This window comes from Pseudomonas sp. H1_D05, from assembly GCF_054682705.1.
The window spans coordinates 1,126,643-1,180,000 of record NZ_CP162825.1 but is presented as its reverse complement, the minus strand read 5'-3'; the positions used below and the strand labels follow the sequence as shown (position 1 = coordinate 1,180,000).

57 protein-coding genes, 6 tRNA genes, 3 rRNA genes and 1 pseudogene (1 of these 67 running past the window's edge) are annotated in these 53,358 nt (G+C 55.5%); 59 read left to right on the top strand and 8 right to left on the bottom strand.

What is annotated here, in order from left to right; translation table 11 throughout:
• The 55 genes from AB4O11_RS05460 to bfr all read left to right on the top strand — a co-directional run.
• Positions 1 to 7 (top strand): 16S ribosomal RNA (locus AB4O11_RS05460); it begins 1,530 nt to the left of the window's first position.
• Between the two features lie 123 nt (positions 8 to 130).
• A tRNA-Ile gene (locus AB4O11_RS05455) sits at positions 131 to 207 on the top strand.
• Positions 208 to 217: 10 nt separating this feature from the next.
• A tRNA-Ala gene (locus AB4O11_RS05450) sits at positions 218 to 293 on the top strand.
• Positions 294 to 527: 234 nt separating this feature from the next.
• Positions 528 to 3,421 (top strand): 23S ribosomal RNA (locus AB4O11_RS05445).
• Positions 3,422 to 3,578: 157 nt separating this feature from the next.
• Positions 3,579 to 3,694, top strand: a 5S ribosomal RNA gene (gene rrf, locus AB4O11_RS05440).
• Together the 16S, 23S and 5S rRNA genes with 2 tRNA genes alongside form the textbook arrangement of a ribosomal RNA operon.
• Before the next feature lie 132 nt (positions 3,695 to 3,826).
• Positions 3,827 to 4,780 carry a bifunctional biotin--[acetyl-CoA-carboxylase] ligase/biotin operon repressor BirA gene (gene birA, locus AB4O11_RS05435; protein ID WP_186621702.1) on the top strand — a complete coding sequence of 318 codons (954 nt, stop codon included), beginning with the start codon at positions 3,827 to 3,829 and terminating at the stop codon, positions 4,778 to 4,780.
• The gene (locus AB4O11_RS05430) at positions 4,770 to 5,522 is read left to right on the top strand and encodes a pantothenate kinase (protein ID WP_186621704.1); all 753 of its coding nucleotides are present in this window, start codon (positions 4,770 to 4,772) and stop codon (positions 5,520 to 5,522) included. The genes birA and AB4O11_RS05430 overlap by 11 nt, the downstream gene beginning before the upstream one ends.
• Before the next feature lie 7 nt (positions 5,523 to 5,529).
• A complete protein-coding gene (locus AB4O11_RS05425) occupies positions 5,530 to 5,961 on the top strand; it encodes a hypothetical protein (RefSeq protein ID WP_186621706.1) in 432 nt (143 codons plus the stop codon).
• 143 nt (positions 5,962 to 6,104) lie between these two features.
• Positions 6,105 to 6,189: transfer RNA gene (locus AB4O11_RS05420), tRNA-Tyr, on the top strand.
• Between the two features lie 25 nt (positions 6,190 to 6,214).
• Positions 6,215 to 6,288 (top strand) — tRNA-Gly (locus AB4O11_RS05415).
• Positions 6,289 to 6,314: 26 nt separating this feature from the next.
• Positions 6,315 to 6,390 (top strand) — tRNA-Thr (locus tag AB4O11_RS05410).
• 85 nt (positions 6,391 to 6,475) lie between these two features.
• Positions 6,476 to 7,669 (top strand): elongation factor Tu, encoded by a 1,194-nt coding sequence (gene tuf / locus AB4O11_RS05405; protein WP_064361246.1) that lies wholly within the window; start codon positions 6,476 to 6,478, stop codon positions 7,667 to 7,669.
• 53 nt (positions 7,670 to 7,722) lie between these two features.
• Positions 7,723 to 7,798: transfer RNA gene (locus tag AB4O11_RS05400), tRNA-Trp, on the top strand.
• 45 nt (positions 7,799 to 7,843) lie between these two features.
• Positions 7,844 to 8,212, top strand: coding sequence for a preprotein translocase subunit SecE (gene secE, locus AB4O11_RS05395; protein ID WP_009045851.1), 369 nt, complete (start codon positions 7,844 to 7,846; stop codon positions 8,210 to 8,212).
• 9 nt (positions 8,213 to 8,221) lie between these two features.
• Positions 8,222 to 8,755, top strand: coding sequence for a transcription termination/antitermination protein NusG (gene nusG, locus AB4O11_RS05390; protein WP_007957598.1), 534 nt, complete (start codon positions 8,222 to 8,224; stop codon positions 8,753 to 8,755).
• Between the two features lie 117 nt (positions 8,756 to 8,872).
• Positions 8,873 to 9,304, top strand: a complete 432-nt coding sequence (gene rplK / locus AB4O11_RS05385) for a 50S ribosomal protein L11 (protein WP_003228756.1) — start codon at positions 8,873 to 8,875, stop codon at positions 9,302 to 9,304.
• Positions 9,304 to 9,999: a 50S ribosomal protein L1 gene (gene rplA / locus AB4O11_RS05380; protein WP_007916481.1), complete on the top strand. Its 696-nt coding sequence runs from the start codon at positions 9,304 to 9,306 to the stop codon at positions 9,997 to 9,999. The genes rplK and rplA overlap by 1 nt, the downstream gene beginning before the upstream one ends.
• Positions 10,000 to 10,197: 198 nt before the next feature.
• Positions 10,198 to 10,698: a 50S ribosomal protein L10 gene (gene rplJ, locus AB4O11_RS05375; protein ID WP_008081912.1), complete on the top strand. Its 501-nt coding sequence runs from the start codon at positions 10,198 to 10,200 to the stop codon at positions 10,696 to 10,698.
• A gap of 74 nt (positions 10,699 to 10,772) precedes the next feature.
• Positions 10,773 to 11,138 (top strand): 50S ribosomal protein L7/L12, encoded by a 366-nt coding sequence (rplL, locus tag AB4O11_RS05370; RefSeq protein WP_003228750.1) that lies wholly within the window; start codon positions 10,773 to 10,775, stop codon positions 11,136 to 11,138.
• 221 nt (positions 11,139 to 11,359) lie between these two features.
• Positions 11,360 to 15,433, top strand: a complete 4,074-nt coding sequence (gene rpoB, locus AB4O11_RS05365) for a DNA-directed RNA polymerase subunit beta (RefSeq protein ID WP_038362146.1) — start codon at positions 11,360 to 11,362, stop codon at positions 15,431 to 15,433.
• A 64-nt stretch (positions 15,434 to 15,497) separates the two neighbouring features.
• Positions 15,498 to 19,697, top strand: coding sequence for a DNA-directed RNA polymerase subunit beta' (gene rpoC, locus AB4O11_RS05360; RefSeq protein ID WP_034156498.1), 4,200 nt, complete (start codon positions 15,498 to 15,500; stop codon positions 19,695 to 19,697).
• Positions 19,698 to 19,913: 216 nt separating this feature from the next.
• A complete protein-coding gene (gene rpsL / locus AB4O11_RS05355) occupies positions 19,914 to 20,285 on the top strand; it encodes a 30S ribosomal protein S12 (protein WP_003186084.1) in 372 nt (123 codons plus the stop codon).
• A gap of 107 nt (positions 20,286 to 20,392) precedes the next feature.
• Positions 20,393 to 20,866 (top strand): 30S ribosomal protein S7, encoded by a 474-nt coding sequence (gene rpsG / locus AB4O11_RS05350; protein WP_007916467.1) that lies wholly within the window; start codon positions 20,393 to 20,395, stop codon positions 20,864 to 20,866.
• Between the two features lie 30 nt (positions 20,867 to 20,896).
• Entirely contained in the window at positions 20,897 to 23,002 is a 2,106-nt protein-coding gene (fusA, locus tag AB4O11_RS05345; protein WP_016984188.1) for an elongation factor G, read from the top strand.
• Between the two features lie 31 nt (positions 23,003 to 23,033).
• The gene (gene tuf / locus AB4O11_RS05340; protein ID WP_064361246.1) at positions 23,034 to 24,227 is read left to right on the top strand and encodes an elongation factor Tu; all 1,194 of its coding nucleotides are present in this window, start codon (positions 23,034 to 23,036) and stop codon (positions 24,225 to 24,227) included.
• 160 nt (positions 24,228 to 24,387) lie between these two features.
• A complete protein-coding gene (gene rpsJ, locus AB4O11_RS05335; protein WP_003186070.1) occupies positions 24,388 to 24,699 on the top strand; it encodes a 30S ribosomal protein S10 in 312 nt (103 codons plus the stop codon).
• 80 nt (positions 24,700 to 24,779) lie between these two features.
• Positions 24,780 to 25,415 (top strand): 50S ribosomal protein L3, encoded by a 636-nt coding sequence (rplC, locus tag AB4O11_RS05330; RefSeq protein WP_003228738.1) that lies wholly within the window; start codon positions 24,780 to 24,782, stop codon positions 25,413 to 25,415.
• Between the two features lie 12 nt (positions 25,416 to 25,427).
• Entirely contained in the window at positions 25,428 to 26,030 is a 603-nt protein-coding gene (rplD, locus tag AB4O11_RS05325; RefSeq protein WP_007918468.1) for a 50S ribosomal protein L4, read from the top strand.
• Complete coding sequence (gene rplW / locus AB4O11_RS05320) at positions 26,027 to 26,326, top strand: 50S ribosomal protein L23 (RefSeq protein ID WP_002555488.1); 300 nt, start codon at positions 26,027 to 26,029, stop codon at positions 26,324 to 26,326. The genes rplD and rplW overlap by 4 nt, the downstream gene beginning before the upstream one ends.
• Before the next feature lie 14 nt (positions 26,327 to 26,340).
• The gene (gene rplB, locus AB4O11_RS05315) at positions 26,341 to 27,165 is read left to right on the top strand and encodes a 50S ribosomal protein L2 (protein ID WP_003228734.1); all 825 of its coding nucleotides are present in this window, start codon (positions 26,341 to 26,343) and stop codon (positions 27,163 to 27,165) included.
• 16 nt (positions 27,166 to 27,181) lie between these two features.
• Positions 27,182 to 27,457: a 30S ribosomal protein S19 gene (gene rpsS / locus AB4O11_RS05310; RefSeq protein ID WP_011336172.1), complete on the top strand. Its 276-nt coding sequence runs from the start codon at positions 27,182 to 27,184 to the stop codon at positions 27,455 to 27,457.
• Between the two features lie 11 nt (positions 27,458 to 27,468).
• A complete protein-coding gene (rplV, locus tag AB4O11_RS05305) occupies positions 27,469 to 27,801 on the top strand; it encodes a 50S ribosomal protein L22 (RefSeq protein WP_003103908.1) in 333 nt (110 codons plus the stop codon).
• A gap of 13 nt (positions 27,802 to 27,814) precedes the next feature.
• The gene (gene rpsC, locus AB4O11_RS05300; RefSeq protein ID WP_003176422.1) at positions 27,815 to 28,501 is read left to right on the top strand and encodes a 30S ribosomal protein S3; all 687 of its coding nucleotides are present in this window, start codon (positions 27,815 to 27,817) and stop codon (positions 28,499 to 28,501) included.
• A 12-nt stretch (positions 28,502 to 28,513) separates the two neighbouring features.
• On the top strand, positions 28,514 to 28,927 hold the full coding sequence (gene rplP / locus AB4O11_RS05295; RefSeq protein ID WP_007896757.1) for a 50S ribosomal protein L16: 414 nt from the start codon (positions 28,514 to 28,516) through the stop codon (positions 28,925 to 28,927).
• Positions 28,927 to 29,118 (top strand): 50S ribosomal protein L29, encoded by a 192-nt coding sequence (gene rpmC, locus AB4O11_RS05290; protein ID WP_002555481.1) that lies wholly within the window; start codon positions 28,927 to 28,929, stop codon positions 29,116 to 29,118. Before rplP ends, rpmC begins: the two co-directional genes overlap by 1 nt.
• Positions 29,119 to 29,120: 2 nt before the next feature.
• The gene (gene rpsQ / locus AB4O11_RS05285) at positions 29,121 to 29,387 is read left to right on the top strand and encodes a 30S ribosomal protein S17 (protein WP_003194644.1); all 267 of its coding nucleotides are present in this window, start codon (positions 29,121 to 29,123) and stop codon (positions 29,385 to 29,387) included.
• A 23-nt stretch (positions 29,388 to 29,410) separates the two neighbouring features.
• Entirely contained in the window at positions 29,411 to 29,779 is a 369-nt protein-coding gene (gene rplN / locus AB4O11_RS05280; RefSeq protein ID WP_002555479.1) for a 50S ribosomal protein L14, read from the top strand.
• Positions 29,780 to 29,790: 11 nt separating this feature from the next.
• Positions 29,791 to 30,105, top strand: coding sequence for a 50S ribosomal protein L24 (gene rplX / locus AB4O11_RS05275; RefSeq protein WP_008081905.1), 315 nt, complete (start codon positions 29,791 to 29,793; stop codon positions 30,103 to 30,105).
• Positions 30,106 to 30,125: 20 nt separating this feature from the next.
• Positions 30,126 to 30,665, top strand: a complete 540-nt coding sequence (rplE, locus tag AB4O11_RS05270) for a 50S ribosomal protein L5 (RefSeq protein ID WP_003176415.1) — start codon at positions 30,126 to 30,128, stop codon at positions 30,663 to 30,665.
• Between the two features lie 13 nt (positions 30,666 to 30,678).
• Positions 30,679 to 30,984, top strand: a complete 306-nt coding sequence (gene rpsN / locus AB4O11_RS05265; RefSeq protein WP_003228726.1) for a 30S ribosomal protein S14 — start codon at positions 30,679 to 30,681, stop codon at positions 30,982 to 30,984.
• A gap of 209 nt (positions 30,985 to 31,193) precedes the next feature.
• Positions 31,194 to 31,586 (top strand): 30S ribosomal protein S8, encoded by a 393-nt coding sequence (gene rpsH / locus AB4O11_RS05260; RefSeq protein WP_007918458.1) that lies wholly within the window; start codon positions 31,194 to 31,196, stop codon positions 31,584 to 31,586.
• 12 nt (positions 31,587 to 31,598) lie between these two features.
• A complete protein-coding gene (gene rplF, locus AB4O11_RS05255; protein WP_003176412.1) occupies positions 31,599 to 32,132 on the top strand; it encodes a 50S ribosomal protein L6 in 534 nt (177 codons plus the stop codon).
• A 10-nt stretch (positions 32,133 to 32,142) separates the two neighbouring features.
• A complete protein-coding gene (gene rplR / locus AB4O11_RS05250; protein ID WP_003186037.1) occupies positions 32,143 to 32,493 on the top strand; it encodes a 50S ribosomal protein L18 in 351 nt (116 codons plus the stop codon).
• A 3-nt stretch (positions 32,494 to 32,496) separates the two neighbouring features.
• The gene (rpsE, locus tag AB4O11_RS05245) at positions 32,497 to 32,997 is read left to right on the top strand and encodes a 30S ribosomal protein S5 (RefSeq protein WP_003186035.1); all 501 of its coding nucleotides are present in this window, start codon (positions 32,497 to 32,499) and stop codon (positions 32,995 to 32,997) included.
• Between the two features lie 2 nt (positions 32,998 to 32,999).
• Positions 33,000 to 33,176, top strand: coding sequence for a 50S ribosomal protein L30 (gene rpmD, locus AB4O11_RS05240; RefSeq protein ID WP_003176408.1), 177 nt, complete (start codon positions 33,000 to 33,002; stop codon positions 33,174 to 33,176).
• Between the two features lie 3 nt (positions 33,177 to 33,179).
• Entirely contained in the window at positions 33,180 to 33,617 is a 438-nt protein-coding gene (rplO, locus tag AB4O11_RS05235) for a 50S ribosomal protein L15 (protein ID WP_003228720.1), read from the top strand.
• Positions 33,618 to 34,946: a preprotein translocase subunit SecY gene (secY, locus tag AB4O11_RS05230; protein WP_003228718.1), complete on the top strand. Its 1,329-nt coding sequence runs from the start codon at positions 33,618 to 33,620 to the stop codon at positions 34,944 to 34,946.
• Between the two features lie 27 nt (positions 34,947 to 34,973).
• Complete coding sequence (gene rpmJ, locus AB4O11_RS05225) at positions 34,974 to 35,090, top strand: 50S ribosomal protein L36 (protein WP_002555468.1); 117 nt, start codon at positions 34,974 to 34,976, stop codon at positions 35,088 to 35,090.
• Positions 35,091 to 35,220: 130 nt separating this feature from the next.
• Positions 35,221 to 35,577 (top strand): 30S ribosomal protein S13, encoded by a 357-nt coding sequence (rpsM, locus tag AB4O11_RS05220; RefSeq protein WP_003186020.1) that lies wholly within the window; start codon positions 35,221 to 35,223, stop codon positions 35,575 to 35,577.
• A gap of 30 nt (positions 35,578 to 35,607) precedes the next feature.
• Complete coding sequence (rpsK, locus tag AB4O11_RS05215) at positions 35,608 to 35,997, top strand: 30S ribosomal protein S11 (protein WP_002555466.1); 390 nt, start codon at positions 35,608 to 35,610, stop codon at positions 35,995 to 35,997.
• A gap of 18 nt (positions 35,998 to 36,015) precedes the next feature.
• The gene (gene rpsD / locus AB4O11_RS05210; RefSeq protein ID WP_003176404.1) at positions 36,016 to 36,636 is read left to right on the top strand and encodes a 30S ribosomal protein S4; all 621 of its coding nucleotides are present in this window, start codon (positions 36,016 to 36,018) and stop codon (positions 36,634 to 36,636) included.
• Positions 36,637 to 36,658: 22 nt separating this feature from the next.
• Positions 36,659 to 37,660, top strand: a complete 1,002-nt coding sequence (locus AB4O11_RS05205; protein ID WP_003186012.1) for a DNA-directed RNA polymerase subunit alpha — start codon at positions 36,659 to 36,661, stop codon at positions 37,658 to 37,660.
• 42 nt (positions 37,661 to 37,702) lie between these two features.
• Positions 37,703 to 38,089 (top strand): 50S ribosomal protein L17, encoded by a 387-nt coding sequence (gene rplQ, locus AB4O11_RS05200; protein WP_003176402.1) that lies wholly within the window; start codon positions 37,703 to 37,705, stop codon positions 38,087 to 38,089.
• Between the two features lie 240 nt (positions 38,090 to 38,329).
• Entirely contained in the window at positions 38,330 to 39,784 is a 1,455-nt protein-coding gene (locus AB4O11_RS05195) for a catalase (RefSeq protein ID WP_460130308.1), read from the top strand.
• Between the two features lie 149 nt (positions 39,785 to 39,933).
• Positions 39,934 to 40,401 (top strand): bacterioferritin, encoded by a 468-nt coding sequence (gene bfr / locus AB4O11_RS05190; RefSeq protein WP_047303712.1) that lies wholly within the window; start codon positions 39,934 to 39,936, stop codon positions 40,399 to 40,401.
• Between the two features lie 64 nt (positions 40,402 to 40,465).
• Here bfr and uvrA read toward each other — a convergent pair.
• Positions 40,466 to 43,301 (bottom strand): annotated as a pseudogene (gene uvrA / locus AB4O11_RS05185) (excinuclease ABC subunit UvrA).
• Between the two features lie 190 nt (positions 43,302 to 43,491).
• Between uvrA and AB4O11_RS05180 the strand changes: the two are divergent.
• From AB4O11_RS05180 to AB4O11_RS05170, 3 genes are all read left to right on the top strand, one after another.
• Positions 43,492 to 44,889, top strand: a complete 1,398-nt coding sequence (locus tag AB4O11_RS05180; RefSeq protein ID WP_093434412.1) for an MFS transporter — start codon at positions 43,492 to 43,494, stop codon at positions 44,887 to 44,889.
• A 9-nt stretch (positions 44,890 to 44,898) separates the two neighbouring features.
• Positions 44,899 to 45,423, top strand: a complete 525-nt coding sequence (locus AB4O11_RS05175) for a single-stranded DNA-binding protein (protein WP_008081898.1) — start codon at positions 44,899 to 44,901, stop codon at positions 45,421 to 45,423.
• Positions 45,424 to 45,669: 246 nt separating this feature from the next.
• Positions 45,670 to 46,875, top strand: coding sequence for an acyltransferase family protein (locus tag AB4O11_RS05170; protein WP_099757308.1), 1,206 nt, complete (start codon positions 45,670 to 45,672; stop codon positions 46,873 to 46,875).
• Between the two features lie 80 nt (positions 46,876 to 46,955).
• Here the strand turns inward: AB4O11_RS05170 and AB4O11_RS05165 are convergent, their stop codons facing one another.
• The 7 genes from AB4O11_RS05165 to AB4O11_RS05135 all read right to left on the bottom strand — a co-directional run bounded on the left by AB4O11_RS05165 (position 46,956) and on the right by AB4O11_RS05135 (position 52,201).
• Positions 46,956 to 48,113: a glutathionylspermidine synthase family protein gene (locus AB4O11_RS05165; RefSeq protein WP_460130307.1), complete on the bottom strand. Its 1,158-nt coding sequence runs from the start codon at positions 48,111 to 48,113 to the stop codon at positions 46,956 to 46,958.
• A gap of 2 nt (positions 48,114 to 48,115) precedes the next feature.
• A complete protein-coding gene (locus AB4O11_RS05160; protein ID WP_460130306.1) occupies positions 48,116 to 48,811 on the bottom strand; it encodes a DUF1190 domain-containing protein in 696 nt (231 codons plus the stop codon).
• Between the two features lie 17 nt (positions 48,812 to 48,828).
• Positions 48,829 to 49,254 carry a DUF350 domain-containing protein gene (locus tag AB4O11_RS05155; protein ID WP_007917221.1) on the bottom strand — a complete coding sequence of 142 codons (426 nt, stop codon included), beginning with the start codon at positions 49,252 to 49,254 and terminating at the stop codon, positions 48,829 to 48,831.
• 14 nt (positions 49,255 to 49,268) lie between these two features.
• On the bottom strand, positions 49,269 to 49,919 hold the full coding sequence (locus tag AB4O11_RS05150; protein WP_093434420.1) for a DUF2491 family protein: 651 nt from the start codon (positions 49,917 to 49,919) through the stop codon (positions 49,269 to 49,271).
• A gap of 199 nt (positions 49,920 to 50,118) precedes the next feature.
• Complete coding sequence (locus tag AB4O11_RS05145; RefSeq protein WP_016983574.1) at positions 50,119 to 50,817, bottom strand: PspA/IM30 family protein; 699 nt, start codon at positions 50,815 to 50,817, stop codon at positions 50,119 to 50,121.
• A gap of 17 nt (positions 50,818 to 50,834) precedes the next feature.
• The gene (locus AB4O11_RS05140) at positions 50,835 to 51,503 is read right to left on the bottom strand and encodes a YjfI family protein (protein ID WP_186621718.1); all 669 of its coding nucleotides are present in this window, start codon (positions 51,501 to 51,503) and stop codon (positions 50,835 to 50,837) included.
• A gap of 143 nt (positions 51,504 to 51,646) precedes the next feature.
• Complete coding sequence (locus AB4O11_RS05135) at positions 51,647 to 52,201, bottom strand: cysteine hydrolase family protein (RefSeq protein ID WP_460089074.1); 555 nt, start codon at positions 52,199 to 52,201, stop codon at positions 51,647 to 51,649.
• A gap of 102 nt (positions 52,202 to 52,303) precedes the next feature.
• Here AB4O11_RS05135 and AB4O11_RS05130 point away from each other — a divergent pair, with 102 nt between their 5' ends.
• On the top strand, positions 52,304 to 53,305 hold the full coding sequence (locus AB4O11_RS05130; RefSeq protein ID WP_460089073.1) for a GlxA family transcriptional regulator: 1,002 nt from the start codon (positions 52,304 to 52,306) through the stop codon (positions 53,303 to 53,305).
• The last annotated feature ends 53 nt before the right edge of the window (positions 53,306 to 53,358 follow it).

Here is a 53,358-nt window from a genome sequence, read left to right as displayed (position 1 = left end):
CTCCTTAATCGACGACATCAGCTGCTCCATAAGTTCCCACACGAATTGCTTGATTCATTGAAGAAGACGATAGAAGCAGCTTTAAGCTCCAAGCTGATAGCTCCAAGCTAACAGTTACGCGCTCGAAATTGGGTCTGTAGCTCAGTTGGTTAGAGCGCACCCCTGATAAGGGTGAGGTCGGCAGTTCGAATCTGCCCAGACCCACCAATTTTGTTATGGGGCCATAGCTCAGCTGGGAGAGCGCCTGCCTTGCACGCAGGAGGTCAGCGGTTCGATCCCGCTTGGCTCCACCATATAACTGCTTCTGAAAGCTTAGAAATGAGTATTCCGTTGAGAATATTGATTTCTAGTCTTTTGATTAGATCGTTCTTTAAAAATTTGGGTATGTGATAGAAAGATAGACTGAACGTTACTTTCACTGGTAACGGATCAGGCTAAGGTAAAATTTGTGAGTTCTCTTAATTGAGAAATTCGAATTTTCGGCGAATGTCGTCTTCACAGTATAACCAGATTGCTTGGGGTTATATGGTCAAGTGAAGAAGCGCATACGGTGGATGCCTTGGCAGTCAGAGGCGATGAAAGACGTGGTAGCCTGCGAAAAGCTTCGGGGAGTCGGCAAACAGACTTTGATCCGGAGATGTCTGAATGGGGGAACCCAGCCATCATAAGATGGTTATCTTGTACTGAATACATAGGTGCAAGAGGCGAACCAGGGGAACTGAAACATCTAAGTACCCTGAGGAAAAGAAATCAACCGAGATTCCCTTAGTAGTGGCGAGCGAACGGGGACTAGCCCTTAAGTGGCTTTGAGATTAGCGGAACGCTCTGGAAAGTGCGGCCATAGTGGGTGATAGCCCTGTACGCGAAAATCTCTTAGTCATGAAATCGAGTAGGACGGAGCACGAGAAACTTTGTCTGAATATGGGGGGACCATCCTCCAAGGCTAAATACTACTGACTGACCGATAGTGAACTAGTACCGTGAGGGAAAGGCGAAAAGAACCCCGGAGAGGGGAGTGAAATAGATCCTGAAACCGTATGCGTACAAGCAGTGGGAGCAGACTTTGTTCTGTGACTGCGTACCTTTTGTATAATGGGTCAGCGACTTATTTTCAGTGGCGAGCTTAACCGAATAGGGGAGGCGTAGCGAAAGCGAGTCTTAATAGGGCGTCTAGTCGCTGGGAATAGACCCGAAACCGGGCGATCTATCCATGGGCAGGTTGAAGGTTGGGTAACACTAACTGGAGGACCGAACCGACTACCGTTGAAAAGTTAGCGGATGACCTGTGGATCGGAGTGAAAGGCTAATCAAGCTCGGAGATAGCTGGTTCTCCTCGAAAGCTATTTAGGTAGCGCCTCATGTATCACTGTAGGGGGTAGAGCACTGTTTCGGCTAGGGGGTCATCCCGACTTACCAAACCGATGCAAACTCCGAATACCTACAAGTGCCGAGCATGGGAGACACACGGCGGGTGCTAACGTCCGTCGTGAAAAGGGAAACAACCCAGACCGTCAGCTAAGGTCCCAAAGTTATGGTTAAGTGGGAAACGATGTGGGAAGGCTTAGACAGCTAGGAGGTTGGCTTAGAAGCAGCCACCCTTTAAAGAAAGCGTAATAGCTCACTAGTCGAGTCGGCCTGCGCGGAAGATGTAACGGGGCTCAAACCATACACCGAAGCTACGGGTATCACCTTCGGGTGATGCGGTAGAGGAGCGTTCTGTAAGCCTGTGAAGGTGAGTTGAGAAGCTTGCTGGAGGTATCAGAAGTGCGAATGCTGACATGAGTAACGACAATGGGTGTGAAAAACACCCACGCCGAAAGACCAAGGTTTCCTGCGCAACGTTAATCGACGCAGGGTTAGTCGGTCCCTAAGGCGAGGCTGAAAAGCGTAGTCGATGGAAAACAGGTTAATATTCCTGTACTTCTGGTTATTGCGATGGAGGGACGGAGAAGGCTAGGCCAGCTTGGCGTTGGTTGTCCAAGTTTAAGGTGGTAGGCTGAGATCTTAGGTAAATCCGGGATCTTAAGGCCGAGAGCTGATGACGAGTGTTCTTTTAGAACACGAAGTGGTTGATGCCATGCTTCCAAGAAAAGCTTCTAAGCTTCAGGTAACCAGGAACCGTACCCCAAACCGACACAGGTGGTTGGGTAGAGAATACCAAGGCGCTTGAGAGAACTCGGGTGAAGGAACTAGGCAAAATGGCACCGTAACTTCGGGAGAAGGTGCGCCGGTGAGGGTGAAGGACTTGCTCCGTAAGCTCATGCCGGTCGAAGATACCAGGCCGCTGCGACTGTTTATTAAAAACACAGCACTCTGCAAACACGAAAGTGGACGTATAGGGTGTGACGCCTGCCCGGTGCCGGAAGGTTAATTGATGGGGTTAGCTAACGCGAAGCTCTTGATCGAAGCCCCGGTAAACGGCGGCCGTAACTATAACGGTCCTAAGGTAGCGAAATTCCTTGTCGGGTAAGTTCCGACCTGCACGAATGGCGTAACGATGGCGGCGCTGTCTCCACCCGAGACTCAGTGAAATTGAAATCGCTGTGAAGATGCAGTGTATCCGCGGCTAGACGGAAAGACCCCGTGAACCTTTACTATAGCTTTGCACTGGACTTTGAATTTGCTTGTGTAGGATAGGTGGGAGGCTTTGAAGCGTGGACGCCAGTTCGCGTGGAGCCATCCTTGAAATACCACCCTGGCAACTTTGAGGTTCTAACTCAGGTCCGTTATCCGGATCGAGGACAGTGTATGGTGGGTAGTTTGACTGGGGCGGTCTCCTCCTAAAGAGTAACGGAGGAGTACGAAGGTGCGCTCAGACCGGTCGGAAATCGGTCGTAGAGTATAAAGGCAAAAGCGCGCTTGACTGCGAGACAGACACGTCGAGCAGGTACGAAAGTAGGTCTTAGTGATCCGGTGGTTCTGTATGGAAGGGCCATCGCTCAACGGATAAAAGGTACTCCGGGGATAACAGGCTGATACCGCCCAAGAGTTCATATCGACGGCGGTGTTTGGCACCTCGATGTCGGCTCATCACATCCTGGGGCTGAAGCCGGTCCCAAGGGTATGGCTGTTCGCCATTTAAAGTGGTACGCGAGCTGGGTTTAGAACGTCGTGAGACAGTTCGGTCCCTATCTGCCGTGGACGTTTGAGATTTGAGAGGGGCTGCTCCTAGTACGAGAGGACCGGAGTGGACGAACCTCTGGTGTTCCGGTTGTCACGCCAGTGGCATTGCCGGGTAGCTATGTTCGGGAAAGATAACCGCTGAAAGCATCTAAGCGGGAAACTTGCCTCAAGATGAGATCTCACTGGAACCTTGAGTTCCCTGAAGGGCCGTCGAAGACTACGACGTTGATAGGTTGGGTGTGTAAGCGCTGTGAGGCGTTGAGCTAACCAATACTAATTGCCCGTGAGGCTTGACCATATAACACCCAAGCAATTTGACTACTCGAAAGAGCATCAGATTGCGGTGTGTGAAGACGAAACGAACCGAAAGTTCGATGTTCACAAAACACCGAAAGCTGTCACATACCCAATTTGCTGAAGCGAGGCCATCTGGTCACGAGTCAGTACCCGAATTTCTTGACGACCATAGAGCGTTGGAACCACCTGATCCCATCCCGAACTCAGCAGTGAAACGATGCATCGCCGATGGTAGTGTGGGGTTTCCCCATGTGAGAGTAGGTCATCGTCAAGATTAAATTCCGAAACCCCAATTGCGAAAGCAGTTGGGGTTTTGTTTTGCTCGCGGGAAAGCATCTGCTTGATTTCTATGCAACAGCCCGGGTCATGGATATTATTCGGGCCTCATTGTGAGGGCGAGACCTGCATGTTGACGTTGTTGAACCTTCTGAAAGATGGCCGATTCCATTCTGGTCAGGATCTTGGCGCCGCCTTGGGAATAAGTCGAAGTGCGGTATGGAAACAGCTTCAGCATCTTGAGGCCGAACTTGGCTTGTCCATTCATAAAGTGCGAGGGCGGGGCTATCAATTGGCTGCGCCATTGACGCTACTCGACTCTCGGGCAATATCGGCAATGGCGCCAGATTGGCCGGTGATGGTCCTGAATTCGGTCGACTCGACAAACGCTGAGGCCTTGCGGGCGATTGGCCAAGGTAGTTTGGCGCCCTTTTTGGTGCTCGCGGAGCGCCAAGTCTCTGGTCGTGGGCGAAGAGGTCGCAAGTGGGTAAGTCCCTTTGCAGAGAATCTTTATTACAGTCTTGTCCTGCGTATTGATGGCGGAATGCGCCAGCTCGAGGGCTTGAGTCTTGTTGTTGGGTTGGCTGTCTTGCAGGCTCTGAGAAATTTTGGAGTGCCAGGTGCGGGATTGAAGTGGCCCAACGATGTCTTGGTTGGTAACAAGAAGATTGCCGGCATTCTCCTTGAGCTCGTTGGTGATCCGGCAGACGTTTGCCATGTGGTGCTGGGTATTGGTGTAAATGTGAACATGCAATCGGCTGATGAAGTTGGCCAGCAATGGACTTCTATTCGGCTTGAGTCAGGTAGAAGTACTGATCGTAACTCTCTGGTTGCTGAGCTTAGTAAGCAGTTAAGCGTTTACATCCGGCGCCATCAAGTGGATGGTTTTTCGGCTCTCCAGGCGGAATGGGAGGCGAATCATTTGTGGCAGGATCGCTCTGTGTCATTGATTGCGGGTTCCAGTCAGATAGATGGTGTTGTGCTCGGAATCGATAGTCAGGGTGCGCTGCGCCTGAAGGTGGATGGCGTGGAAAAAGTCTTTAGTGGTGGTGAGCTCAGCCTGAGGTTGCGTGATGATTCTTGAGCTCGACTGTGGGAACAGCTTTATTAAGTGGCGAGTACTGAAGGCTGCGCTTGGCGCTGTCTTTTCCGAAGGGGTTGTCGACTCTGATCTTGCATTGCTAGACAGTTTGAAAGCTCTCAATGGGCTTGCGCTTCGTAAGTGCCGCGTGGTCAGTGTCAGGACTGCGGAGGAGACTGATGCCTTGATCGCTATTATCGAGCGTGAGTTTGGTATTTCGGTGGTGTGCGCGAAGCCCGCGCGTGAAATGTCCGGCGTCAAAAACGGTTATGAAGAGTACGAGCGTCTAGGGCTGGATCGATGGCTGGCCATGCTTGGCGGGTTTCATCTCGCAGCAGGCGGCGCTTGCCTGGTGCTTGATTTCGGTACGGCGGTGACTGCGGATTTTATTGCTGCGGGTGGTGAGCATCTGGGTGGTTTCATTTGTCCCGGAATGCCTTTGATGCGAAATCAGTTGCGTACGCATACCCGTAAGATTCGCTATGGAGATCTGGCGGCTGAGCGCGCGCTGTCAAGCGACGCGCCTGGGCGGACCACCGTTGAGGCGGTGGAGCGCGGGTGTTCATTGATGTTGCGAGGTTTCGTATTGACACAGTTGGAACTGGCGCGCTCTTACTGGAGAGAAGACTTCGCAGTCTTTATAACTGGGGGGGATGCTGAATTGGTTGCAGGTGTCGCCCCTGAGGCCCGAGTCGTTCCTGACCTGGTGTTCGTGGGGTTGGCTATGGCGTGTCCTTTTTCCTGAGGTTTGTATGCGTTGGTTGTTCCTCCTGCTTCTTGTTCTTAATATTTTCTATTATGTCTGGCATCAGCAGGAGGCGCCCTTGCGGGCGAAGGATGTAACGCCTCTTAGTTTGTATCGAGGTTCCCAGCAAGACATTCGCTTGCTCAGCGAAACGACGGGCAATGTTCGAGAGGGGCAGGGAGGGCGTCGGCAAGAGTGTCTGTTCCTTGGTGGTTTTTCTCGACAGGAGTCGATTACAGCGCTCCAGCAGCGTTTGGCTGAAATGGGAGTCGATGTAAAATCTTCGTCGAGGGATGCTTCTGGGGCTGGTTATTGGTTGTCTGTTTCGCCTCAGGGCCAGCGTTTGCTGGGGGATGCCCAGCTCCAAAACCTTTCCAACGAATTCAATGAGTTAAAACATAAAATAATGCTGTGTGAGGGGGTTGCACCTACTGAATAGTTTGCATAGAATGGCGCCCGCTCCACAGCGAAGACCTAAGTAGGGATTCAAAATGAAGCGATGTCAACGCAGCTAACCTCAGGTTTTTAAATGAGAAAATGCTTGACAGAGGTTTGGCATAGTATAGAATGCCGGCCTGATTAGGAGGGGTTCCCGAGCGGCCAAAGGGATCAGACTGTAAATCTGACGTCTACGACTTCGAAGGTTCGAATCCTTCTCCCTCCACCAGATTTAAGCGTGAGCTGCAGGCTCCGCGGGTATAGTTTAGTGGTAGAACCTCAGCCTTCCAAGCTGATGATGCGGGTTCGATTCCCGCTACCCGCTCCAAGTTTGCAGGTTGTGCAAAGTGTTTTGCTCTTGTAGCTCAGTTGGTAGAGCACACCCTTGGTAAGGGTGAGGTCAGCGGTTCAAATCCGCTCAAGAGCTCCATATAACAAGGCAGATATGAAAATATCTGCCTTTGTTTTAATGGTTGATATTGTTTGTCTAATTTCTTCTGTTGAGGGTGATATCGATGGCTAAGGAAAAATTTGATCGTTCCCTGCCCCACGTCAACGTTGGGACCATTGGTCACGTTGACCACGGTAAAACCACTCTGACTGCTGCTCTGACTCGCGTTTGCTCGGAAGTTTTCGGTTCCGCAATCGTTGACTTCGACAAGATCGACAGCGCACCAGAAGAAAAGGCTCGCGGTATCACCATCAACACCGCGCACGTTGAGTACAACTCGAAGATCCGTCACTACGCTCACGTTGACTGCCCAGGTCACGCTGACTATGTGAAGAACATGATCACCGGTGCTGCTCAAATGGACGGCGCTATTCTGGTTTGTTCGGCCGCTGATGGTCCGATGCCACAAACCCGTGAGCACATCCTGCTGTCCCGTCAGGTAGGCGTTCCGTACATCGTGGTTTTCCTGAATAAGGCTGACCTGGTAGACGACGCAGAGTTGCTGGAACTGGTTGAGATGGAAGTTCGTGACCTGCTGTCCACCTACGACTTCCCGGGCGATGACACTCCAATCATCATCGGTTCGGCTCGTATGGCTCTGGAAGGCAAAGACGATAATGAAATGGGCACTACCGCTGTCAAGAAGCTGGTAGAGACTCTGGATGCCTACATCCCAGAACCAGTTCGTATGATCGACAAGCCGTTCCTGATGCCAATCGAAGACGTATTCTCGATCTCGGGTCGCGGTACTGTTGTGACTGGTCGTATCGAGCGCGGTATCGTTCGCGTTCAGGATCCGCTGGAAATCGTTGGTCTGCGTGACACCACCGTTACTACTTGCACCGGTGTTGAAATGTTCCGCAAGCTGCTCGACGAAGGTCGTGCTGGCGAGAACTGCGGCGTTCTGCTGCGTGGTACGAAGCGTGACGACGTTGAACGTGGTCAGGTTCTGGTTAAGCCGGGTTCGGTTAAGCCGCACACCAAGTTCACCGCAGAAGTTTACGTTCTGAGCAAGGAAGAAGGCGGTCGTCACACTCCGTTCTTCAAAGGCTACCGTCCACAGTTCTACTTCCGTACTACTGACGTGACTGGTAACTGCGAGCTGCCAGAAGGCGTTGAAATGGTAATGCCAGGTGACAACATTCAGATGACTGTTACCCTGATCAAAACCATCGCGATGGAAGACGGTCTGCGTTTCGCTATCCGTGAAGGCGGTCGTACCGTCGGTGCTGGCGTCGTAGCTAAAATCATCGAGTAAGTGGTTGTAATGTATTTTTCGGGCCGGCATAATGGTCGGCCTGATTTTGTTTTAGGTCAGTAGCTCAATTGGCAGAGCGACGGTCTCCAAAACCGTAGGTTGGGGGTTCGATTCCCTCCTGACCTGCCAGATTCACTCGGTGTGTCTGGCTTTCTTTTCACAGGATCTTCATAGATGACTCCTAAGGCTGAAGCTCAAGGCTCTCGCTTCGATCTGCTCAAGTGGCTTGTAGTTGTCGCTTTGGTGGTTGTTGGCGTTGTTGGCAATCAGTATTACTCTGCTTCGCCGATCCTGTACCGTGTGCTCGCTTTACTTGCCATTGCTGCTGTAGCTGCCTTTGTAGGCCTGCAGACTGCCAAGGGCAAGTCTTTCTTTGTACTGGTTAAGGAAGCTCGCACCGAGATTCGTAAAGTCGTGTGGCCAACTCGCCAAGAAACCACGCAGACCACCCTTATTGTGGTGGCTGTTGTTCTGGTTATGGCGTTGCTGTTGTGGGGGCTTGATTCCCTGCTCGGCTGGCTTGTTTCCTTGATTGTCGGCTAAGGGTGTCCCGTGGCTAAGCGTTGGTATGTTGTGCATGCTTACTCGGGTTACGAGAAGCATGTGATGCGCTCGCTGATCGAGCGCGTAAAGCTGGCTGGCATGGAAGATGGCTTCGGCGAGATTCTGGTTCCCACTGAAGAAGTGGTTGAAATGCGCAATGGCCAGAAGCGCAAAAGCGAACGTAAGTTCTTTCCAGGCTATGTGCTGGTTCAGATGGATATGAACGAGGGTACTTGGCACTTGGTCAAGGATACTCCTCGGGTGATGGGTTTCATCGGCGGTACCGCTGATAAGCCTGCGCCGATCACCGATAAAGAGGCGGAAGCAATTCTGCGTCGCGTCGCTGATGGTAGCGACAAGCCTAAGCCGAAGACTCTCTTCGAGCCAGGTGAAACGGTGCGAGTCAATGACGGTCCATTTGCTGATTTCAATGGCGTTGTTGAAGAAGTTAACTACGAAAAGAGCCGGATCCAAGTGGCAGTGCTCATTTTCGGTCGCTCTACCCCGGTAGAGTTGGAGTTCAGTCAGGTCGAAAAGGTCTAACTGGACAAGCATCCCAACCCCGCAGCCCTGGGCTGTGGGGTTTTGTCGTCACTGGGATAAACGCGCAAGTAACCGGGGAGCCTTCCGAGGCGTTCGAACCCGTAATTGGAGTGCCTCATGGCCAAGAAAATTACCGCTTACATCAAGCTGCAAGTGAAGGCCGCTCAGGCTAACCCAAGCCCACCTGTTGGTCCTGCTCTGGGTCAGCACGGCGTGAACATCATGGAATTCTGCAAGGCTTTCAACGCCCGTACTCAGGGTCTTGAAGCAGGTCTGCCGACTCCAGTGATCATCACTGTCTACAGCGACCGTAGTTTCACTTTCGAAACCAAATCCACCCCTGCTTCGGTCCTGCTGAAGAAGGCGGCCGGTCTGACCAGCGGTTCCGCTCGTCCGAACACCGTTAAGGTTGGCACTGTTACCCGTGCTCAGCTGGAAGAAATCGCGAAAACCAAAAACGCGGATCTGACTGCAGCTGATATGGATGCAGCCGTGCGTACTATCGCCGGTTCTGCTCGTAGCATGGGCCTTAACGTGGAGGGTGTGTAATGGCTAAGCTGACCAAGCGTCAAAAGGCTATCGCCGGCAAAATCGAAGCAGGCAAGGCCTACAACATTGTAGACGCCGCTGCTCTGCTGGCTGAGCTGTCGACTGTCAAGTTCAGCGAGTCGTTCGACGTTGCTGTAAACCTGGGTGTAGACCCGCGTAAATCCGACCAGGTTGTTCGTAGCGCTACTGTGCTGCCACACGGCACTGGCAAGACCGTTCGCGTTGCTGTGTTCACCCAGGGTCCAGCTGCTGAGGCCGCTCTGGCTGCCGGCGCTGACCGTGTAGGTATGGACGACCTGGCTGCCGAAATGAAAGGCGGCGACCTGAACTATGACGTAGTGATCGCATCCCCGGATGCAATGCGCGTTGTAGGTCAACTGGGTCAGATCCTCGGTCCACGTGGTCTGATGCCTAACCCTAAGGTTGGTACCGTAACTCCAGACGTAGCTACCGCGGTTAAAAACGCTAAAGCTGGTCAGGTTCGTTATCGCACCGACAAAAACGGCATCATTCACACCTCCGTTGGCAAGATGGGCTTCGACGCCGTCAAGCTGAAGGAAAACGTTGAAGCCCTGATCGCTGATCTGAAGCGTATCAAGCCAGCTTCTTCGAAAGGTATCTATGTCAAGCGCGTTACCCTGAGCACCACTATGGGCCCAGGTCTGGTTATCGATCAGAGCTCGCTGGACGCGTAAGACAAAGGTTGGCGCGATTGTTCGCGCCAATTGAAAGATTGGGGTCCCTGCCTGGCGGGGGCTATCCAAGACCGTAGGCGACGCAAGTCTTAAACCATAAGCCTACGCAGATGGTGCTCCCGGTTCCTTACCGAATCAGACACCAAAACGACATTCGGTTTCGATCGAATGAAACGGTAACAAGCAGGAGTTAAACCCGTGGCAATTAATCTCGAAGACAAGAAGGCCATCGTCGCTGAAGTCAACGAGGCTGCCAAAGTCGCTCTGTCCGCTGTCGTGGTTGATGCACGTGGCGTAACAGTAGGCGCAATGACCGGACTCCGTAAAGAGGCTCGTGAAGCTGGCGTTTACGTACGTGTTGTACGTAACACCTTGCTCAAGCGCGCTGTTGCTGACACTCAATACAGTGTCCTCAACGACGTGTTCACCGGCCCGACCCTGATTGCATTCTCGAACGAACATCCGGGCGCTGCTGCCCGTATCTTCAAAGAGTTTGCCAAGGGTCAGGACAAGTTCGAGATCAAGGCAGCTGCGTTCGAGGGCAAGTTCCTCGCAGCTAATCAGATCGACGTACTGGCAACCTTGCCGACCCGTGACGAAGCAATTTCTCAGCTGATGAGCGTGATTCAAGGCGCTACCAGCAAATTGGCTCGTACTCTGGCGGCAATTCGCGACCAGAAAGAAGCTGCCGCAGCCTAAGGCTCGTCAACTTCTCGCGTTTTTTGTTTATTTCGATGGTCGCGTAGGCCGTCCCCCAATTCAGGAATTGAGTCATGTCTCTGACTAACGAACAAATCATCGAAGCAATCGGCCAGAAATCCGTAGTGGAAATCGTTGAGCTGATCAAAGCGATGGAAGAAACCTTCGGTGTTACCGCTGCTGCTGCTTCGGCTGGTCCAGCTGCTGCTGCCGCTGTTGTTGAAGAGCAAACCGAGTTCAACGTTGTTCTGCTGGAAGCTGGCGAGAAGAAGGTTAACGTGATCAAGGCAGTTCGTGAACTGACCGGTCTGGGCCTGAAAGAAGCCAAAGAGAAAGTAGACGGCGCTCCTCAGGTTGTAGCTGAAGGCGTTTCGAAAGAAGCTGCTGAAGACGCCAAGAAGAAGCTGGAAGAAGCAGGCGCTAAAGTCGAGCTGAAATAAGTATCGACTTTGCTCCTCCAGCCCGAGCGTCAAGCGACAGGCTGATGGCTGGTGGCTCTTGCCACCGGCCTTTTTCCGTTATTGGCAGCCGACTGGGTCGGTGCTGATAAAGGTGCTGTAACCACCCGATGCGGTGGCGCAAACCATGGGGTTTGCACGATTTTCTGGCTGCTCCCGTCGGGAGGGGCCAAACAAGCAGGTGACCAAGCTGGGGAACGCTGATGGCTTACTCATATACTGAGAAAAAACGTATCCGCAAGGACTTTAGCAAGTTGCCGGACGTCATGGATGTGCCTTACCTCCTGGCCATCCAGCTGGATTCGTATCGTGAATTCTTGCAAGCGGGAGCGACTAAAGATCAGTTCCGCGACGTGGGCCTGCATGCGGCCTTCAAATCCGTTTTCCCGATCATCAGCTACTCCGGCAATGCTGCGCTGGAGTACGTCGGTTATCGCCTGGGCGAACCGGCATTTGATGTCAAAGAATGCGTATTGCGCGGTGTAACTTTCGCCGTACCTTTGCGGGTAAAAGTGCGCCTGATCATTTTCGACAAAGAATCGTCGAACAAAGCGATCAAGGACATCAAAGAGCAAGAAGTCTACATGGGTGAAATCCCCCTGATGACTGAGAACGGTACCTTCGTAATCAATGGTACCGAGCGTGTAATCGTTTCCCAGCTGCACCGTTCCCCGGGCGTGTTCTTTGACCACGACCGCGGCAAGACGCATAGCTCCGGCAAACTGCTGTACTCCGCGCGCATCATTCCTTACCGCGGTTCGTGGCTGGACTTCGAGTTCGACCCGAAAGACTGCGTATTCGTGCGTATCGACCGTCGTCGCAAGCTGCCTGCATCGGTACTGCTGCGCGCGCTCGGCTATACCACTGAAGAAGTGCTGGATGCTTTCTACACCACCAACGTTTTCCACCTGAGCGGCGAAACCCTCAGCCTGGAGCTGATTGCTTCGCGTCTGCGTGGTGAAATTGCGGTTCTGGACATTCAGGACGAGAAGGGCAAGGTCATTGTTGAAGCGGGCCGCCGTATTACCGCGCGCCACATCAACCAGATCGAAAAAGCCGGCATCAAGACTCTGGAAGTACCTCTGGACTACGTCCTGGGCCGTACTACCGCCAAGGTCATCGTGCACCCGGCTACCGGCGAAATCCTGGCAGAGTGCAACACCGAGCTGAACACTGAAGTCCTGGCAAAAATTGCCAAGGCTGGTGTTGTTCGCATCGAAACGCTGTACACCAACGATATCGACTGCGGTCCGTTCGTCTCCGACACGCTGAAGATCGACTCCACCAGCAACCAATTGGAAGCGCTGGTCGAGATCTATCGCATGATGCGTCCAGGCGAGCCGCCAACCAAAGACGCTGCCGAAACCCTGTTCAACAACCTGTTCTTCAGCCCTGAGCGTTATGACCTGTCTGCGGTCGGCCGGATGAAGTTCAACCGTCGTATCGGTCGTACCGAGATCGAAGGTTCGGGCGTGCTGTGCAAGGAAGACATCGTCGCGGTATTGAAGACTCTGGTCGACATCCGTAACGGTAAAGGCATCGTCGATGACATCGACCACCTGGGTAACCGTCGTGTTCGCTGCGTAGGCGAAATGGCCGAGAACCAGTTCCGCGTTGGCCTGGTACGTGTTGAGCGTGCGGTCAAAGAGCGTCTGTCGATGGCTGAAAGCGAAGGCCTGATGCCGCAGGACCTGATCAACGCCAAGCCAGTGGCTGCAGCGGTGAAAGAGTTCTTCGGCTCCAGCCAGCTCTCGCAGTTCATGGACCAGAACAACCCGCTGTCCGAGATCACCCACAAGCGTCGTGTCTCTGCACTCGGCCCTGGCGGTCTGACTCGTGAGCGCGCAGGCTTTGAAGTCCGTGACGTACACCCGACTCACTACGGTCGTGTATGCCCGATTGAAACGCCGGAAGGTCCGAACATCGGTCTGATCAACTCCTTGGCTGCTTACGCTCGCACCAACCAGTACGGCTTCCTGGAAAGCCCGTACCGCGTGGTGAAAGAGGGTGTGGTCACCGACGAGATCGTGTTCCTGTCCGCTATTGAAGAAGCCGATCACGTGATCGCGCAGGCTTCGGCGACCATGAACGACCAGAAAGTCCTGATCGACGAACTGGTAGCCGTACGTCACCTGAACGAATTCACCGTTAAGGCGCCTGAAGAAGTCACCTTGATGGACGTTTCGCCGAAGCAAGTAGTTTCGGTTGCAGCGTCGCTGATCCCGTTCCTCGAGCACGACGACGCCAACCGTGCGTTGATGGGTTCGAACATGCAGCGTCAAGCTGTACCAACCCTGCGCGCTGACAAGCCGCTGGTAGGTACCGGCATGGAGCGTAACGTAGCCCGTGACTCCGGCGTTTGCGTCGTGGCTCGTCGTGGCGGCGTGATCGATTCCGTCGATGCCAGCCGTATCGTGGTTCGTGTTGCTGATGATGAAGTTGAAACCGGCGAAGCTGGTGTCGACATCTACAACCTGACCAAATACACGCGCTCGAACCAGAACACCTGCATCAACCAGCGTCCGCTGGTGAGCAAGGGTGATCGCGTTCAGCGTAGCGACATCATGGCCGACGGCCCGTCCACCGACATGGGTGAACTGGCACTGGGTCAGAACATGCGCATCGCGTTCATGGCATGGAACGGCTTCAACTTCGAAGACTCCATCTGCCTGTCCGAGCGTGTTGTTCAGGAAGACCGTTTCACCACGATCCACATCCAGGAACTGACCTGTGTGGCCCGTGACACCAAGCTTGGCCCAGAGGAAATCACTGCGGACATCCCTAACGTGGGTGAAGCTGCGCTGAACAAGCTGGACGAAGCCGGTATCGTTTACGTAGGTGCTGAAGTTGGCGCTGGCGACATCCTGGTAGGTAAGGTCACTCCGAAAGGCGAGACCCAACTGACTCCGGAAGAAAAACTGCTGCGTGCAATCTTCGGTGAAAAAGCCAGCGACGTTAAAGACACCTCCCTGCGTGTACCTACCGGTACCAAAGGTACTGTCATCGACGTACAGGTCTTCACCCGCGACGGCGTTGAGCGTGATGCTCGTGCACTGTCGATCGAGAAGACTCAGCTCGACGAGATCCGCAAGGATCTGAACGAAGAGTTCCGTATCGTTGAAGGCGCGACTTTCGAGCGTCTGCGTTCCGCTCTGGTAGGCCACAAGGCTGAGGGCGGCGCAGGTCTGAAGAAAGGTCAGGACATCACCGACGAAGTTCTCGACGGTCTTGAGCATGGTCAGTGGTTCAAACTGCGCATGGCTGAAGATGCTCTGAACGAGCAGCTCGAGAAGGCTCAGGCCTACATCGTTGATCGCCGTCGTCTGCTGGACGACAAGTTCGAAGACAAGAAGCGCAAACTGCAGCAGGGCGATGACCTGGCTCCAGGCGTGCTGAAAATCGTCAAGGTTTACCTGGCAATCCGTCGTCGCATCCAGCCGGGCGACAAGATGGCCGGTCGTCACGGTAACAAAGGTGTGGTCTCCGTGATCATGCCGGTTGAAGACATGCCGCACGATGCCAATGGCACCCCGGTCGACGTCGTCCTCAACCCGCTGGGCGTACCTTCGCGTATGAACGTTGGTCAGATCCTTGAAACCCACCTGGGCCTCGCGGCCAAAGGTCTGGGCGAGAAGATCAACCGGATGGTCGAAGAGCAGCGTAAAGTCGCTGAACTGCGCACCTTCCTGGACGAGATCTACAACCAGATCGGCGGTCGTAACGAAGATCTGGACAGCTTCTCCGATCAGGAAATCCTGGATCTGGCGAAGAACCTGCGTGGCGGTGTTCCAATGGCCACTCCAGTGTTCGACGGCGCCAAGGAAAGCGAAATCAAGGCCATGCTGAAACTGGCAGACCTGCCGGAAAGCGGCCAGATGCAGCTGACTGATGGCCGTACCGGCAACAAGTTCGAGCGTCCAGTTACCGTTGGCTACATGTACATGCTGAAGCTGAACCACTTGGTAGACGACAAGATGCACGCGCGTTCTACCGGTTCGTACAGCCTGGTTACCCAGCAGCCGCTGGGTGGTAAGGCGCAGTTCGGTGGTCAGCGTTTCGGGGAGATGGAGGTCTGGGCACTGGAAGCATACGGTGCTGCTTACACTCTGCAAGAAATGCTCACAGTGAAGTCGGACGATGTGAACGGCCGTACCAAGATGTACAAAAACATCGTGGATGGCGATCACCGTATGGAGCCGGGCATGCCCGAGTCCTTCAACGTGTTGATCAAGGAAATTCGTTCCCTCGGCATCGATATCGATCTGGAAACCGAATAACACGTGACGCGAATCGAGAGCGGGGCAGGATTGCCCGCTCTCTGCTCCGCCAGGAGGAAAGGCCTTGAAAGACCTACTGAATTTGCTGAAAAACCAGGGTCAAGTCGAAGAGTTCGACGCCATCCGTATCGGATTGGCCTCGCCTGAGATGATCCGCTCATGGTCGTTCGGTGAAGTTAAAAAGCCGGAAACCATCAACTACCGTACGTTCAAACCTGAGCGTGACGGCCTGTTCTGCGCCAAGATCTTTGGCCCGGTAAAGGATTACGAGTGCCTGTGCGGTAAGTACAAGCGCTTGAAGCACCGTGGTGTGATCTGCGAGAAGTGCGGCGTTGAAGTTGCGCTGGCCAAGGTTCGTCGTGAGCGCATGGCGCACATCGAACTGGCTTCGCCGGTTGCCCACATCTGGTTCCTGAAATCGCTGCCGTCCCGTATCGGCTTGCTGATGGACATGACCCTGCGTGATATCGAACGCGTTCTCTACTTCGAGAGCTATGTCGTTATCGATCCAGGCATGACCACTCTTGAAAAAGGTCAGCTGCTGAACGACGAGCAGTACTTTGAAGCGCTGGAAGAGTTCGGTGATGACTTCGACGCCCGCATGGGTGCTGAAGCTGTCCGTGAACTGTTGCACGCTATCGACCTGGAACACGAGATTGGCCGTCTGCGTGAAGAAATTCCGCAAACCAACTCCGAAACCAAGATCAAGAAGCTGTCCAAGCGTCTGAAGTTGATGGAAGCCTTCCAGGGTTCCGGCAACCTGCCAGAGTGGATGGTGCTGACCGTTCTGCCGGTTCTGCCGCCAGATCTGCGTCCGCTGGTCCCGCTGGATGGCGGTCGCTTCGCGACTTCCGACCTCAACGATCTGTATCGTCGAGTGATCAACCGTAACAACCGTTTGAAGCGCCTGCTGGATCTGTCCGCTCCGGACATCATCGTGCGCAACGAAAAGCGTATGTTGCAGGAAGCTGTCGATGCTCTGCTCGACAACGGTCGTCGTGGCCGCGCTATCACCGGTTCGAACAAGCGTCCTCTGAAATCCCTGGCTGACATGATCAAGGGTAAGCAAGGTCGTTTCCGTCAGAACTTGCTCGGTAAGCGTGTTGACTACTCCGGTCGTTCGGTAATTACCGTAGGCCCGACCCTGCGTCTGCACCAGTGCGGTCTGCCGAAGAAGATGGCTCTCGAGCTGTTCAAACCGTTCATTTTCGGCAAGCTGGAAATGCGTGGTCTCGCGACCACCATCAAAGCAGCCAAGAAAATGGTCGAGCGCGAGCTGCCAGAGGTTTGGGACGTTCTCGCTGAAGTGATTCGTGAACACCCGGTTCTTCTCAACCGTGCACCGACCCTTCACCGTCTGGGTATCCAGGCGTTTGAACCGGTACTGATCGAAGGTAAGGCTATCCAGCTGCACCCGCTGGTCTGCGCCGCGTACAACGCCGACTTCGACGGCGACCAAATGGCCGTGCACGTACCGCTGACGCTGGAAGCCCAGCTCGAAGCGCGTGCGTTGATGATGTCGACCAACAACATTCTGTCGCCAGCCAACGGTGAGCCAATCATCGTTCCGTCGCAGGACGTTGTATTGGGTCTGTACTACATGACTCGTGAAGCGATCAACGCCAAAGGCGAAGGTCGTGTATTTGCGGATCTGCAGGAAGTTGACCGTGTGTTCCGTGCCGGTGAAGCCGCACTGCACGCCAAGGTTAAGGTTCGTATTAACGAAACTGTCAACGACCGTGACGGCAACAGCGTAAGCGGCACCCGTATCGTCGACACCACTGTCGGCCGTGCGCTGCTGTTCCAGGTTGTGCCAAAAGGTCTGTCGTACGACGTCGTCAACCTGCCGATGAAGAAAAAGGCGATCTCCAAACTGATCAACCAGTGCTACCGCGTGGTTGGTCTGAAAGAGACCGTGATCTTCGCTGACCAGTTGATGTACACCGGTTTCGCTTATTCGACCATCTCCGGCGTTTCCATCGGTGTTAACGACTTCGTTATCCCTGACGAGAAAGCCCGCATCATCGGTGCTGCCACCGACGAAGTGAAAGAGATCGAGAGCCAGTACGCCTCCGGCCTGGTAACCCAGGGCGAGAAGTACAACAAAGTGATCGACCTTTGGTCGAAAGCGAACGACGAAGTTTCCAAGGCAATGATGGCCAACCTCTCGAAAGAGAAGGTTATCGACCGTCACGGCGTTGAAGTCGATCAAGAGTCTTTCAACTCGATGTACATGATGGCCGACTCGGGTGCGCGGGGTTCCGCAGCACAGATTCGTCAGCTGGCCGGTATGCGTGGTCTGATGGCCAAGCCGGACGGTTCCATCATCGAAACGCCGATTACTGCGAACTTCCGTGAAGGTTTGAGCGTACTTCAGTACTTCATCTCCACTCACGGTGCTCGTAAAGGTCTGGCGGATACCGCGTTGAAAACTGCGAACTCCGGTTACCTGACTCGTCGTCTGGTAGACGTGGCGCAGGATCTGGTTGTAACCGAGATCGATTGCGGCACCGAGCACGGTCTGCTGATGACTCCGCACATTGAAGGCGGTGACGTTGTAGAGCCGTTGGGTGAGCGCGTATTGGGTCGTGTTATTGCCCGTGACGTATTCAAGCCAGGTACCGAGGACGTTATCGTTCCTGCCGGCACTCTGGTAGACGAGAAGTGGGTTGAGTTCATCGAGCTGAACAGCATCGACGAAGTGATCGTGCGTTCGCCGATCAGCTGCGAAACCCGCTATGGCATTTGCGCCAAGTGCTACGGCCGTGATCTGGCTCGTGGTCACCAGGTGAACATCGGTGAAGCGGTCGGCGTTATCGCTGCCCAGTCCATCGGTGAGCCGGGTACCCAGCTGACGATGCGTACGTTCCACATCGGTGGTGCGGCTAGCCGTACTTCCGCAGCTGACAGCGTTCAGGTGAAGAATGGCGGTACCGTCCGTCTGCACAACCTGAAGCATGTTGAGCGAGTGGATGGTCACCTGGTTGCTGTGTCCCGTTCCGGTGAGCTGGCGATCGCTGATGACTTCGGTCGTGAGCGTGAGCGTTACAAGCTGCCGTACGGTGCTGTGATTTCGGTTAAAGAAGGTGACAAGGTCGACGCTGGCGCAATCGTGGCCAAGTGGGATCCGCACACTCACCCGATCGTTACCGAAATGAAAGGTACCGTGACCTACGTGGGCATGGAAGAAGGCATCACGATCAAGCGTCAGACTGACGAATTGACCGGTATGACCAACATTGAAGTACTCGACGCGAAAGATCGTCCAGCTGCGGGCAAAGAAATCCGTCCAGCAGTGAAGATGGTCGACGACAACGGCAAGGATCTGTTGCTGCCAGGCACTGACGTTATCGCTCAGTACTTCCTGCCAGCCAACGCCCTGGTCGGTGTGGCTGACGGTGCGAAGATTGCGATCGGTGATGTTATCGCTCGTATCCCGCAAGAAACTTCGAAGACCCGTGACATCACCGGTGGTCTGCCGCGTGTTGCCGACTTGTTCGAAGCTCGTCGTCCGAAAGAAGCGTCGATTCTGGCTGAAGTCAGCGGCACCATCGCGTTCGGTAAAGAAACCAAAGGCAAGCGCCGTCTGGTTATTACCCCGAACGACGGTAGCGATCCGTACGAGGAGCTGATTCCGAAGTGGCGTCACCTGAACGTGTTCGAAGGCGAACAGGTAAACCGCGGCGAAGTTATCTCCGACGGCCCAAGCGATCCGCACGACATCCTGCGTCTGCTGGGTGTAAGCGCGCTGGCCAAGTACATCGTTAACGAGATCCAGGACGTTTACCGTCTCCAAGGCGTGAAGATCAACGATAAGCACATCGAGACCATCCTGCGTCAGATGCTGCGTAAAGTTGAAATCGCTGAATCCGGCGATTCGAGTTTCATCAAGGGCGACCAGATGGAACTGACTCACGTACTGGTAGAAAACGAGCGTTTGGGCGGCGAAGACAAGTTCGTCTCCAAGTACACTCGCGTTCTGTTGGGTATCACCAAGGCGTCGTTGTCCACCGAATCGTTCATCTCGGCAGCTTCCTTCCAGGAAACTACCCGTGTACTGACCGAAGCGGCAGTCACCGGCAAGCGCGATTACCTGCGCGGCCTGAAAGAAAACGTAGTCGTGGGTCGTCTGATCCCGGCCGGTACCGGTCTGGCATATCACAGCGAGCGCAAGCGTCGCCGTGATGCTGACAAGCCGTTGCGCGTAAGCGCCAGTGAAGTGGAAGCTGCACTGACCGAAGCGCTGAACTCGAGCGGTAACTGAGTTCTGCGGTAAATGAGCGTATGGCCCTGATCGCTCCGTTCATCGAATCGAGACATTTTGTCGAGGTTCGAAGGGCGGGGAGGTCGGGGCCTTGCCTTGACTGGGGACAAGATCCTCTTTAGACTCTTGATCCCCTAAATTTGGCGGGAATTCGTTCCTGCCATTTTGCTTTTCTTGCAAGACAATAGCGTCGCAAGACAACAGTGGAGCTAGTAGATGGCAACTATCAACCAGCTGGTACGTCAGCCGCGTAAGCGTATCGTCGAGAAATCCGACGTACCTGCGCTGCAGAACTGCCCGCAACGTCGTGGCGTGTGCACCCGTGTGTACACCACCACGCCGAAAAAACCTAACTCGGCACTGCGTAAAGTATGCCGTGTGCGCCTGACCAACGGTTTCGAGGTTTCCTCGTACATCGGTGGTGAAGGTCACAACCTGCAAGAGCACAGCGTGGTACTGATCCGCGGCGGTCGTGTAAAAGACTTGCCAGGTGTTCGTTACCACACCGTTCGCGGCTCCTTGGATACTTCCGGCGTTAAAGGCCGTAACCAGGGTCGTTCGAAGTACGGTACCAAGCGTCCGAAGTAATCGGCCGTTTTGCAGATTTTCATTTTATTGAGTCGATAAGAGTAAGGTCGGGCACGCATCCATTGGATCTGTCCCGAGCTAACCTGAAGACCGCTTGAGGGCTTATCATGCCAAGACGTCGCGTAGCAGCAAAGCGTGAGATTCTGGACGATCCGAAATACGGAAGCCAGATCCTCGCCAAATTCATGAACCACGTTATGGAAAGCGGCAAGAAAGCCGTTGCCGAACGTATCGTTTATGGTGCCCTGGAAACCGTTGCGACCCGTAAGGCTGGCACCGATCCCCTGGAACTCTTCGAAAAAGCACTCGACGCCATCGCTCCGCTGGTCGAAGTGAAGTCGCGCCGCGTTGGTGGTGCTACTTACCAGGTTCCGGTCGAGGTTCGTCCTTCCCGTCGTAACGCTCTGGCAATGCGCTGGTTGGTAGACTTCGCCCGTAAGCGTGGCGAGAAGTCTATGGCTCTGCGTTTGGCTGGCGAACTGCTGGATGCTGCTGAAGGTAAAGGTGCTGCTGTTAAGAAGCGTGAAGACGTGCACCGTATGGCTGAAGCCAACAAAGCTTTCTCGCACTACCGCTTCTAATTTTAGCTTCACTAATTTTGCGAGGGCTTTATGGCTCGTACTACTCCGATTAGCCGCTACCGTAACATCGGTATCGTCGCTCACGTGGATGCTGGTAAAACCACCACCACCGAGCGCGTCCTTTTTTACACCGGCAAAAGTCACAAAATGGGCGAGGTGCATGATGGCGCCGCGACCACAGACTGGATGGTGCAGGAGCAGGAGCGTGGTATTACCATTACTTCTGCTGCCATCACCGCTTTCTGGAAAGGTTCCGAAAAGCAGTACAAGGACGAGCACCGCTTCAACGTGATCGATACCCCGGGCCACGTTGACTTCACTATTGAAGTTGAACGTTCCCTGCGCGTACTCGACGGCGCTGTCGTTGTGTTCTGCGGTACTTCGGGTGTTGAGCCTCAGTCGGAAACCGTATGGCGTCAAGCCAACAAATACGGCGTTCCACGTCTTGTTTACGTAAACAAGATGGACCGTGCTGGTGCCAACTTCCTGCGCGTGATCGGTCAGATCAAGCAGCGTCTGGGTCACACTCCGGTGCCGATCCAGTTGGCCATCGGTTCCGAAGACAACTTCCAGGGTCAGATCGATCTGATCAACATGCAAGCTGTCTACTGGAACGACTCTGACAAAGGTATGGTCCCTGTTCGCAAGGACATTCCTGCTGAGCTCCAAGAGCTGGCTGAAGAGTGGCGCAACAACATGGTTGAAGCTGCTGCTGAAGCCAACGAAGAGCTGATGAACAAGTACCTGGAAGGCGAAGAGCTGTCGATCGAAGAGATCAAGGCTGCTTTGCGTCAGCGTACTATCGCCGGCGAAATCGTTCTGGCTGTTTGCGGTTCTTCCTTCAAGAACAAGGGTGTTCCCCTGGTTCTCGACGCCGTTATCGACTTCCTGCCTGCACCGACCGACATCCCTGCGATTAAGGGTACTGACCCTGATAACGAGGAAATCGAGCTGGAGCGTCATGCAGACGATGCGGAGCCGTTCTCGGCTCTGGCGTTCAAGATCGCTACCGACCCATTCGTGGGTACCTTGACCTTCGTCCGTGTTTACTCGGGCGTGTTGAACTCCGGCGACGGCGTGATCAACTCGGTTAAAGGTAAAAAAGAGCGCGTGGGTCGTATGGTGCAAATGCACGCAAACGCCCGTGAAGAGATCAAGGAAGTACGCGCTGGTGACATCGCGGCCCTGATCGGCATGAAGGACGTCACCACTGGTGAGACCCTCTGCAACGCTGACAAGCCAATCATCCTGGTTCGCATGGACTTCCCGGAGCCGGTTATTTCGGTTGCCGTAGAGCCTAAGACCAAGGATGACCAGGAAAAAATGGGTATCGCTCTGGGCAAACTTGCTCAGGAAGACCCGTCTTTCCGCGTTAAAACTGATGAAGAGACTGGTCAGACGATCATCTCCGGCATGGGCGAGCTGCACCTGGACATCCTGGTTGACCGGATGCGCCGTGAGTTCAACGTCGAAGCCAACATCGGCAAGCCTCAGGTTTCGTATCGTGAGCGCATCACGAAGAACTGTGAAATCGAAGGCAAGTTCGTTCGTCAGTCCGGCGGTCGTGGTCAGTTCGGCCACTGCTGGATCCGTTTTGCTCCTGCTGACGAAGGTCAGGAAGGTCTGCAATTCGTGAACGAAGTTGTAGGTGGTGTGGTTCCTAAGGAATACATCCCGGCTATCCAGAAGGGTATCGAAGAGCAGATGAAGAACGGCGTTGTTGCCGGCTATCCGCTGATCGGCCTGAAGGCTACCGTGTTCGATGGTTCTTACCACGACGTCGACTCCAACGAGATGGCGTTTAAAGTGGCTGCCTCCATGGCGACCAAGCAACTGGCCCAGAAGGGCGGTGGTGAGTTGCTTGAGCCGATCATGGCTGTAGAGGTTGTTACGCCTGAAGACTATATGGGTGATGTGATGGGCGACCTTAACCGTCGTCGCGGCATGATCCAGGGTATGGAAGACACAGTGTCCGGCAAGGTTATCCGCGCCGAAGTTCCACTGGGTGAGATGTTCGGTTATGCGACCGACGTTCGTTCCATGTCCCAGGGTCGCGCAAGCTACTCTATGGAATTCAAAAAATACGATACGGCTCCGTCGCACATCGTCGAATCCGTAACCAAAAAACAAGGCTGATTCAGCCCCTTTAGGCTAGGAGTTAATTGTCGTGGCTAAAGAAAAATTTGATCGTTCCCTACCGCACGTCAACGTTGGCACCATCGGTCACGTTGACCACGGTAAAACCACTCTGACTGCTGCTCTGACTCGCGTTTGCTCCGAAGTTTTCGGTTCCGCAATCGTTGACTTCGACAAGATCGACAGCGCGCCAGAAGAAAAAGCTCGCGGTATCACCATCAACACCGCACACGTTGAGTACAACTCGAAGATCCGTCACTACGCTCACGTTGACTGCCCAGGTCACGCTGACTATGTGAAGAACATGATCACCGGTGCTGCTCAAATGGACGGCGCTATTCTGGTTTGCTCGGCCGCTGATGGTCCGATGCCGCAAACCCGTGAGCACATCCTGCTGTCCCGTCAGGTAGGCGTTCCGTACATCGTGGTTTTCCTGAACAAGGCTGACCTGGTAGACGACGCAGAGCTGCTGGAACTGGTTGAGATGGAAGTTCGTGACCTGCTGTCCACCTACGACTTCCCGGGCGATGACACTCCAATCATCATCGGTTCGGCTCGTATGGCTCTGGAAGGCAAAGACGACAACGAGATGGGCACCACTGCCGTCAAGAAACTGGTTGAGACTCTGGATGCTTACATCCCAGAACCAGTTCGTATGATCGACAAGCCATTCCTGATGCCAATCGAAGACGTATTCTCGATCTCGGGTCGCGGTACTGTTGTGACTGGTCGTATCGAGCGCGGTATCGTTCGCGTTCAGGATCCGCTGGAAATCGTTGGTCTGCGTGATACCACCGTTACTACTTGCACCGGTGTTGAAATGTTCCGCAAGCTGCTCGACGAAGGTCGTGCTGGCGAGAACTGCGGCGTTCTGCTGCGTGGTACCAAGCGTGACGACGTTGAGCGTGGTCAGGTTCTGGTTAAGCCGGGTTCGGTTAAGCCGCACACCAAGTTCACCGCAGAAGTTTACGTTCTGAGCAAGGAAGAAGGCGGTCGTCACACTCCGTTCTTCAAAGGCTACCGTCCACAGTTCTACTTCCGTACTACTGACGTGACTGGTAACTGCGAGCTGCCAGAAGGCGTTGAAATGGTAATGCCAGGTGACAACATTCAGATGACTGTTACCCTGATCAAAACCATCGCGATGGAAGACGGTCTGCGTTTCGCTATCCGTGAAGGCGGTCGTACCGTCGGCGCTGGCGTCGTAGCCAAAATCATCGAGTAATTCTCTTTTTTAGAGTTTGCTTGATGCTTTGAAAAAAAGCCCCCGCTCAGCGGGGGCTTTTTTATTGGGTTGACACCCATCTGGGGCGTCTATAGAATTGCGCCTCCTTTTAACGGGCGTATTGCGCTCGGTGGGAATAGCAGCCGGAGTCTGAAATCCAATGCAAAATCAGCAAATCCGTATCAGGTTGAAGGCTTTCGACCATCGCCTGATCGACCAATCAACCCAGGAAATCGTGGAAACCGCGAAACGTACTGGTGCTCAAGTGCGTGGTCCAATTCCACTGCCTACCCGTAAAGAGCGGTTCACCGTTCTGGTTTCTCCGCACGTCAACAAAGACGCGCGCGACCAGTACGAAATCCGCACTCATAAGCGCGTTCTGGACATTGTCCAGCCAACGGATAAAACCGTTGATGCTCTTATGAAGCTTGATCTTGCGGCCGGTGTGGAAGTGCAGATCAGCCTCGGCTAAGACTCGGTCTTAGTCGTGTAACGCTCTGAAATGGGCGGCCATAGCGGGTGAAAGCCCCGTACACTCATGAGGTTTACAACATGACTATTGGTGTAGTCGGTCGTAAATGCGGTATGACCCGTATTTTCACCGAAGAAGGTGTCTCCATTCCGGTCACGGTCATTGAGATCGAGCCGAATCGCGTCACCCAGTTCAAAACTGAAGAGACCGATGGCTATCGTGCAGTGCAAGTCACTGTCGGCGAGCGTCGTGCTTCGCGTGTAACAGCAGCTCAGGCTGGCCACTTCGCTAAAGCGAACGTTGCCGCTGGTCGCACTACCATGGAATTCCGTCTTGAAGAAGGCGAGTACCAGGCTGGCGATCTGATCAACGCTGAAATCTTCGCCGCTGGTCAACTGGTTGATGTAACCGGTCAGTCCAAGGGTAAAGGCTTCCAGGGTACGATCAAGCGTTGGAATTTCCGCGGGCAAGATAACACCCACGGTAACTCCGTATCCCACCGCGTCCCAGGCTCTATCGGCCAGTGCCAGACTCCTGGTCGTGTATTCAAGGGCAAAAAAATGTCCGGTCATATGGGCGCTGAGCGCGTGACCGTGCAGTCCCTGGAAGTAGTGCGCGTGGACGCTGAACGCAATCTGTTGTTGGTCAAGGGTGCTGTTCCTGGCGCTACTGGCGGCAACCTGGTTGTACGTCCAGCAGCCAAGGCTCGCGGTTAAGGGGAAGCTGACATGCAATTAAATGTAAATGACGCTCAAGCGATCGAAGTTTCCGAACTGACATTTGGCGGCGAATTCAACGAGACGCTGGTTCACCAAGCAGTCGTGGCCTACATGGCCGGCGGCCGTCAAGGTACCAAGCAGCAGAAGACCCGTTCCGACGTTCGTGGTGGCGGTAAGCGCCCATGGCGTCAGAAAGGTACTGGCCGTGCTCGTGCCGGTACTATCCGTAGCCCAATCTGGCGTGGCGGCGGTACCACTTTTGCAGCACGTCCACAGGATCACTCCCAGAAGCTGAACAAGAAGATGTATCGCGCAGCAATGCGTTCCATCCTTGCTGAGCTGGTGCGTACTGATCGTCTGGTCGTGGTTCAGGATTTCGCTGTTGAAACTCCGAAAACCAAAGATCTGCTGGGCAAGCTGAACAACATGAGCCTGACCGACGTTTTGATCGTGTCGGACGCTGTTGATCAGAACCTGTACCTGGCTGCTCGTAACCTGCCGCACGTAGATGTACGTGACGTTCAAGGTTCCGATCCAGTTAGTCTGATCGCATACGACAAGGTGTTGATCACCGTGTCGGCCGTGAAGAAATTCGAGGAGCTGCTGGGATGAACCAGGAACGCGTATTTAAAGTTCTGCTTGGCCCGCACGTTTCCGAGAAGGCTACGGTTCTGGCAGACAAGAAAGGCCAGTTCGTTTTCAAGGTTGCTACTGACGCAACCAAGCTGGAAATCAAGAAGGCCGTCGAAAGCCTGTTCAGCGTGAAAGTAGAGCGCGTCACTACCCTGAATGTTCTGGGTAAGAGCAAGCGCACTGCTCGCGGTCTGGGCAAGCGTAATGACTGGAAGAAGGCAGTTATCTCCCTTCAGCCAGGCCAAGATCTCGATTTCAGCAGCAGTGCTGAGTAAGGAAGGGGTGCATCATGGCAATCGTTAAATGCAAACCGACTTCCCCTGGCCGCCGTTTTGTGGTCAAGGTGGTCAACCAGGAGCTGCATAAAGGCGCTCCTCACGCACCGCTGCTCGAGAAAAAATCGAAGACTGGTGGTCGTAACAACAATGGCCGTATTACCACGCGTCACATCGGTGGTGGTCATAAGCAGCATTATCGTATGGTCGATTTCCGTCGCAACGACAAAGATGGCATCGTCGCCACTGTCGAGCGTATCGAATACGATCCAAACCGTACTGCTCACATCGCACTGCTCTGCTACGCAGACGGCGAGCGCCGCTACATCATCGCCCCTAAAGGCGTGAGTGCTGGCGACCAGCTGATCGCAGGCGCTCTGGCTCCAATCAAGCCAGGCAACGCTCTGCAACTGCGCAACATCCCAGTCGGTTCTACCGTACACGGCATCGAACTGAAGCCAGGTAAAGGCGCACAGATCGCTCGTTCCGCTGGTGCTTCGGCTCAGCTGATCGCTCGTGAAGGCGTTTACGTTACCCTGCGTCTGCGTTCCGGTGAAATGCGTAAAGTCCTGGCTGAATGCCGTGCGACCCTGGGCGAAGTCTCGAACTCCGAGCACAGCCTGCGTTCGTTGGGTAAAGCTGGTGCCAAGCGCTGGCGTGGCGTTCGCCCAACCGTTCGTGGTGTTGCCATGAACCCGGTTGACCACCCACATGGTGGTGGTGAAGGTCGTACCTCTGGTGGTCGTCATCCGGTATCGCCATGGGGCTTCCCGACTAAGGGCGCGAAGACTCGTGGTAATAAGCGTACCGACAAAATGATCGTCCGTCGTCGCAAGTAAATAGAGGGATACGACAGTGCCACGTTCTCTGAAAAAAGGTCCTTTTATTGATCTTCACCTACTGAAGAAGATCGAAGTGGCGGCGGAAAAGAACGATCGCAAACCAATTAAGACTTGGTCGCGTCGTTCGATGATCCTGCCACAAATGGTCGGTCTGACCATCGCAGTACACAACGGTCGTCAGCACGTCCCAGTTCTCGTTAACGAAGACATGGTCGGCCACAAACTGGGCGAGTTCGCCGGTACCCGCAACTATCGCGGGCACGTGGCTGACAAGAAAGCCAAGCGTTAAGGGGTTAGGAAATGGAAGTAGCCGCTAAGTTGTCGGGCGCTCGAATCTCCGCCCAGAAAGCCCGCTTGGTCGCCGACCAGATCCGCGGGAAGAAGGTGGGCGAAGCGCTCAACTTGTTGGCTTTCAGCAGTAAGAAAGCCGCCGAGATCATGAAGAAAGTGCTGGAGTCGGCCGTAGCCAACGCCGAGCATAACGAAGGCGCAGACGTTGATGACCTGAAGGTCAGCACCGTTTTCGTCAACGAAGGGCGTTCGCTGAAGCGCATCATGCCACGTGCCAAAGGCCGTGCTGATCGCATCGTCAAGCGGTCTTGCCATATCACTGTCAAGGTTGCTGACAAGTAACGGAGTCGAAGAGATGGGTCAGAAAGTACATCCCATTGGCATTCGCCTGGGAATCGTCAAGGAGCACACCTCCGTCTGGTACGCAGACGGACGGACTTATGCGGACTACTTGTTCGCAGATCTGAAAGTGCGTGAGTATCTCCAAGACAAACTAAAAAGCGCGTCCGTAAGCCGTATCGATATCCATCGTCCGGCCCAAACTGCACGTATCACCATCCACACCGCTCGTCCAGGTATCGTTATCGGGAAGAAAGGTGAAGATGTTGAGAAACTGCGTCAGGACCTGACCAAGCAAATGGGTGTGCCTGTGCACATCAATATCGAAGAGATCCGCAAGCCGGAGCTCGACGGTATGCTGGTTGCGCAGAGCGTAGCTCAGCAGCTGGAGCGTCGTGTAATGTTCCGTCGCGCTATGAAGCGCGCAGTACAGAACGCCATGCGCATTGGTGCCAAGGGCATCAAAATCCAAGTGAGCGGTCGTCTCGGCGGTGCTGAAATCGCACGTACTGAATGGTATCGCGAAGGTCGTGTGCCATTGCACACCCTGCGTGCCGACATCGACTATGCCAACTACGAAGCTCACACCACTTACGGTGTGATCGGTGTAAAGGTTTGGATCTTCAAAGGCGAAGTAATTGGTGGTCGCCAAGAAGAGCTGAAACCACAAGCACCAGCGCCTCGTAAAAAAGCTGCTAAGTAAGGGGTACGCCAAATGTTGCAACCTAAGCGTACGAAGTTCCGCAAGCAGATGACAGGCCACAACCGTGGTCTGGCTCAGCGCGGTAGCAAAGTCAGCTTCGGCGAGTTCGCGCTGAAGTCTGTAGCTCGTGGTCGTCTCACCGCTCGTCAGATCGAGTCAGCGCGTCGTGCTCTGACCCGTCACGTTAAACGTGGCGGCAAGATCTGGATCCGTGTATTCCCGGACAAGCCTATTTCCAAAAAGCCCCTCGAAGTTCGTATGGGTAAAGGTAAGGGTAGTGTGGAGTACTGGGTTGCCCAGATTCAGCCAGGCAAAGTCCTGTATGAAATCGAGGGTGTTTCTGAAGAGCTGGCGCGTGAGGCTTTTGCCCTGGCTGCTGCAAAGCTGCCGCTCGCCACCGCCTTTGTTAAACGGACGGTGATGTGATGAAAGCGAATGAACTTCGTGAAAAATCCGCACAGCAGCTGAACGAGCAACTGCTCGGCTTGCTGCGCGACCAGTTCAATCTGCGTATGCAGAAAGCAACTGGCCAGTTGGGGCAGTCTCATCTGCTCTCGCAAGTTAAACGTGACATCGCTCGCGTGAAGACTGTGCTCAACCAGCAGGCAGGTAAGTGATCATGGCTGAAGCCGAAAAAACTGTCCGTACGCTGACTGGCCGTGTTGTCAGCGACAAGATGGACAAAACCATCACCGTACTGATCGAGCGTCGCGTAAAGCACCCGATCTACGGTAAATACGTTAAGCGTTCGACTAAGCTGCACGCGCACGACGAAACCAACCAGTGCCACATCGGCGACAAAGTCACTATTCGTGAAACTCGTCCTATGGCCAAGACCAAGTCTTGGGCGCTGGTTGATGTTCTCGAACGCGCTGTGGAAGTCTAAGGACTAGGGGTCGGAGAAATTATATGATTCAGACTCAATCCATGCTCGATGTGGCCGATAACAGCGGCGCTCGCCGTGTTATGTGCATCAAGGTGCTGGGTGGCTCCCATCGTCGTTACGCTGGTATCGGTGACATCATCAAAGTTACCGTGAAGGAAGCAATTCCTCGCGGTAAAGTGAAAAAAGGCCAAGTGATGACTGCTGTTGTAGTCCGCACTCGTCACGGCGTACGTCGTGCTGATGGCTCCATTATCCGCTTTGATGGCAACGCTGCTGTTCTTCTGAACAACAAGCAAGAGCCGATCGGCACCCGTATCTTTGGGCCAGTGACCCGTGAACTTCGTACTGAGAAGTTCATGAAGATCGTCTCGCTCGCCCCAGAAGTGCTGTAAGGAGATCCGACATGCAAAAGATTCGTCGTGACGACGAGATCATCGTGATCGCCGGCAAAGACAAAGGTAAGCGCGGTAAGGTGCTCAAGGTTCTTGCTAATAACCGTCTGGTTATCAGCGGTCTGAACCTGGTAAAGCGTCATACCAAGCCTAACCCGATGTCGGGCGTGCAAGGCGGTATCGTCGAAAAAGAAGCTCCACTGGACGCTTCTAACGTCGCCATTTTCAACGGCGAAACCAACAAGGCTGACCGCGTTGGTTTCAAAGTAGAAGACGGCAAGAAAATTCGTGTCTTCAAGTCGACCCAAAAAGCGGTTGATGCTTGAACACTGCTAGGTAGAAGACCATGGCACGACTAAAAGAGATTTACTGGAAGGAAATCGCACCGAAGCTTAAGGAAGAACTTAAGCTTTCGAACGTGATGGAAGTTCCACGCGTTACAAAAATCACCCTGAACATGGGTCTGGGCGAAGCTGTTGGTGACAAAAAAGTCATCGAGCATGCTGTTGCTGACCTGGAAAAGATCACCGGCCAAAAAGTCGTTGTGACCTACGCTCGTAAATCCATCGCTGGCTTTAAAGTCCGTGAAGGATGGCCGATCGGCGTCAAGGTGACTCTGCGCCGTGAGCGTATGTACGAGTTCCTGGATCGTCTGTTGTCGATCTCCCTGCCTCGGGTTCGCGACTTCCGCGGCCTGAATGCCAAGTCCTTCGATGGTCGTGGCAACTACAGCATGGGCGTGAAAGAGCAGATCATTTTCCCGGAAATCGACTACGACAAGATCGATGCTCTCCGCGGTCTGGACATTACCCTGACCACCACTGCCAAGAACGATGATGAAGGCCGCGCTCTGCTGCGTGCTTTCAAATTCCCGTTCCGCAACTGATTGGAGTAGGAAAATGGCCAAGAAGAGCATGAAAAACCGTGAGCTGAAGCGTCAGCTCACCGTTGCCAAGTACGCCACCAAGCGTGCAGCGCTGAAAGCTATCATCGTTGATCTGAACGCAAGTCCAGAAGCGCGTTGGGAAGCTACCGTAGCTCTGCAGAAGCAACCACGTGACGCAAGCGCTTCGCGCATGCGTAACCGTTGCCGCCTGACTGGTCGTCCGCACGGCGTTTACCGCAAGTTCGGCCTTGGCCGTAACAAGCTGCGTGAAGCTGCAATGCGTGGTGACGTACCAGGTCTGGTTAAAGCCAGCTGGTAATTGCTGTCAAAGTCTCGATGTTCGGGTTCGCAAGAACCTGACCATCGGTGGCCTTGAATCTGAATCAAGCCCCTTTTGGGGCTTGATTCATTTCTGGGGTGTGTCTAGAATGACCGGCTCGCCTGAGCCCGTGTTTTTCATGCCCGGAAGTTCTCGGCGACAAGTAGTAGCCGCAAGGCTAATTTTTCTGTATTAGGAGCGTCTAGCCCATGAGTATGCAGGACCCGTTAGCGGACATGCTAACTCGAATCCGTAATGCCCAGATGGCTGAAAAGTCTGTCGTAAGCATGCCGTCTTCCACGCTGAAGGTGGCTGTAGCAAAAGTCCTGAAGGACGAAGGTTACATCGCGGATTTTCAGATCACCACCGACGCTAAGCCGTCGTTGTCCATCGAGCTGAAGTACTTCGAAGGCCGTCCGGTTATCGAAGAAGTGAAGCGCGTTAGTCGTCCAGGCCTGCGTCAGTACAAGTCCGTTGAAGATCTGCCGAAAGTTCGTGGCGGTCTTGGCGTGTCTATCGTCTCCACCAACAAAGGTGTGATGACGGATCGTGCTGCGCGCGCTGCCGGTGTCGGCGGCGAAGTTCTTTGCACTGTGTTCTAAGGGGGGATAAGCATGTCTCGCGTCGCTAAGAACCCCGTTAAGCTGCCAGCCGGTGTCGAAGTAAAATTCGCAGGCCAACAGCTTTCGGTGAAGGGTGCCAAGGGTACTCTTGAACTGAACATCCATTCGTCCGTTGAGATCGTTGAAGAAGCTGGTGAGCTGCGTTTCGCTGCTCGCAATGGCGATCAACAAACTCGCGCAATGGCCGGTACCACGCGTGCGTTGGTAAACAACATGGTCCAAGGCGTAAGCCAAGGCTTCGAGCGCAAGCTCCAGCTGGTCGGTGTTGGTTACAAGGCGCAAGCAAAAGGCACGGTTTTGAACCTGGCCCTTGGCTTCTCGCACCCAGTGGATTACGAACTGCCGGAAGGCATCACCGCTGAGACTCCTAGCCAGACCGATATCCTGATCAAGGGCATCGACAAGCAGCTGGTAGGTCAAGTGGCCGCTGAGATCCGCGACTTCCGTCCACCAGAGCCGTACAAAGGCAAAGGTGTGCGCTACGCGGACGAAGTCGTCCGTCGTAAAGAAGCCAAGAAGAAGTAGGGCATAGCAAATGACCGACAAAAAAGTTACTCGACTGCGTCGCGCTCGCAAAGCACGCCTGAAAATGCACGAACTCGAAGTCGTGCGTCTCTGCGTGTTCCGCTCGTCGCAGCACATCTACGCCCAGGTCATCTCGGCCGACGGCAACAAAGTCCTGGCAAGTGCCTCGACTTTGGATAAAGAACTGCGTGATGGCGCCACTGGCAACATCGACGCGGCCACAAAGGTTGGCCAGCTGGTCGCTACGCGTGCTAAGGCCGCTGGCGTCTCGCAAGTGGCTTTCGACCGCTCTGGCTTCAAGTACCACGGCCGCGTTAAAGCGCTGGCTGATGCTGCTCGTGAAGCTGGGCTGGAGTTCTAAGTTATGTCAAATAACGACCAAAAGCGCGACGAAGGCTACATTGAGAAGCTGGTTCAAGTTAACCGCGTAGCCAAAACCGTTAAAGGCGGCCGTATCTTCACTTTCACTGCGTTGACCGTGGTGGGTGATGGTAAAGGGCGTGTTGGCTTCGGCCGTGGCAAGTCGCGTGAAGTGCCTGCTGCGATCCAGAAGGCAATGGAAGCTGCTCGCCGCAACATGATCCAAGTTGATCTGAACGGCACCACTCTGCAGTACGCAATGAAGTCCGCTCACGGCGCTTCGAAGGTGTACATGCAGCCTGCTTCTGAAGGTACTGGTATCATCGCTGGCGGCGCTATGCGTGCTGTCCTCGAAGTTGCTGGCGTTCAGAACGTTCTGGCCAAGTGCTACGGCTCGACTAACCCGGTAAACGTGGTTCACGCCACTTTCAAAGGTTTGAAAGCTATGCAGTCTCCTGAATCCATTGCCGCCAAGCGTGGCAAAAGCGTCAAGGAGATCTTCTGATCATGGCTACCGTTAAAGTAACGCTGATCAAAAGCATGACCGGCCGCATCCCTAACCACAAACTGTGCGTTAAGGGTCTGGGTCTGCGTCGCATCGGTCACACTGTAGAAGTCCAGGATACTCCCGAGAATCGCGGGATGATCAACAAGGCTTACTACATGCTGCGTGTCGAGGGTTAATCGATGAAACTCAATGATCTGAGTCCAGCGCCGGGTTCCCGTCGCGAAAAGCATCGTCCGGGCCGTGGTATCGGTAGCGGTTTGGGTAAGACTGGTGGCCGTGGTCACAAAGGTCAGACCTCCCGTTCCGGTGGCACCATTGCTCCAGGCTTTGAAGGCGGTCAACAGCCGCTGCATCGTCGCCTGCCGAAGTTCGGTTTCGTTTCCCTGAAAGCCATGGACCGCGCAGAAGTGCGTCTGTCCGAGCTGGCTAAAGTGGAAGGCGACATCGTCACCGTGCAGTCCCTGAAAGATGCCAACGTGATCAACGTCAACGTACAGCGTGTGAAAATCATGCTGTCCGGTGAAGTGACTCGCGCTGTCACTATCGGCAAGGGAATCGGCGCCACCAAAGGTGCGCGTGCGGCTATCGAAGCAGCTGGCGGCAAGTTCGAGGAATAAATGGCTAAGCAAGGTGCTCTCTCTGCGCTCGGCAAAGGCGGTATGTCTGAACTCTGGGCTCGTCTGCGTTTTCTGTTCCTGGCGATTATCGTCTACCGAATAGGCGCACACATCCCGGTTCCAGGTATCAACCCGGACCGACTCGCAGACCTGTTTCGACAGAATGAGGGGACCATTCTTAGCTTGTTCAACATGTTCTCCGGCGGCGCGCTGGAACGGATGAGCATCTTTGCATTGGGGATCATGCCGTACATTTCGGCATCGATCATCATGCAACTGATGACCGCCGTCAGTCCGCAGCTGGAGCAGTTGAAGAAGGAAGGTGAAGCTGGCCGTCGCAAGATCAGCCAGTACACCCGCTACGGCACCGTCGTCCTCGCTCTCGTTCAGGCTATTGGCATGTCCATTGGTCTGGCGGGGCAGGGCGTTGCGTTCACTGGTGACTTTGGCTTCCATTTCGTCGCGGTATCCACTTTTGTGGCTGGTGCGATGTTCATGATGTGGCTGGGTGAGCAGATTACTGAGCGTGGTGTAGGTAACGGTATCTCGATGTTGATTTTTTCGGGTATCGTCGCCGGTCTTCCGAGAGCAATCGGGCAGTCTTTCGAGTCTGCGCGTCAGGGTGATATCAACATCTTCGCCTTGGTTGCCATCGGTTTGCTGGCAGTAGCGATTATCGGTTTCGTGGTGTTCATTGAGCGTGGTCAGCGTCGTATCGCTGTTCACTACGCCAAGCGTCAGCAGGGCCGCAAGGTTTTTGCTGCGCAGACTAGCCACCTGCCGTTGAAGGTGAACATGGCCGGTGTTATTCCGGCTATTTTCGCGAGCAGCATTTTGCTGTTCCCGGCTTCGTTGGGTGCCTGGTTCGGTCAGTCTGAAGGTATGGGCTGGTTGCAGGACATCTCGCAGTCGATCGCTCCTGGTCAGCCGTTGAATATTCTGCTGTTTAGTGCAGGGATTATTTTCTTCTGCTTCTTCTATACGGCGTTGATGTTCAATCCGAAAGACGTAGCGGAAAACCTGAAGAAGTCCGGTGCCTTTATTCCGGGCATCCGTCCAGGTGAGCAGTCGGCGCGCTACATTGATGGCGTTCTGACCCGCTTGACCATGTTCGGTGCTCTTTACATGACGGCCGTGTGTCTGTTGCCCCAGTTCCTGGTGGTTGCAGCAAACGTTCCGTTCTACCTTGGCGGGACCTCGTTGCTGATCGTGGTCGTGGTTGTGATGGACTTCATGTCCCAAGTACAATCGCACCTCGTTTCGCACCAGTACGAATCCCTGATGAAGAAAGCCAACCTGAAGGGTTACGGCAGCGGCATGTTGCGCTGAGTACCCATAAGGTTCGAGGAGTTGGTGATGAAAGTTCGTGCATCGGTGAAAAAGCTGTGCCGTAACTGCAAGATTATTCGCCGCGAAGGTGTTGTTCGAGTAATTTGCAGCGCGGAACCGCGTCACAAACAGCGCCAAGGCTGAGTGTGATTGTGCTTCAAGCCCGGTAGCTAGTGCGCTACCGGGTTGATTATTTGTTATTACAGCGATATTATCTCGCGCCCTATTTCTTGGCTTCCGGGGCGTAGGTAGCTGTCAATTGGAGTCCCACTGAATGGCCCGTATTGCAGGCGTTAACATTCCAGATAACAAGCATACTGTTATCTCGCTGACCTACATCTATGGTGTTGGTCGCACTACTGCGCAGAAGATCTGTGCAGTGACTGGGGTAAACCCAGCAGCAAAGATCAAAGATCTGAGCGACGAGCAAATTGAACAGCTGCGTGGCGAAGTGGCGAAGTTCACCACTGAAGGTGACCTGCGTCGCGAAATCAACATGAAAATCAAGCGCTTGATGGACCTCGGTTGCTATCGCGGTCTGCGTCATCGTCGTGGTCTGCCAGTACGCGGTCAGCGTACCAAGACCAACGCGCGTACCCGTAAAGGTCCGCGTAAGCCGATCCGCAAGTAATCGCCCCAGCGAATCGACAGGAATTTAATCATGGCAAAACCTGCTGCTCGTCCTCGTAAAAAAGTTAAAAAGACAGTGGTTGATGGCATCGCCCACATCCATGCATCTTTTAACAACACCATCGTGACCATTACCGACCGTCAAGGTAACGCTCTTTCCTGGGCTACCTCCGGTGGTTCGGGTTTCCGCGGTTCCCGCAAGTCCACGCCGTTTGCTGCTCAAGTAGCTGCTGAACGTGCTGGTCAAGCTGCGCTGGAATACGGCCTGAAAAACCTCGACGTTAACGTCAAGGGCCCAGGTCCAGGTCGTGAATCCGCAGTCCGCGCTTTGAACGGCTGTGGCTACAAGATCGCCAGCATCACCGACGTGACGCCAATCCCGCACAACGGGTGCCGTCCGCCGAAGAAGCGCCGCGTGTAATCCAGGAGATTGTAAAGAATGGCTCGTTACATTGGTCCAAAATGCAAACTCGCTCGTCGCGAAGGCACCGATCTCTTCCTGAAGAGCGGCGTGCGCGCGATCGAATCGAAGTGCAACATTGAAGCAGCACCTGGTATCCACGGCCAACGCCGCGGTCGCCAGTCCGATTACGGCACCCAACTGCGTGAAAAGCAGAAGGTCCGTCGTATCTACGGCGTTCTCGAGCGTCAGTTCAGCGGCTACTACAAAGAAGCTGCTGGCAAGAAAGGTGCAACCGGTGAAAACCTGCTGCAACTGCTCGAATGCCGTCTGGACAACGTTGTATACCGTATGGGCTTTGGTTCGACTCGTGCCGAATCCCGTCAGCTGGTATCGCACAAGTCGATCAGCGTTAACGGTCAGACCGTAAACGTTCCGTCGTATCAGGTTCGTGCTGGTGACGTGGTTGCAGTTCGCGAGAAAGCAAAAAACCAACTTCGCATTGTCCAAGCTCTCGATCTGTGTGCCCAACGTGGCCGCGTAGAATGGGTAGAAGTAGACACTGAGAAGAAGTCGGGCGTTTTCAAGAACGTTCCTGCTCGCAGTGATCTGTCCGCCGACATCAACGAAAGCCTGATTGTCGAGCTCTACTCCAAGTAAGGGCTAGAAAATAGGTGCATCCATGCAGATTTCGGTAAATGAGTTCCTGACACCCCGCCACATTGATGTGCAGGTTGTCAGTCCAACCCGCGCCAAGATCACTCTCGAGCCTCTCGAGCGTGGTTTTGGCCACACCCTGGGCAACGCGCTGCGACGCATCCTGTTGTCCTCAATGCCCGGCTGCGCAGTAGTCGAGGCCGAGATTGACGGTGTGCTCCACGAGTACAGCGCCATCGAAGGTGTACAGGAAGACGTAATTGAAATCCTGTTGAACCTTAAAGGTCTGGCCATCAAGCTGCACGGTCGTGACGAAGTTACGCTGACCTTGTCGAAGAAGGGTTCGGGGGTGGTTACCGCTGCCGATATTCAGCTGGATCATGATGTCGAGATCGTTAATCCCGATCACGTAATCGCTAACCTGGCGTCTAACGGCGCCCTGAACATGAAGCTCACCGTAGCTCGTGGTCGTGGTTATGAACCAGCCGACTCGCGTCAGAGCGATGAAGACGAAAGCCGCAGCATCGGTCGCTTGCAGCTTGACTCTTCGTTCAGCCCGGTTCGCCGTATCGCATACGTGGTGGAAAACGCCCGTGTCGAGCAGCGTACCAACCTGGACAAGCTGGTTATTGATCTGGAAACCAACGGTACCCTGGATCCTGAAGAGGCTATCCGCCGCGCTGCAACCATCCTGCAACAGCAGTTGGCTGCGTTCGTCGACCTCAAAGGTGACAGTGAGCCAGTGGTTGTCGAGCAGGAAGACGAGATCGATCCGATCCTGCTTCGCCCGGTTGACGATCTGGAACTGACTGTACGTTCGGCTAACTGCCTTAAGGCGGAAAACATCTACTACATCGGTGACCTGATTCAGCGTACCGAAGTAGAGCTGTTGAAGACTCCGAACCTGGGCAAGAAATCCTTGACTGAAATCAAGGACGTTCTGGCCTCCCGCGGTCTGTCCCTCGGCATGCGCCTCGACAACTGGCCGCCTGCAAGTCTTAAGAAGGACGACAAGGCGACTGCCTGATCGTCGTAATCACCGAACGTAGTGTTTGGTAAGGAATGAACCATGCGTCATCGTAAAAGTGGTCGTCACCTGAGCCGCACCAGCTCGCACCGCAAGGCCATGTTCCAAAACATGGCGGTGTCGCTGTTCGAGCACGAGCTGATCAAAACTACTCTGCCAAAAGCCAAAGAACTGCGTCGCGTTGCTGAGCCGCTGATCACTCTGGCCAAGACAGATAGCCTGGCTAACCGCCGTCTGGCTTTCGATCGTACTCGTTCGAAAGCTATCGTTGGTAAGCTCTTCAACGACCTGGGCAAGCGTTACGCTACCCGTGAGGGTGGCTACCTGCGCATCCTCAAGTGCGGTTTCCGCGCTGGCGACAACGCGCCTATGGCGTACGTCGAGTTGGTTGATCGTGCTACTGCCGGCGAAGCTGTATCCGCCGAGTAAGACGTCAGTCTGAAACAAAAAACCGGGCCTAGTGCCCGGTTTTTTGTGTCCGCAAGAAAATGCGCTGTTCATACAAGCTTCTGACATGTCTCTGTTGTCACTATGTGCCGGGAAACATAATTAGTAATTATCTATCGAAGCTTGCGAGTTAATGAATTTGTAGGTGTCACATGGATGATCGATACTTCCCAGCAAGCCGATTAGCCGGCAGTTTCAAGACTGACAGAGGAAGAAGACCGTATGAGCCAGATCAAAACGCTTACGACCGCCAGTGGCGCACCTGTCGCTGACAACCAGAATTCTCGCTCCGCTGGCCCACGTGGCCCGCTGCTGCTCGACGACTTTCACCTGATCGAGAAGCTCGCCCACTTCAACCGTGAAAACATTCCTGAACGTCGCGTTCATGCCAAAGGCTCGGGAGCTTACGGCACATTCACCGTTACCCGCGATATCACGGATTACACCAGCGCCAAGCTGTTTGAAGCTGTTGGCAAGCAAACCCCGACGTTCCTGCGTTTCTCGACGGTAGGCGGCGAACGGGGTTCTGCCGACACCGAGCGCGATCCACGGGGTTTCGCGTTGAAGTTCTACACCGAAGAAGGTAACTGGGACATCGTGGGTAACAACACGCCAGTGTTCTTCATTCGTGATCCCCTGAAATTCCCAGACTTCATTCACACCCAGAAACGCCTTCCGCAAAGCAACCTGAAAAGCGCGCAGATGATGTGGGACTTCTGGTCGCATTCGCCTGAAGCCCTGCACCAGGTCACCATTCTGTTCTCTGATCGCGGTATTCCTGACGGCTACCGTCACATGCACGGCTTCGGCAGCCACACTTACAGCCTGATTAGCGCCCAAGGCGAGCGTCACTGGGTGAAGTGGCACTATAAGACCAAACAAGGCATCAAGAATCTGGCGCCGGCCGATGCCGCACGGTTGGCGGGCACTGATCCAGACTACGCCCAGCGCGACCTGTTCGAAGCCATCGAGCGCGGTGACTTCCCGAAATGGCGCGTGTGCATTCAGATCATGACTGAGGCCCAGGCTGCGGCACACTATGAGAACCCTTTCGACGTCACCAAAACCTGGTCGCAGAAAGAATTTCCGCTGATCGAAGTGGGTGAACTGGAACTGAATCGCAACCCGCAAAACTACTTTGCTGAAGTCGAGCAAGCGGCGTTCGGCCCGAGCAATATGGTGCCGGGGGTTGGTCTGTCGCCAGATCGGATGCTGCAGGGGCGCGTATTTGCGTACGCTGATGCTCACCGCTACCGCGTGGGTACCAATCACCAGCAACTGCCGGTAAACGCGCCACGCAGCCCGGTTAACACATACCAGCGTGATGGCTCGATGGCATTCGGCAGTAACGGTGGTGCAGCACCTAACTACGAGCCGAACAGCTACACCGAAGCACCGAAACAAGCTCCGCGTTACGCAGAACCAGCGCTGGCCTTGAGCGGTGCTGCCGATCGCTACGATCACCGCGAAGATACCGATTACTACAGCCACGCCGGTGCGCTGTTCCGCCTGATGAGCGACGATCAGAGAGTATTGCTGGTCAGCAATATCGCCGGTGCCATGGCGGGCGTTTCCACTGATATCGTCGATCGCCAGTTGCAGCACTTCTACAAGGCCGATCCGGCGTATGGAGAAGCAATCGCAAAGCTGCTCAACGTACAGCTTAACGAAGTCTAAACGAGAAGCAGAACCGCCCTCATCTGGGCGGTTTTTGCGTTATTTAGGCTGCTTTTCTAAGAATATCTTCGCTTTTATTGCGCGAATCGGGTGACCTTCCGGTCAGCTTGGTTCAAACTACAGACTTTCAAGTAGGGAGATGTAGGGCGATGCAAGGCCACCCAGACGTAATCGATTACCTCAACACGTTGCTGACCGGCGAACTGGCCGCGCGTGATCAATATTTCGTTCATTCGCGGATGTATGAGGACTGGGGGTTCACCAAGCTCTACGAGCGAATCAACCATGAGATGGAAGAGGAAGCCGGTCACGCTGATGCGTTGATGCGCCGAATTCTGATGCTCGAAGGCACGCCGCGTATGCGTCCGGATGATCTGGATGTCGGCACCACTGTGCCGGAGATGCTCGAAGCGGATCTGCGTCTTGAATACAAAGTTCGCGCAGCGCTGTGCAAAGGCATCGAGTTGTGCGAGCAACACAAGGATTACGTCAGCCGTGAGATCCTTCGGATTCAGCTCAACGACACTGAAGAAGATCACACCTACTGGCTGGAAAAGCAGTTGGGCCTGATCAAGTTGATCGGTCTTGAGAACTACCTGCAATCCCACACGTCCTGATTGCAATCGATACAAAAAGCCCCTGTCACTGATGAAGTGACAGGGGCTTTTTCATGCCTGGCGTTTAAGCCCGATCGCGGATCAGCAGCGGCTTGAGGTAATGACCGGTATGAGATTGCTTCATCTCGGCCACATCCTCAGGCGTGCCGGTGGCAATGATCTGCCCACCTTTGGAGCCGCCCTCCGGCCCGAGATCGACCAGCCAGTCAGCCGTCTTGATCACGTCGAGGTTGTGTTCGATGACAACCACAGTGTTGCCGTGGTCGCGCAGGCGATGCAGCACGTCGAGCAATTGCTGGATGTCCGCGAAGTGCAAACCGGTGGTCGGCTCATCGAGGATGTACAGTGTTTTGCCGGTGTCACGCTTGGACAACTCGCGAGACAGTTTCACTCGCTGCGCCTCACCACCCGACAACGTGGTCGCCGACTGCCCGAGCTTGATGTACGACAGGCCGACATCCATCAATGTCTGTAGCTTGCGCGCCAGTGCTGGCACCGCGTCAAAGAACTCCCGGGCCTCTTCGATGGTCATCTCGAGGGTTTCGTGGATGCTCTTGCCCTTGTATTTGATCTCAAGGGTTTCGCGGTTGTAGCGCTTGCTCTTGCACACATCGCATGGCACGTAGATGTCTGGCAGGAAGTGCATTTCCACTTTGATCAGGCCGTCGCCCTGGCACGCTTCGCAGCGGCCACCCTTGACGTTGAACGAGAAACGCCCCGGGCCGTAACCACGGGAGCGTGACTCGGGTACGCCGGCGAACAGCTCGCGGATCGGGGTGAACAGGCCGGTATAGGTAGCAGGGTTGGAGCGCGGTGTACGGCCGATCGGGCTCTGGTCGATATCGACCACTTTGTCGAGATGCTCCAGTGCCCTTGATGCTGTCGTGCGCTGCCGCTTCCAGCGTGGTCGCGCCGTTGAGGGCCGTGGCGCTCAGCGGGAACAAGGTATTGTTGATCAGCGTCGATTTGCCCGAGCCGGACACGCCGGTCACGCACGTCAGCAGACCAATCGGGATGTCCAGATCGACATTGCGCAGGTTGTTGCCGCGCGCCCCTTTGAGCGACAGATTGAGCTTTTTATTGCGTGGCGTGCGTTTGGCCGGCACTTCAATCTTCACGCGGCCCGAGAGGTATTTACCGGTCAGGGAATCCGGGTGCGCCATGACTTCCGCCGGCGTGCCCTCAGCCACGATCTGCCCACCATGCACACCAGCCCCCGGGCCGATATCCACAACGTAATCGGCCAGACGAATCGCGTCTTCGTCGTGTTCGACCACGATCACAGTGTTGCCAATATCACGCAGGTGCTTGAGCGTGCCGAGCAAGCGGTCGTTATCACGCTGGTGCAAACCAATGGACGGTTCGTCAAGGATGTACAGAACACCGACGAGACCGGCACCGATCTGGCTGGCCAGACGAATACGTTGTGCTTCGCCACCGGACAGCGTATCGGCACTGCGGTCCAGCGACAGGTAGTCGAGACCGACGTTGACGAGGAACTGCAGACGCTCGCGAATTTCCTTGAGAATCTTGTCGGCGATTTCGCCGCGACGGCCAGTCATCTTCAGCTCGCCAAAGTACTCGCAAGCGTCTCCGATCGGCAGGTTGGTCACCGCTGGCAGCGTTTTCTCGCCAACCCACACATGCCGCGCTTCGCGACGCAGACGGGTACCACGACAATCCGGGCACGATTGGGTGCTGAGAAACTTGGCCAGCTCTTCGCGCACGCTTGCCGACTCGGTCTCGCGGTAGCGACGCTCCAGGTTCGGCACGATGCCTTCGAACGGGTGCGAACGTTTGACGATATCGCCACGGTCGTTCAGGTATTTGAAGTCGACGTTCTGCGAGCCGCTGCCATGCAGGATGAATTTCTGCTGATCGGCCGGCAGTTCGTTGAACGGTACTTCCAGGCTGAAACCATAGTGTGAAGCGAGTGAGCCGAGCATCTGGAAGTAATAGACGTTACGCCGGTCCCAGCCGCGAATCGCACCTTCGGCCAAGGTCAGATCGCCATTGACCAGCCGTTTGATATCGAAGAACTGCTTCACCCCCAGGCCGTCACAGGTCGGGCAAGCGCCGGCCGGGTTGTTGAAGGAGAACAGCTTCGGTTCCAGTTCGCTGATCGCGTGGCCGCAGATCGGGCAGGCGAAGCGCGCGGAGAAAATCATCTCTTCGCCCGGTTCGTCGTCCATCGGTGCGACAAGTGCAATGCCATCCGCCAGTTTCAACGCGGTCTCGAAAGATTCGGCCAGACGTTGCTGCAGATCGGCGCGAACCTTGAAGCGGTCGACGATCACATCGATCGAGTGCTTTTTCTGTTTATCCAGTTTGGGCAGTTCGTCCAGTTCGCAGATCCGCCCGTTGACCCGGGCGCGAACGAAACCTTGGGCGCGCAGCTCTTCGAAGACCGAAAGGTGTTCACCTTTGCGCTCGCGAATAACCGGTGCCAGCAACATCAGTTTGCTGCCTTCCGGCTGCGCCAGCACCAGGTCGACCATCTGGCTAACGGTCTGCGCTTCCAGCGGAATGTCATGATCCGGACAGCGTGGCGTACCGACGCGTGCATAAAGCAGGCGCAGGTAGTCGTAGATTTCGGTGATGGTGCCGACCGTAGAGCGCGGGTTGTGCGAGGTCGACTTTTGTTCGATGGAGATCGCTGGCGACAGGCCTTCGATGGTGTCAACGTCGGGTTTTTCCATCATCGACAGAAACTGTCGGGCGTAGGCCGACAGCGATTCGACATAGCGGCGCTGACCTTCGGCGTAAAGCGTATCGAAGGCCAGGGACGACTTGCCGGATCCGGACAGGCCGGTGATGACGATCAGCTTGTCCCGTGGCAGGGTCAGGTCGATGTTCTTCAGGTTGTGGGTACGGGCCCCACGTATCAGGATCTTGTCCAAAGTGGCCTCGCTCGGCGGGCGTCGAAAACGTAGGAGTATACGGGCAAATACTGGATGGATGCACACTATCAAGCGAAGGGTTTTTACCTTACATGAAGAGAGTTTCATCTATACGCGTCATAGCGTCGCGATATACCCCGTCTTTCGATGGGACTGGTAGAATCGCCGCCGGTTCACACGAGGTTTTTCCATGCACGATCCCCACAGCGAACGCATGAGTGGTAGCGAGACTCGCGCAGCGAGCGGTCTGGCCCTGGTGTTCGCCTTCCGTATGCTAGGCATGTTCATGGTGTTGCCGGTATTGGCAACCTACGGCATGGACCTGGCAGGAGCGACCCCGGCCCTGATCGGGCTGGCTATTGGCGCTTACGGTCTGACCCAGGCGATTTTCCAGATTCCGTTCGGGATCATTTCCGACCGCATTGGCCGCCGTCCGGTGATTTACCTCGGGCTGATCGTTTTTGCCCTCGGCAGCGTGCTGGCGTCTCAGGCAGACTCGATCTGGGGCGTGATCGCCGGGCGGATCCTGCAGGGCGCCGGGGCGATTTCAGCGGCGGTGATGGCGCTACTCTCCGACCTGACCCGCGAACAGCACCGCACCAAGGCAATGGCGATGATCGGCATGACCATCGGTTTGTCGTTTGCCGTGGCCATGGTCGTCGGGCCTTTGCTGACCCGCGCTTTCGGTCTGTCCGGACTGTTCCTCGCCACCGGTGCCATGGCACTGGTCGGTATTGCCATCATCATGTTCATGGTGCCGCGCTCCACCGGGCCATTGCAGCATCGGGAGTCCGGGGTGGCGCGTCAGGCCTTGATGCCGACGCTCAAGCATCCGGATCTGCTGCGCCTCGATCTGGGCATCTTTGTGTTACATGCCATGTTGATGTCGAGCTTCGTTGCGTTGCCGTTGGCGCTGGTGGAAAAAGCCGGTTTGCCCAAGGAACAGCACTGGTGGGTCTACCTCACCGCGCTGCTGATTTCGTTCTTCGCCATGATCCCGTTCATTATCTACGGCGAGAAGAAACGCAAAATGAAACGAGTTTTGCTCGGCGCCGTCATGACGCTGATGCTGACTGAGCTATTCTTCTGGCAGTTCGGTGACAGCCTGCGGGCTCTGGTGATCGGTACGGTGGTGTTCTTCACCGCGTTCAATCTGCTGGAGGCTTCATTGCCGTCGCTGATCAGCAAGGTTTCACCGGCGGGCGGGAAGGGCACGGCCATGGGCGTGTATTCCACCAGTCAGTTCCTCGGTTCAGCACTCGGCGGGATACTCGGCGGCTGGCTGTTTCAGCATGGCGGTCTGTCGGTTGTGTTCCTCGGATGCGCGGGTCTGGCTGCCATCTGGCTGGCCTTTGCTGTTACCATGCGTGAACCTCCCTACGTGACGAGCCTGCGCTTGCCGTTGTCGCCCGAGGCGATCCGCGAAGCGGGTCTGGTCGAGCGCCTCAAGGCCCTCGTAGGGGTAACCGATGCAGTGATAGTTGCTGATGAAGCGGCTGTTTACATCAAACTGGACAAAGAATTAGTGGATCGCGACACCCTCGAACGCCTGGTGAACAACCCGGCCGGGGCTGCTTGCGAAGCCTAGGAGAACGTTATGGCCCGTGGGGTTAACAAAGTCATATTGGTCGGCACTTGCGGCCAGGATCCCGAAGTTCGCTACCTGCCTAACGGTAACGCCGTGACCAACCTGAGTCTGGCCACCAGCGAACAATGGACCGACAAGCAAACCGGTCAGAAGGTCGAGAAGACCGAGTGGCACCGTGTTTCGATGTTCGGCAAGGTTGCGGAAATCGCCGGCGAATACCTGCGTAAAGGTTCGCAGGTCTACATCGAAGGCAAGCTGCAGACCCGCGAGTGGGAAAAAGACGGTATCAAGCGTTACACCACTGAAATCGTGGTCGACATGCAAGGCACCATGCAACTGCTCGGCGGCCGTCCACAACAGGGCGACCAACAAGGCGGTGGCAACAACTACCAGCAGTCGGCTCCGGCTCCACGCCAGCAGGCTCCGCGTCCGCAGCAGTCGGCTCCACAGCAGCGTTCGGCCCCGGCTCCTCAGCAGGCCGCACCGCAACCTGCTCCGGATTTCGATAGCTTTGATGACGATATTCCGTTTTGATTTTTCCCTGAGCCGACATCTGGTTTAGGTTCAAAGCCCCCGCATTGCGGGGGCTTTGTCGTTTTGGCGAAACATAAAACCAATCTTCGCGTCTCCACGTGAGTCGGTAAAGTTTGCCGAAGGCTCTTGAACGCCATCGCAAGCCATTCCATGATCGGCGCCGGCGGCTGGAGTACCGGCCGATCTTCTCCAGAACAGTTTGCGCGACGATCAGTGCCTGTTCATTCACAAAAACAAGAGAAACCGATGAGCAGCACTAAAAACAAGGAAATTGAGTTTCTGCGAGGGGTGGCCATTCTCATGACCATCTTTGCCCATCTCCCTCAGTTGCTGCCGTTCTTCGGTCTGTACCTGTTGAAGGTGTTCAATGTGTATGCGCCATGGACCGGCGTTGATCTGTTCTTCTGTATCTCCGGTTTCGTCGTCAGCAAGGCCTATCTCGATTACTTCGATAAGAACCGCGAGCAGAACCGCTTTGGCCTTGCGGCAACGTCTTTCTGGATTCGGCGGGCTTACCGTCTGTTGCCGACAGCCTGGCTGTGGGTGTTGATACCGCTGGCGTTCTCGATCTTTTTCAACCAGTCGAATGCGTTCCAGTCCTGGTATGAAAACTTGCGCAGTTTCACCGCGGTGGCGACGTTTTCCGGCAACCTGGCGAATCAGTACGGTGTGTTGCTGGGGCCGAACTCCGTGTACTGGAGCCTGGCGCTGGAGGAGCAGTTCTACTTCATCTTTCCGTTGTTTCTGTTGCTGGTGACGTCGACCCGCTGGCGCGTGCTGATTCTGATTTTGCTGATTGCGGCGCAATTTCCGTTCAATCGCGATACTTTCGCAGCCCCTCCCGCGCCGATGCTTTTCTCGTTCCGCCTGGACGCGATGATGTGGGGGATTCTGCTTTGCCTGTTTACCCGCACCTCGTTATACAAGGATATTGAGCCTGTCGGGCTTGGCGGCAGCAGGTTCAAGCGTTTGGCCGTCACGTTGTTCCTTTTGTACATGATGGGCGCCATCGCCGGTCAGATGATCATGGCGCCGATTGCCGTCGGTCTGATCGCGATCACGGCGTTGATCATTGTCTGGCTCGCCAGTTATCAGAAGGGCTACATCTACTGCCCGGCGCTGCTCAATGGTCTTTTCCAGTGGCTCGGTTCGCGCTCTTACGCGTTATACGTGGTGCACATCTTTGCCTACCATCTGAGCACCGAGATCTGGACGCGCGTTGCCGCCAGCAGAGACATGGAGCTGGGGGCTGCCTTCACGGTTGAGCTGCTGCTGACCTCGCTGGTGATCATGGTCGTATGCAGTGAACTCAATTTCCGCTTTGTCGAAACGCCGTTGCGGCGCCGTGGCGCAGAGATTGCCCGGCGCAGAATGGCCGGCGTTAGCGCGACCGAAACGGCCAGAGAAAAACCATCTGTGGAAAAGCCTGCCCGCTCGGTGGATATTGCCTGACCCGGCACAGCAACGAAAAAAACCGCAGCGCGCAAACGCTGCGGGGTTTTTTAGTGTCGGGCAGACCTCTGCCGCGCAAGTCAGTCGAGGATCAGGTGTGGCAGAAACCGGCTCGAATCCTTGGTGATCAAACTGTTGTCTTCCCGCACCCCAATCCCTGCGGCCTGATCGCCAACTACCCACGAACCGATCAGCGTGTAGCTGTCGCCAAACTTCGGCAACGGCGCAAACTCCTGCAGGATAAATGGCGCATCCGTGTAGGGCCCGTCCTCTTTGACGATCAGACCGTCAGCCGTTTGCAACTCAATGTTCGCCCCTTCGCGGGAAAAGTACGGCTTGCGTACCCAGCCTTTCGGCACTGCATTGGTCGGGTTCGGATCGAGATGCGCCGCCAGAAGATTCGGATGCCCTTTGTGCAGTTCCCACAGTAATGGCAGTGCACCCTTGTTCGACAGAATCGCCTTCCACGCCGGTTCGAAAAACTGCGTATCGCACTCGGCAATCGCCGCGCCGAAGGGCTCGTGGAAGATGAATTCCCAGGCATGCAGTTTGAACAGGTGCGGGATCCAGCGATCTTCCAGGTCGACGAAGCGCCCTTCAGCCGTCAAACCGATGTCTTCGATATCGATGTGCCGCGACTCGATGCCGACTTTCTCGGCGATCAGCCGCAGATAATCCGTTGTGCCCTTGTCCTCGACCGAGTCTTTCATCGAGGCAAAGTAGAACGGCCGCTTCAGTTGTAATTCGGCGAAGGCCTGATGCAGATGGGTGTCGATGCTGTTGAACTGGTCGGCATGACGCGGCAGCGTGCCGCGCTCGATGCATTGTTCCAGCCAGCCCCACTGGAACGCCGCCGCTTCATAAAGACTGGTCGGCGTGTCGTAGTTGAGCTCCAGCAGCTTCGCCGGGCCGTTGCCGCTGTAGGAAAAGTCCATGCGTCCATACAGATGCTGATGACCTTCCCGCCAGGACGTGCGGATCATGTCGTAGTACGCCGCCGGGATGCTCAGGCGATCCAGCAACTCTTCGCTGCTAACCACACGGTCGACCAGATCCATGCACATCTCGTGCAGTTCGGTGGTCGGGTCCTCAAGATCGTTTTCGATTTGCGCAAGCGTGAACTGGTAGTACGCGCTTTCGTCCCAGTACGGCTCATCGTCGATGGTGTGAAACATGAAACCGAGGCTCTCGGCGGTCTGTTTCCAGTCGGGGCGCTCGGCGCAGAGGATCTTCTTCATCGTCAGCTGCTCGAACGACCAGAACCAGAACTGCCGCCCCAACCACCCCAGCCGCTACGGGCACTGGACTGGCTGCCGAAGCCGCCGCGTGAGGTCGAAGAAGCCACGTTGACCGGTTTGCTTTTGCTGCTCTCGTAATCCGTTTGGCTGCGCGTCGTGGTTTCGGCTCTGCGGTACTGCGTCGAGGTGTTGTACGGCTGGCGCGTTTCGCGATCGCGGTAAACCGTGCGTTCGGCGTTGTTGCTCATCGCGTTGCCGATCAGCCAGCCGGTCAGCCAACCGTTGCCACCGCCACTGGAGGTGTGCGAAGTGTTTTGCACACTCTGCACAGCCGCCGCATCACCCGCAGGCATTTGCGCGCCGGCGATGGCGTCGAGATTCTGCGCCGGCTCACCGTCTTTCGGCACTTTGAAGCCGCCGAGTCTCGGCACGAAGCGGCCGTCAGAATTCTTCTGGCACCAGTCAGCGGCAAAGTCCGCGTCGCACTTGGCCTTGTTGTCGTACGCCGGGGCAATGCGCCGATGTTCGGTCAGGGCGGCGACGTAAGCGTTGGAGCAGACATCGGCGGCCACTTCGGCGTCGACGCACTGTTCCACATTCTGGAAACTTCGTGGTTGATCTGCGGCTGTCGCCTGGCCGGAAATGGCCATCGCCACCGAGGCGGCGAGGGACAACTGAACGTATTTGCTGCGTTTCATCTAAGGCTTCCTGCCGATCAGTTGGACGGTGTCATGCACGCGGCGTTGAGCATGCCGACGCTGATCGCGACCGCAGCGACATAGATACCCGAAGCCACTTCGCCGTTGGCGATGCGCTGGGATGTGCCTTTGAGCACCAGGCCCGTGGCGAGGAATGCCAGCAGTTGCACCACCGCGGCAATCACCGCCCAGAGCACGAAGTCGAGGACGTTGACCGAAAACGCAATCACGTTACTGGCCGGAATCGCGAAGCCGATGATCGCGCCGGACAGGGCGATGGCGGCGGCAACGTTGCCGGAGCGGATCAGCTCGAACTCTTTGTGCGGCGTGATGCGGGTATAGACAAATTGAAACAGCATGAACAGCAGCACGGCGCCGATGAGGTAGACGACGAAACCGACCAGCGCGGTTTTGTTCAGGGAAACGGCCAGCACTTCCAGCATGAAAAACTTCCTTTTTAAATGGTGCTCAGATCTGTCGTGTACAGCGAAATGCCGAGCGAGGTGCTCAGGCTGACGGTGCCTTCTTCGTCCTGTTCGACGGAGAACAGCAGCAGTTCGCGGCGATCGGTCAGGCCGGTCTCGCGCGCATAAAGCATGGAGTGGTGTTCGATGGTGTAGCTCTCGTCCGGATTGACCACTTGTTCGGTCATCGGTACGAGTTCGGTCTGGCCTTGTTCGGTGCCCCACTCGCGGGTGTATTCGACACCGTCGTGGCTGTAGGCGGGCAGACCTATCGAGCTGTTGGGGCCGGCCAGGCGTTGCAGTTCGGCGTCACTGTTGACGGTCACGTAACTGAGGTAGTTGAACAGGGTGACCGATTCGATCTGGTCGTCACCGGTGACGTGGATCTGCAGCCAGAAATCCTCGTCGTTCATGTAATAGCGGTGCAGTTTGTTGGACTGGCCGAGGTCGACCCAGCCATGGCTCCAGATCGCCTGATCGAAGGGCACCCGCACCGTGGTCGAGCCATCGAGCAGCAGCGCCAGGGTTGTATCGAACCTGACGGCCTTGCCTTGCGCCATGCCGAGTGGGCCACTGGCAACGGTCGGTGTTGGCGCAGCGGTCTGCCAGTTGCTGGTGCCCAGCAAGTCTTTAAACCATCCCATGGGTACGTTCCTTGAAGCGGGTGGAGGTGTTCGTCGGCGAAAAAAGCGTGGCTAGTGTACCGGGCTGAGCGATCAACGACACGCCACAAACCATGTGGGAGCGAGCCTGCTCGCGAAAGCGTCATGTCAGCTGACTCATATGCCGACTGATACTCCGTCTTCGCGAGCAGGCTCGCTCCCACAGGTTTCGTGCAAATGCTTACTGCGAGGACTTCTGCTTCAGACGCTCAAGAATCGCATTGGCGCTGCCTTCGTTCGGCGTGATGCCGGCGTCGCGCAGTTTGCGTTCCAGATCGTTGCCGGTCGAGGCGTCAGCCAGCTCATCGGCCGCGCTGAGTTCAGCCGCACGTTGCTGCTGCTTGGCCTGCAGACGGTTCAACGTACCGACGGCAGTTTCCAGTTTGCCATTGGCGCCGCCGCTGGCGATGGAAGCGCTGACCTGAGCTTTCTGCACGCTTTCACGGGCCTTGGCCATGTCCACTTGCTGGCGCAGGCTCTTGATCCGCGACTCGGCTTTGCTGATGTCTTTGCGCATGTTTTCGGCGTAAGTACCGAATTCGTCGCTCTGCTTTTTCTCAACATCCAGCTCGTTGGTCAGGGTCGAAATCGCTTCGGCCACTTCCAGTGCCAGGTCTTCACGGCCGGCGTTCAGCGCCGAGACGGCTTTGGCCTCCAGATCCTTGATCTTGGCGTCGTACTCGCTTACGCGGTCGGCGGCCAGTTTGTGTTTGGCCATGATGGTGACCAGTTCGCGACGGGCGTTCGACAGCGCGCTGTCGGCATCGCGGATTTCCTGATCGAGGATGCGCAGGGCCTGTTGGTCCGCGATCGCTTCGCCGACTTCATTGGCGCCGCCGCGCAGTGCGGTGAACAACTTGCTCCAGATGGACTGAGTCATTGGATATTCCCTGTTGATTACTTGAAGAAGTGTTCGAAGGCTTCGCTCGCGCGCTGCACGTTGTCGACCAGGGTTTTCACCTCGGTAACAACGTTGGTCAGGCTCGAGTCGGCGCTGAGGGCGCCAAACATGTTGTAAACGGTCTGCCCGTTCGGCATCGACTCGATACCGATCGACGACAGCGGGAACATTTCCCGGCTGCGCAACACGGCATCGTTGAAGGCGCGCACGTCGCTGATCGAATCGATGTCCACCAGCACGGTGTCGACGATGATCTGCTGGCCGGCCAGGGCGATGTGAATCGGCAGACCGCCGAATTCGTTCATTTCCAGCTTGATGCTGGGTTCGGAGCTCTGGATCAACGACAGCGTGATTTCTTGCGAAGCCACCTCGTCGAGGGCCTTGAGGGCGTTGAAGAGGCTATCGATGGTCCAGTTGTTGCCTGCGCTCATGTAATTCTCCGACATGAAAGAGCCAGCCAGAATCGGTTGGCGTAGCTGTTGCTCCATTTGCTTGAGCAAGCTTCGGTTTTCGGGAAGCACCCAAGTTTCGTGTTTCACATAACCTGCTGCGGCCAGGCCTGCGCGCATCTGCTTCATATAGAAACTCGAAGGTTTTTTCGCAGACGGTTTTGCGCGATCCCCCTTGGGACTCTCTGATTTCGCGGTGGGGGAACGGCTTTTCATGGCAATGGCTCGGTTATGGACATCTCACGCGTGAGCCACACTACAACCAATTCAAAGTGCCATCAATGGCTCACGCGTGAGATTTTTATGACAGACGAAAAAAGGCCCGCTACGAGGCGGGCCCAGGTTTTTCGCAGAATGACTCAGTGTTTGGCAGCGAGGTATTCGTCAGTAGATACCACGCTGGCGTAGGCGAAACCCAGCGCCGACATGAACGCGGCATGGACGTGTGCCGCCGGCACCGTCAGACCATTGAACGCCAGGTCACGGCTGGCGCAGGCGTCATGAATCACCGTGACGGCGTAACCCAGATCCGCCGCCGCGCGGGTAATGCCGTCAATGCACATGTGGCTCATGCTGCCGACCACCACCAGCTCCTTGATGCCTTGTTCGTCGAGGATCGCTTGCAATTCGGTTTCGCGGAACGAGTTGACGAAGTGCTTGAGTACTACCGGTTCATCGGCGCGATTGAGCACTTTCGGGTGTAGCTTGGCGCCGTCCGAGCCCGGGGTGAAAAACGGCGCGTCCGCTGAGGTGAACTCGTGGCGGATGTGGATGACCGTATTGCCGGCCTCACGGAAGGCGGCGATCAGCCGGGCGGCGTTGTCGGCAGCGGCGTCGGCACCGGCCAGCGGCCACTTGCCTTGGGGGAAGTAGTCGTTCTGGATATCGACTACGATGAGCGCTTGCTTGGCCATGGGGGGTGTCCTTGATGTGTTGGCTGGAAGTGGCTGCAGTATTGGCGCTGATCAGCGATTCGGGGATTGGCCGCACCGACAATAGACAGGGGAAAACTGACAATGGGCGCAGAAAGTGCCGCCATCGCTGAATTGGGTGTGCTGATCTATCCCGGCGCGCAAATGGCGGCGGTGCATGGTCTGACCGATCTGTTTGCGGTGGCCAACCGGATTGCCGCCGAACATCAGGCCGCGCAGTTGCCGGTGCTGCGGGTCAGTCACTGGCAGGTCGAAGGTGAGCAGCCGCCAACGCGCACTTACGCCAGTCATGCGGGTGACGACAGGGCTTTGCTGGCGGTGCTGATTCCGCCATCGATCGGCGGGTTCTCGGCGGCGCAAGCGCCGGCCAGCCTGATGCAATGGTTACGGGATCAACATGCCCACGGTGCGACGCTGGGCGGGGTTTGCGTAGGCTCGCTGATGTTGGCCGAAAGCGGTCTGCTCGACGGCCGCAGCGCCACCACCCATTGGACCTCGGCCAAGGCCTTCGCCGAGCGCTACCCGAAGATCAAGCTCAAGGCTGATACCCCGATTGTCGACGACGGCGACCTGATCACCACGGCCGGATTGATGGCTTGGTCGGAGCTGGGATTACGCCTGGTCGACAGGTTGCTCGGGCCGAGCATTGCCACCGGCACCGCGCGATTTCTGGTGATAGAGCACAGTGACAGCGCCAGTGAGTGCGGCAGTAATTTCGCGCCGATTCTCGGGCATGGCGATGCGGCGATTCTCAAGGTTCAGCATTGGCTGCAAAGCACCGGCGCGACGGATGTTTCGCTGACGGCGATGGCCGAGCGGGCAGGCCTGGAGGAGCGCACGTTTCTGCGCCGGTTCCGTGCGGCAACCGGGTTGAAACCGACCGAGTACTGCCAGCATCTGCGGGTGGGCAAGGCACGGGAAATGCTCGAATTCAGTAATGGCACGATTGATCACATTGCGTGGACGGTGGGTTATCAGGATCCGGGGGCGTTTCGCGCGATATTCAAGAAGATTACCGGGCTGGCGCCGAGTGATTATCGGACGCGGTTTGGTGTGTCCCCAAACCCGAAGCCGACGAATATCTAATGTGTGCGAGCCTGCTCGCGAAAGCGGTGGATCTGCGAAACTGTTGTTCGCTG

What these genes read in the sequence shown, in the direction of transcription:
- birA (WP_186621702.1), top strand. Translation starts at nt 3,827, where the DNA reads ATGTTGACGTTGTTGAACCTTCTGAAAGATGGCCGATTCCATTCTGGT.
- AB4O11_RS05430 (WP_186621704.1), top strand. Translation starts at nt 4,770, where the DNA reads ATGATTCTTGAGCTCGACTGTGGGAACAGCTTTATTAAGTGGCGAGTA.
- AB4O11_RS05425 (WP_186621706.1), top strand. Translation starts at nt 5,530, where the DNA reads ATGCGTTGGTTGTTCCTCCTGCTTCTTGTTCTTAATATTTTCTATTAT.
- tuf (WP_064361246.1), top strand. Translation starts at nt 6,476, where the DNA reads ATGGCTAAGGAAAAATTTGATCGTTCCCTGCCCCACGTCAACGTTGGG.
- secE (WP_009045851.1), top strand. Translation starts at nt 7,844, where the DNA reads ATGACTCCTAAGGCTGAAGCTCAAGGCTCTCGCTTCGATCTGCTCAAG.
- rplK (WP_003228756.1), top strand. Translation starts at nt 8,873, where the DNA reads ATGGCCAAGAAAATTACCGCTTACATCAAGCTGCAAGTGAAGGCCGCT.
- rplA (WP_007916481.1), top strand. Translation starts at nt 9,304, where the DNA reads ATGGCTAAGCTGACCAAGCGTCAAAAGGCTATCGCCGGCAAAATCGAA.
- rplL (WP_003228750.1), top strand. Translation starts at nt 10,773, where the DNA reads ATGTCTCTGACTAACGAACAAATCATCGAAGCAATCGGCCAGAAATCC.
- rpoB (WP_038362146.1), top strand. Translation starts at nt 11,360, where the DNA reads ATGGCTTACTCATATACTGAGAAAAAACGTATCCGCAAGGACTTTAGC.
- rpsL (WP_003186084.1), top strand. Translation starts at nt 19,914, where the DNA reads ATGGCAACTATCAACCAGCTGGTACGTCAGCCGCGTAAGCGTATCGTC.
- rpsG (WP_007916467.1), top strand. Translation starts at nt 20,393, where the DNA reads ATGCCAAGACGTCGCGTAGCAGCAAAGCGTGAGATTCTGGACGATCCG.
- fusA (WP_016984188.1), top strand. Translation starts at nt 20,897, where the DNA reads ATGGCTCGTACTACTCCGATTAGCCGCTACCGTAACATCGGTATCGTC.
- rpsJ (WP_003186070.1), top strand. Translation starts at nt 24,388, where the DNA reads ATGCAAAATCAGCAAATCCGTATCAGGTTGAAGGCTTTCGACCATCGC.
- rplC (WP_003228738.1), top strand. Translation starts at nt 24,780, where the DNA reads ATGACTATTGGTGTAGTCGGTCGTAAATGCGGTATGACCCGTATTTTC.
- rplD (WP_007918468.1), top strand. Translation starts at nt 25,428, where the DNA reads ATGCAATTAAATGTAAATGACGCTCAAGCGATCGAAGTTTCCGAACTG.
- rplW (WP_002555488.1), top strand. Translation starts at nt 26,027, where the DNA reads ATGAACCAGGAACGCGTATTTAAAGTTCTGCTTGGCCCGCACGTTTCC.
- rplB (WP_003228734.1), top strand. Translation starts at nt 26,341, where the DNA reads ATGGCAATCGTTAAATGCAAACCGACTTCCCCTGGCCGCCGTTTTGTG.
- rplV (WP_003103908.1), top strand. Translation starts at nt 27,469, where the DNA reads ATGGAAGTAGCCGCTAAGTTGTCGGGCGCTCGAATCTCCGCCCAGAAA.
- rpsC (WP_003176422.1), top strand. Translation starts at nt 27,815, where the DNA reads ATGGGTCAGAAAGTACATCCCATTGGCATTCGCCTGGGAATCGTCAAG.
- rplP (WP_007896757.1), top strand. Translation starts at nt 28,514, where the DNA reads ATGTTGCAACCTAAGCGTACGAAGTTCCGCAAGCAGATGACAGGCCAC.
- rpmC (WP_002555481.1), top strand. Translation starts at nt 28,927, where the DNA reads ATGAAAGCGAATGAACTTCGTGAAAAATCCGCACAGCAGCTGAACGAG.
- rpsQ (WP_003194644.1), top strand. Translation starts at nt 29,121, where the DNA reads ATGGCTGAAGCCGAAAAAACTGTCCGTACGCTGACTGGCCGTGTTGTC.
- rplN (WP_002555479.1), top strand. Translation starts at nt 29,411, where the DNA reads ATGATTCAGACTCAATCCATGCTCGATGTGGCCGATAACAGCGGCGCT.
- rplX (WP_008081905.1), top strand. Translation starts at nt 29,791, where the DNA reads ATGCAAAAGATTCGTCGTGACGACGAGATCATCGTGATCGCCGGCAAA.
- rplE (WP_003176415.1), top strand. Translation starts at nt 30,126, where the DNA reads ATGGCACGACTAAAAGAGATTTACTGGAAGGAAATCGCACCGAAGCTT.
- rpsN (WP_003228726.1), top strand. Translation starts at nt 30,679, where the DNA reads ATGGCCAAGAAGAGCATGAAAAACCGTGAGCTGAAGCGTCAGCTCACC.
- rpsH (WP_007918458.1), top strand. Translation starts at nt 31,194, where the DNA reads ATGAGTATGCAGGACCCGTTAGCGGACATGCTAACTCGAATCCGTAAT.
- rplF (WP_003176412.1), top strand. Translation starts at nt 31,599, where the DNA reads ATGTCTCGCGTCGCTAAGAACCCCGTTAAGCTGCCAGCCGGTGTCGAA.
- rplR (WP_003186037.1), top strand. Translation starts at nt 32,143, where the DNA reads ATGACCGACAAAAAAGTTACTCGACTGCGTCGCGCTCGCAAAGCACGC.
- rpsE (WP_003186035.1), top strand. Translation starts at nt 32,497, where the DNA reads ATGTCAAATAACGACCAAAAGCGCGACGAAGGCTACATTGAGAAGCTG.
- rpmD (WP_003176408.1), top strand. Translation starts at nt 33,000, where the DNA reads ATGGCTACCGTTAAAGTAACGCTGATCAAAAGCATGACCGGCCGCATC.
- rplO (WP_003228720.1), top strand. Translation starts at nt 33,180, where the DNA reads ATGAAACTCAATGATCTGAGTCCAGCGCCGGGTTCCCGTCGCGAAAAG.
- secY (WP_003228718.1), top strand. Translation starts at nt 33,618, where the DNA reads ATGGCTAAGCAAGGTGCTCTCTCTGCGCTCGGCAAAGGCGGTATGTCT.
- rpmJ (WP_002555468.1), top strand. Translation starts at nt 34,974, where the DNA reads ATGAAAGTTCGTGCATCGGTGAAAAAGCTGTGCCGTAACTGCAAGATT.
- rpsM (WP_003186020.1), top strand. Translation starts at nt 35,221, where the DNA reads ATGGCCCGTATTGCAGGCGTTAACATTCCAGATAACAAGCATACTGTT.
- rpsK (WP_002555466.1), top strand. Translation starts at nt 35,608, where the DNA reads ATGGCAAAACCTGCTGCTCGTCCTCGTAAAAAAGTTAAAAAGACAGTG.
- rpsD (WP_003176404.1), top strand. Translation starts at nt 36,016, where the DNA reads ATGGCTCGTTACATTGGTCCAAAATGCAAACTCGCTCGTCGCGAAGGC.
- AB4O11_RS05205 (WP_003186012.1), top strand. Translation starts at nt 36,659, where the DNA reads ATGCAGATTTCGGTAAATGAGTTCCTGACACCCCGCCACATTGATGTG.
- rplQ (WP_003176402.1), top strand. Translation starts at nt 37,703, where the DNA reads ATGCGTCATCGTAAAAGTGGTCGTCACCTGAGCCGCACCAGCTCGCAC.
- AB4O11_RS05195 (WP_460130308.1), top strand. Translation starts at nt 38,330, where the DNA reads ATGAGCCAGATCAAAACGCTTACGACCGCCAGTGGCGCACCTGTCGCT.
- bfr (WP_047303712.1), top strand. Translation starts at nt 39,934, where the DNA reads ATGCAAGGCCACCCAGACGTAATCGATTACCTCAACACGTTGCTGACC.
- AB4O11_RS05180 (WP_093434412.1), top strand. Translation starts at nt 43,492, where the DNA reads ATGCACGATCCCCACAGCGAACGCATGAGTGGTAGCGAGACTCGCGCA.
- AB4O11_RS05175 (WP_008081898.1), top strand. Translation starts at nt 44,899, where the DNA reads ATGGCCCGTGGGGTTAACAAAGTCATATTGGTCGGCACTTGCGGCCAG.
- AB4O11_RS05170 (WP_099757308.1), top strand. Translation starts at nt 45,670, where the DNA reads ATGAGCAGCACTAAAAACAAGGAAATTGAGTTTCTGCGAGGGGTGGCC.
- AB4O11_RS05165 (WP_460130307.1), bottom strand. Translation starts at nt 48,113, where the DNA reads ATGAAGAAGATCCTCTGCGCCGAGCGCCCCGACTGGAAACAGACCGCC.
- AB4O11_RS05160 (WP_460130306.1), bottom strand. Translation starts at nt 48,811, where the DNA reads ATGAAACGCAGCAAATACGTTCAGTTGTCCCTCGCCGCCTCGGTGGCG.
- AB4O11_RS05155 (WP_007917221.1), bottom strand. Translation starts at nt 49,254, where the DNA reads ATGCTGGAAGTGCTGGCCGTTTCCCTGAACAAAACCGCGCTGGTCGGT.
- AB4O11_RS05150 (WP_093434420.1), bottom strand. Translation starts at nt 49,919, where the DNA reads ATGGGATGGTTTAAAGACTTGCTGGGCACCAGCAACTGGCAGACCGCT.
- AB4O11_RS05145 (WP_016983574.1), bottom strand. Translation starts at nt 50,817, where the DNA reads ATGACTCAGTCCATCTGGAGCAAGTTGTTCACCGCACTGCGCGGCGGC.
- AB4O11_RS05140 (WP_186621718.1), bottom strand. Translation starts at nt 51,503, where the DNA reads ATGAAAAGCCGTTCCCCCACCGCGAAATCAGAGAGTCCCAAGGGGGAT.
- AB4O11_RS05135 (WP_460089074.1), bottom strand. Translation starts at nt 52,201, where the DNA reads ATGGCCAAGCAAGCGCTCATCGTAGTCGATATCCAGAACGACTACTTC.
- AB4O11_RS05130 (WP_460089073.1), top strand. Translation starts at nt 52,304, where the DNA reads ATGGGCGCAGAAAGTGCCGCCATCGCTGAATTGGGTGTGCTGATCTAT.